General features: G+C 72.4%; 54 protein-coding genes, 1 pseudogene and 2 riboswitches (2 of these 57 cut by a window edge). Of the genes and pseudogenes, 29 read left to right on the top strand and 26 right to left on the bottom strand.

Annotation, left to right across the window (positions count from 1 at the left end):
* Positions 1-15: the start of a TIGR01777 family oxidoreductase gene (locus tag RZ50_RS12505; protein WP_196950001.1), read on the bottom strand. 891 nt of this gene lie to the left of the window's left edge; 15 of the gene's 906 nt are visible here — the first part of the coding sequence; it begins with the start codon at positions 13-15; the stop codon falls past the left edge of the window.
* Positions 16-79: 64 nt separating this feature from the next.
* Between RZ50_RS12505 and RZ50_RS12500 the strand changes: the two genes are divergently transcribed.
* Together RZ50_RS12500 and RZ50_RS12495 are read left to right on the top strand one after the other, a co-directional pair.
* On the top strand, positions 80-577 hold the full coding sequence (locus tag RZ50_RS12500) for a GNAT family N-acetyltransferase (RefSeq protein ID WP_196950002.1): 498 nt from the start codon (positions 80-82) through the stop codon (positions 575-577).
* A 111-nt stretch (positions 578-688) separates the two neighbouring features.
* Positions 689-1,759, top strand: coding sequence for a DUF2510 domain-containing protein (locus tag RZ50_RS12495; protein ID WP_196950003.1), 1,071 nt, complete (start codon positions 689-691; stop codon positions 1,757-1,759).
* Between the two features lie 109 nt (positions 1,760-1,868).
* On the opposite strand, the gene RZ50_RS12490 is transcribed toward RZ50_RS12495, so the two are convergent.
* From RZ50_RS12490 to cobU, 7 genes and pseudogenes are all read right to left on the bottom strand, one after another.
* The gene (locus RZ50_RS12490) at positions 1,869-2,384 is read right to left on the bottom strand and encodes a DUF4240 domain-containing protein (RefSeq protein ID WP_196950004.1); all 516 of its coding nucleotides are present in this window, start codon (positions 2,382-2,384) and stop codon (positions 1,869-1,871) included.
* 127 nt (positions 2,385-2,511) lie between these two features.
* The gene (gene sucB, locus RZ50_RS12485) at positions 2,512-4,305 is read right to left on the bottom strand and encodes a 2-oxoglutarate dehydrogenase, E2 component, dihydrolipoamide succinyltransferase (protein WP_217680515.1); all 1,794 of its coding nucleotides are present in this window, start codon (positions 4,303-4,305) and stop codon (positions 2,512-2,514) included.
* Positions 4,306-4,371: 66 nt separating this feature from the next.
* Complete coding sequence (lpdA, locus tag RZ50_RS12480; protein ID WP_254802463.1) at positions 4,372-5,778, bottom strand: dihydrolipoyl dehydrogenase; 1,407 nt, start codon at positions 5,776-5,778, stop codon at positions 4,372-4,374.
* Positions 5,779-6,163: 385 nt separating this feature from the next.
* Positions 6,164-7,669, bottom strand: a complete 1,506-nt coding sequence (locus RZ50_RS12475) for a leucyl aminopeptidase (RefSeq protein WP_196950007.1) — start codon at positions 7,667-7,669, stop codon at positions 6,164-6,166.
* A gap of 258 nt (positions 7,670-7,927) precedes the next feature.
* Positions 7,928-8,716 carry an adenosylcobinamide-GDP ribazoletransferase gene (locus RZ50_RS12470; RefSeq protein ID WP_196950008.1) on the bottom strand — a complete coding sequence of 263 codons (789 nt, stop codon included), beginning with the start codon at positions 8,714-8,716 and terminating at the stop codon, positions 7,928-7,930.
* 75 nt (positions 8,717-8,791) lie between these two features.
* Positions 8,792-9,907 carry a nicotinate-nucleotide--dimethylbenzimidazole phosphoribosyltransferase gene (locus tag RZ50_RS12465; protein ID WP_196950009.1) on the bottom strand — a complete coding sequence of 372 codons (1,116 nt, stop codon included), beginning with the start codon at positions 9,905-9,907 and terminating at the stop codon, positions 8,792-8,794.
* An 11-nt stretch (positions 9,908-9,918) separates the two neighbouring features.
* Positions 9,919-10,491 (bottom strand): annotated as a pseudogene (cobU, locus tag RZ50_RS12460) (bifunctional adenosylcobinamide kinase/adenosylcobinamide-phosphate guanylyltransferase); the annotation flags it as partial.
* 120 nt (positions 10,492-10,611) lie between these two features.
* On the opposite strand from cobU, the gene RZ50_RS12455 reads away from it, so the two are divergent.
* Positions 10,612-10,812, top strand: a complete 201-nt coding sequence (locus tag RZ50_RS12455; RefSeq protein WP_196950011.1) for a hypothetical protein — start codon at positions 10,612-10,614, stop codon at positions 10,810-10,812.
* A gap of 25 nt (positions 10,813-10,837) precedes the next feature.
* Here the strand turns inward: RZ50_RS12455 and RZ50_RS12450 are convergent, their stop codons facing one another.
* Complete coding sequence (locus RZ50_RS12450) at positions 10,838-11,578, bottom strand: methyltransferase domain-containing protein (RefSeq protein ID WP_196950023.1); 741 nt, start codon at positions 11,576-11,578, stop codon at positions 10,838-10,840.
* Positions 11,579-11,727: 149 nt separating this feature from the next.
* Positions 11,728-12,321 carry a DUF3043 domain-containing protein gene (locus RZ50_RS12445; RefSeq protein ID WP_196950012.1) on the bottom strand — a complete coding sequence of 198 codons (594 nt, stop codon included), beginning with the start codon at positions 12,319-12,321 and terminating at the stop codon, positions 11,728-11,730.
* 299 nt (positions 12,322-12,620) lie between these two features.
* Between RZ50_RS12445 and RZ50_RS12440 the strand changes: the two genes are divergently transcribed.
* Complete coding sequence (locus tag RZ50_RS12440; protein ID WP_196950013.1) at positions 12,621-13,430, top strand: PspA/IM30 family protein; 810 nt, start codon at positions 12,621-12,623, stop codon at positions 13,428-13,430.
* Positions 13,431-13,467: 37 nt separating this feature from the next.
* Positions 13,468-13,761, top strand: a complete 294-nt coding sequence (locus tag RZ50_RS12435) for a hypothetical protein (RefSeq protein WP_196950014.1) — start codon at positions 13,468-13,470, stop codon at positions 13,759-13,761.
* Between the two features lie 99 nt (positions 13,762-13,860).
* Here RZ50_RS12435 and nadA read toward each other — a convergent pair whose 3' ends face one another.
* Positions 13,861-15,045 (bottom strand): quinolinate synthase NadA, encoded by a 1,185-nt coding sequence (nadA, locus tag RZ50_RS12430; RefSeq protein ID WP_308271606.1) that lies wholly within the window; start codon positions 15,043-15,045, stop codon positions 13,861-13,863.
* A gap of 218 nt (positions 15,046-15,263) precedes the next feature.
* Between nadA and RZ50_RS12425 the strand changes: the two genes are divergently transcribed.
* The 3 genes from RZ50_RS12425 to RZ50_RS12415 all read left to right on the top strand — a co-directional run bounded on the left by RZ50_RS12425 (position 15,264) and on the right by RZ50_RS12415 (position 18,350).
* Complete coding sequence (locus RZ50_RS12425; protein ID WP_196950015.1) at positions 15,264-16,187, top strand: NADP-dependent oxidoreductase; 924 nt, start codon at positions 15,264-15,266, stop codon at positions 16,185-16,187.
* Between the two features lie 132 nt (positions 16,188-16,319).
* A complete protein-coding gene (locus tag RZ50_RS12420) occupies positions 16,320-16,784 on the top strand; it encodes an Lrp/AsnC family transcriptional regulator (RefSeq protein ID WP_196950016.1) in 465 nt (154 codons plus the stop codon).
* A 183-nt stretch (positions 16,785-16,967) separates the two neighbouring features.
* The gene (locus tag RZ50_RS12415) at positions 16,968-18,350 is read left to right on the top strand and encodes a pyridoxal-dependent decarboxylase (RefSeq protein WP_308271605.1); all 1,383 of its coding nucleotides are present in this window, start codon (positions 16,968-16,970) and stop codon (positions 18,348-18,350) included.
* Between the two features lie 53 nt (positions 18,351-18,403).
* On the opposite strand, the gene RZ50_RS12410 is transcribed toward RZ50_RS12415, so the two are convergent.
* Positions 18,404-19,288: a GNAT family N-acetyltransferase gene (locus tag RZ50_RS12410; RefSeq protein WP_196950017.1), complete on the bottom strand. Its 885-nt coding sequence runs from the start codon at positions 19,286-19,288 to the stop codon at positions 18,404-18,406.
* 244 nt (positions 19,289-19,532) lie between these two features.
* On the opposite strand from RZ50_RS12410, the gene RZ50_RS12405 reads away from it, so the two are divergent.
* The gene (locus tag RZ50_RS12405; protein ID WP_196950018.1) at positions 19,533-19,886 is read left to right on the top strand and encodes an iron-sulfur cluster assembly accessory protein; all 354 of its coding nucleotides are present in this window, start codon (positions 19,533-19,535) and stop codon (positions 19,884-19,886) included.
* Positions 19,887-19,968: 82 nt separating this feature from the next.
* On the opposite strand, the gene RZ50_RS12400 is transcribed toward RZ50_RS12405, so the two are convergent.
* Together RZ50_RS12400 and RZ50_RS12395 are read right to left on the bottom strand one after the other, a co-directional pair.
* On the bottom strand, positions 19,969-20,664 hold the full coding sequence (locus tag RZ50_RS12400) for a hypothetical protein (RefSeq protein WP_217680514.1): 696 nt from the start codon (positions 20,662-20,664) through the stop codon (positions 19,969-19,971).
* A gap of 103 nt (positions 20,665-20,767) precedes the next feature.
* Positions 20,768-20,977, bottom strand: coding sequence for a hypothetical protein (locus RZ50_RS12395; protein WP_196949476.1), 210 nt, complete (start codon positions 20,975-20,977; stop codon positions 20,768-20,770).
* A 303-nt stretch (positions 20,978-21,280) separates the two neighbouring features.
* On the opposite strand from RZ50_RS12395, the gene RZ50_RS12390 reads away from it, so the two are divergent.
* Positions 21,281-22,258 (top strand): carbohydrate kinase family protein, encoded by a 978-nt coding sequence (locus RZ50_RS12390; RefSeq protein WP_196949475.1) that lies wholly within the window; start codon positions 21,281-21,283, stop codon positions 22,256-22,258.
* On the opposite strand, the gene RZ50_RS12385 is transcribed toward RZ50_RS12390, so the two are convergent.
* Complete coding sequence (locus RZ50_RS12385; RefSeq protein WP_308271604.1) at positions 22,251-23,651, bottom strand: aminotransferase class V-fold PLP-dependent enzyme; 1,401 nt, start codon at positions 23,649-23,651, stop codon at positions 22,251-22,253. The two genes, RZ50_RS12390 and RZ50_RS12385, sit on opposite strands and share 8 nt — an antisense overlap.
* A 382-nt stretch (positions 23,652-24,033) precedes the next feature.
* Here RZ50_RS12385 and coxB point away from each other — a divergent pair, with 382 nt between their 5' ends.
* From coxB to RZ50_RS12365, 4 genes are all read left to right on the top strand, one after another.
* On the top strand, positions 24,034-24,888 hold the full coding sequence (gene coxB / locus RZ50_RS12380) for a cytochrome c oxidase subunit II (protein ID WP_196949473.1): 855 nt from the start codon (positions 24,034-24,036) through the stop codon (positions 24,886-24,888).
* Positions 24,885-26,660: a cytochrome c oxidase subunit I gene (ctaD, locus tag RZ50_RS12375; protein ID WP_196949472.1), complete on the top strand. Its 1,776-nt coding sequence runs from the start codon at positions 24,885-24,887 to the stop codon at positions 26,658-26,660. The genes coxB and ctaD overlap by 4 nt, the downstream gene beginning before the upstream one ends.
* Positions 26,660-27,076, top strand: coding sequence for a cytochrome c oxidase subunit 4 (locus RZ50_RS12370; protein ID WP_196949471.1), 417 nt, complete (start codon positions 26,660-26,662; stop codon positions 27,074-27,076). Before ctaD ends, RZ50_RS12370 begins: the two co-directional genes overlap by 1 nt.
* A 171-nt stretch (positions 27,077-27,247) precedes the next feature.
* On the top strand, positions 27,248-28,516 hold the full coding sequence (locus RZ50_RS12365) for an Ig-like domain-containing protein (RefSeq protein ID WP_196949470.1): 1,269 nt from the start codon (positions 27,248-27,250) through the stop codon (positions 28,514-28,516).
* A 19-nt stretch (positions 28,517-28,535) separates the two neighbouring features.
* Here RZ50_RS12365 and RZ50_RS12360 read toward each other — a convergent pair whose 3' ends face one another.
* The 5 genes from RZ50_RS12360 to RZ50_RS12340 form a co-directional block, all read right to left on the bottom strand.
* Positions 28,536-28,907, bottom strand: a complete 372-nt coding sequence (locus RZ50_RS12360) for a GntR family transcriptional regulator (RefSeq protein ID WP_196949469.1) — start codon at positions 28,905-28,907, stop codon at positions 28,536-28,538.
* Between the two features lie 118 nt (positions 28,908-29,025).
* Entirely contained in the window at positions 29,026-30,684 is a 1,659-nt protein-coding gene (locus RZ50_RS12355) for a ubiquinol-cytochrome c reductase cytochrome b subunit (protein ID WP_196949468.1), read from the bottom strand.
* Entirely contained in the window at positions 30,681-31,733 is a 1,053-nt protein-coding gene (locus RZ50_RS12350; protein ID WP_254802460.1) for a ubiquinol-cytochrome c reductase iron-sulfur subunit, read from the bottom strand. The genes RZ50_RS12355 and RZ50_RS12350 overlap by 4 nt, the downstream gene beginning before the upstream one ends.
* Positions 31,734-31,741: 8 nt before the next feature.
* Complete coding sequence (locus RZ50_RS12345; protein ID WP_196949466.1) at positions 31,742-32,551, bottom strand: c-type cytochrome; 810 nt, start codon at positions 32,549-32,551, stop codon at positions 31,742-31,744.
* Positions 32,552-32,738: 187 nt separating this feature from the next.
* On the bottom strand, positions 32,739-33,359 hold the full coding sequence (locus RZ50_RS12340) for a heme-copper oxidase subunit III (protein ID WP_196949465.1): 621 nt from the start codon (positions 33,357-33,359) through the stop codon (positions 32,739-32,741).
* A gap of 398 nt (positions 33,360-33,757) precedes the next feature.
* Between RZ50_RS12340 and RZ50_RS12335 the strand changes: the two genes are divergently transcribed.
* The 3 genes from RZ50_RS12335 (at position 33,758) to RZ50_RS12325 (ending at position 37,048) form a co-directional block, all read left to right on the top strand.
* Positions 33,758-34,183, top strand: a complete 426-nt coding sequence (locus RZ50_RS12335) for a hypothetical protein (protein WP_196949464.1) — start codon at positions 33,758-33,760, stop codon at positions 34,181-34,183.
* 120 nt (positions 34,184-34,303) lie between these two features.
* The gene (trpD, locus tag RZ50_RS12330) at positions 34,304-35,380 is read left to right on the top strand and encodes an anthranilate phosphoribosyltransferase (protein WP_196949463.1); all 1,077 of its coding nucleotides are present in this window, start codon (positions 34,304-34,306) and stop codon (positions 35,378-35,380) included.
* 119 nt (positions 35,381-35,499) lie between these two features.
* Positions 35,500-35,617: riboswitch (SAM riboswitch) on the top strand.
* A 51-nt stretch (positions 35,618-35,668) separates the two neighbouring features.
* Positions 35,669-37,048 (top strand): aminotransferase class V-fold PLP-dependent enzyme, encoded by a 1,380-nt coding sequence (locus RZ50_RS12325; RefSeq protein ID WP_196949462.1) that lies wholly within the window; start codon positions 35,669-35,671, stop codon positions 37,046-37,048.
* Between the two features lie 15 nt (positions 37,049-37,063).
* Here RZ50_RS12325 and RZ50_RS12320 read toward each other — a convergent pair whose 3' ends face one another.
* Together RZ50_RS12320 and RZ50_RS12315 are read right to left on the bottom strand one after the other, a co-directional pair.
* Complete coding sequence (locus RZ50_RS12320; protein ID WP_196949461.1) at positions 37,064-37,345, bottom strand: Lrp/AsnC ligand binding domain-containing protein; 282 nt, start codon at positions 37,343-37,345, stop codon at positions 37,064-37,066.
* 41 nt (positions 37,346-37,386) lie between these two features.
* Entirely contained in the window at positions 37,387-38,169 is a 783-nt protein-coding gene (locus RZ50_RS12315; protein WP_196949460.1) for a rhomboid family intramembrane serine protease, read from the bottom strand.
* Between the two features lie 200 nt (positions 38,170-38,369).
* Between RZ50_RS12315 and RZ50_RS12310 the strand changes: the two genes are divergently transcribed.
* The 6 genes from RZ50_RS12310 (at position 38,370) to RZ50_RS12285 (ending at position 45,567) form a co-directional block, all read left to right on the top strand.
* Positions 38,370-38,633 (top strand): hypothetical protein, encoded by a 264-nt coding sequence (locus RZ50_RS12310; protein WP_196949459.1) that lies wholly within the window; start codon positions 38,370-38,372, stop codon positions 38,631-38,633.
* Positions 38,634-38,905: 272 nt separating this feature from the next.
* Complete coding sequence (locus RZ50_RS12305; RefSeq protein ID WP_254802623.1) at positions 38,906-40,207, top strand: NYN domain-containing protein; 1,302 nt, start codon at positions 38,906-38,908, stop codon at positions 40,205-40,207.
* A gap of 200 nt (positions 40,208-40,407) precedes the next feature.
* The gene (locus RZ50_RS12300) at positions 40,408-41,442 is read left to right on the top strand and encodes an NlpC/P60 family protein (RefSeq protein ID WP_196949458.1); all 1,035 of its coding nucleotides are present in this window, start codon (positions 40,408-40,410) and stop codon (positions 41,440-41,442) included.
* 339 nt (positions 41,443-41,781) lie between these two features.
* Positions 41,782-41,935: riboswitch (cyclic di-AMP (ydaO/yuaA leader) on the top strand.
* Between the two features lie 10 nt (positions 41,936-41,945).
* A complete protein-coding gene (locus RZ50_RS12295) occupies positions 41,946-43,097 on the top strand; it encodes an NlpC/P60 family protein (RefSeq protein WP_196949457.1) in 1,152 nt (383 codons plus the stop codon).
* Positions 43,098-43,327: 230 nt separating this feature from the next.
* Positions 43,328-44,374 (top strand): C40 family peptidase, encoded by a 1,047-nt coding sequence (locus RZ50_RS12290; RefSeq protein ID WP_196949456.1) that lies wholly within the window; start codon positions 43,328-43,330, stop codon positions 44,372-44,374.
* A 20-nt stretch (positions 44,375-44,394) separates the two neighbouring features.
* On the top strand, positions 44,395-45,567 hold the full coding sequence (locus tag RZ50_RS12285) for a hypothetical protein (protein WP_196949455.1): 1,173 nt from the start codon (positions 44,395-44,397) through the stop codon (positions 45,565-45,567).
* 88 nt (positions 45,568-45,655) lie between these two features.
* On the opposite strand, the gene RZ50_RS12280 is transcribed toward RZ50_RS12285, so the two are convergent.
* Positions 45,656-47,020, bottom strand: coding sequence for a glycosyltransferase 87 family protein (locus RZ50_RS12280; RefSeq protein WP_308271603.1), 1,365 nt, complete (start codon positions 47,018-47,020; stop codon positions 45,656-45,658).
* A gap of 213 nt (positions 47,021-47,233) precedes the next feature.
* On the opposite strand from RZ50_RS12280, the gene RZ50_RS12275 reads away from it, so the two are divergent.
* Positions 47,234-48,370, top strand: coding sequence for a glycosyltransferase family 4 protein (locus tag RZ50_RS12275; protein WP_196949454.1), 1,137 nt, complete (start codon positions 47,234-47,236; stop codon positions 48,368-48,370).
* A gap of 52 nt (positions 48,371-48,422) precedes the next feature.
* Here RZ50_RS12275 and RZ50_RS12270 read toward each other — a convergent pair whose 3' ends face one another.
* The gene (locus RZ50_RS12270; RefSeq protein ID WP_196949453.1) at positions 48,423-50,216 is read right to left on the bottom strand and encodes a long-chain fatty acid--CoA ligase; all 1,794 of its coding nucleotides are present in this window, start codon (positions 50,214-50,216) and stop codon (positions 48,423-48,425) included.
* Between the two features lie 335 nt (positions 50,217-50,551).
* Between RZ50_RS12270 and RZ50_RS12265 the strand changes: the two genes are divergently transcribed.
* The 5 genes from RZ50_RS12265 (at position 50,552) to RZ50_RS12245 (ending at position 54,739) form a co-directional block, all read left to right on the top strand.
* Positions 50,552-51,001 carry an SRPBCC family protein gene (locus RZ50_RS12265; RefSeq protein ID WP_196949452.1) on the top strand — a complete coding sequence of 150 codons (450 nt, stop codon included), beginning with the start codon at positions 50,552-50,554 and terminating at the stop codon, positions 50,999-51,001.
* 25 nt (positions 51,002-51,026) lie between these two features.
* Positions 51,027-52,199, top strand: a complete 1,173-nt coding sequence (locus RZ50_RS12260; protein WP_196949451.1) for an ArsA family ATPase — start codon at positions 51,027-51,029, stop codon at positions 52,197-52,199.
* 93 nt (positions 52,200-52,292) lie between these two features.
* On the top strand, positions 52,293-52,727 hold the full coding sequence (locus RZ50_RS29105) for a DUF5304 family protein (RefSeq protein WP_254802459.1): 435 nt from the start codon (positions 52,293-52,295) through the stop codon (positions 52,725-52,727).
* 193 nt (positions 52,728-52,920) lie between these two features.
* The gene (locus RZ50_RS12250) at positions 52,921-53,865 is read left to right on the top strand and encodes an ROK family glucokinase (protein WP_196949450.1); all 945 of its coding nucleotides are present in this window, start codon (positions 52,921-52,923) and stop codon (positions 53,863-53,865) included.
* Positions 53,866-53,989: 124 nt separating this feature from the next.
* Positions 53,990-54,739: an endonuclease/exonuclease/phosphatase family protein gene (locus tag RZ50_RS12245; RefSeq protein WP_196949449.1), complete on the top strand. Its 750-nt coding sequence runs from the start codon at positions 53,990-53,992 to the stop codon at positions 54,737-54,739.
* A 5-nt stretch (positions 54,740-54,744) separates the two neighbouring features.
* On the opposite strand, the gene RZ50_RS12240 is transcribed toward RZ50_RS12245, so the two are convergent.
* A complete protein-coding gene (locus RZ50_RS12240; protein WP_254802458.1) occupies positions 54,745-55,533 on the bottom strand; it encodes a hypothetical protein in 789 nt (262 codons plus the stop codon).
* A 10-nt stretch (positions 55,534-55,543) separates the two neighbouring features.
* Positions 55,544-55,744, bottom strand: partial view of a carboxylesterase gene (locus RZ50_RS12235; RefSeq protein WP_196949448.1) — the final stretch only. The gene runs 594 nt beyond the window's last position; only the last 201 of its 795 coding nucleotides appear in the window; its start codon lies off the right edge, out of view; the stop codon is at positions 55,544-55,546.

The following is a 55,744-nucleotide window of genomic DNA, read 5'->3' as shown; positions in this document are numbered from 1 at the left end:
GACAGCGATGCGCATGCGACCATCCTCGCAGCTCCGAATCCCCGCCACCCGTCGCAGGCGTCTCATTAGCATGGCGCGCATGCCCAACGACGATCTGATCATCCGGTCCGCGCAGCCCGAGGACGACCGCGAACTCGCCGCCCTCGACCGGGCCTCCTGGTCCACCCTGTCCGACGTCTCCCCGCAGCCGCGCGCCGGGAACACGATGTTCGACGACGCGCACACCCCCGACCAGTACCTGGTCGCCGTCCTGGACGGCCGGATCGTCGGCTACACCCGCCAGGTCCCGGCGACCCGGCTGGCCGTCAACCGGCACGTCCGGCAGATCCAGGGCCTGGCCGTGGACGACGCGGTGCGCGGCCGGGGCATAGGCCGCCGCCTGGTCGAGGCGGCCTGCGACGCGGCCCGGGCCGCGGGCGCCCGCAAGATGACCCTGCGGGTGCTCGGCTGGAACGCCCCGGCCCGCCGGCTGTACGAGAGCTGCGGCTTCGTGGTCGAGGGCTCGCTCGCCGAGGAGTTCCTGATCGACGGCCGCTACGTGGACGACGTCTGGATGGCCCGCCGCCTGGCCGACTGAGCCCCTGGCCGACCGGGCCCACTAAGTGATGCACCGTCAGGCCGCTTGTGGTGCAGAGTCGTGACGCAACCGCGCTGTCTGGAGCGGCGCCCCGCCGGGTACCGTACGCCCGTGAGCAACTCGACGCCTCCCGGGTGGTACCCGGTCCCCGGTGCGGACGGCACCCCGGGTCACGAGCGCTGGTGGGACGGCAACGCCTGGACCAGCGAGGTCAGGCCGCTCCAGGGCGGCGCGGGACAGCTCGCCGACGCGCCGACCCAGACCTGGCAGCCCTCCGCCCAGCGGCCCGGCTACGGCTACCCGGGCCAGGCCCCCGAGTACGGGTACCCCAGCCAGGGCGCGGCCCAGCAGCCCGGTTACGGCTACCCGGGCCAGGCCCAGACACCCGGCTACGGCTACCCCGGCCAGGAGGCCTACCCGGGCGCCGGCTACGCCTATCCCGGTCCGGGCTACCAGCCGCCCGCCCCCGCCAGGACCAAGCCCGGTGTGATCATCGGCATCGCGGTCGGCGTGCTCGCCGTGGGCGGGATCATCGCCGGGATCCTGCTCAGCCAGGGCGGGGACCCGAAGGCGGACCCGACCCCGGCCCCCACCGTCCCGGTCAGCCGGAGCGACAGCCCCACGCCGAGCCCCACCCCGACCACGTCCTCGCCCACCGTGGCGCCGCCCAAGCCCGCCCCGGTCCTCAAGACCACCGTGCCGGACGCGCAGCACGCGATCTCCGTCCCGGTGTTCGAGGGCTGGGAGGTGTCGACCAACTCCCAGCACTCGACGGTCTACCTCGGCAGCGGCCGCTACACCTGCGCGGACGGCAACCAGTGCATCCGCGGCCAGTTCTCGATCGAGAAGGACACCGTCCAGGGCGCCACGGCGAAGGCGGCCGCCGACACCGCGATGCCCGTCTACGCGGGGCAGGTCTTCAGCGGGGTCACCTCGCACACCGACTCCGGCTCCGGCTCCGTCACCATCGCCGGAGTGTCCGGCTACGCCACCCGCTGGCACATCCGCACCTCGGACGGCACCCAGGGCTACGTCGTGCTGGCCGCCGTCCCGGCCAAGGGCGGCGGCTACGTCGTCTTCGAGGGCGGCGTGGACGACGACCCGGCCGCGCCGGACGCCTCGGTGCTGGACCAGATCCTCCGGGGCATCAGGCAGGACGGCTCCTCCGGCAGCAGCACCTGACGGCGTCCTGGCACCCGAGGGGAACCGGCACCCGAGGGGAACCGGCACCCGAGGGGAACCGGCACCCGACGGGGACCAGCACCCGACGGGAACCGGCACCTGACGCGTCCTAGTCCCCGTAGCGCTCCCAGAGCTTGGGGAAGCGTTTCGCCATCACGTCCGGGTCCTCGAAGTCCAGCGCCGGCCCGGACGGCCGCGAGGGCTGCGGCCCGCCCACCTCCGGCAGCGGCAGGCCGGTCAGCCGCTCGTACGCCTCGTCGGCGGCGTAGCCGAGGTCCTCGGCCTCGCCGTCCTCCTCCTCGTCGAACTCGGGCAACAGGTCCGCCAGGTCGTCGGGTTCGGCCAGCCCGCCCTCGAAGACGTCCCGGCCCTGGCCGATCAGCCAGCAGCGGAAGTAGTCGAAGGAGTCGTCGGAGGCGCCGCCCAGCAACAGGTAGGCCGCGCCCCACAGGTCGTGGCGGTAGGCGCGTTGGAACCGTGCCTCGAACAGCCGGGCGAAGTCGATCACGTCGTCCGGGGTCAGCCGGACCAGGTGTTCGACCAGCTGGTCGGCCTGCTCGTCGGGATCGCCGTCGGCGGCCTCCCGGGTCTCGTCGATGATCTGCCAGAAGTCGGTCTCGTCCATCACCGCTCAAGCATCGCCGTTCAGCCGTCTCCGCGCATGCCATGACCGGACGAAACGCCAGTGGCGGGAACGGCGGAACCCCGCGCCGTCCGGGGACGACGCGGGGTTCCGTAGGGACCGTGGAGGGTCAGAGGCCGAGCTCGACCTCGAACTCGCCGGCCTCCAGGATCTCCTTGACCGCGACCAGGTAGCGGGCGGCGTCGGCGCCGTCCACCAGGCGGTGGTCGTAGGAGAGCGACAGGTAGACCATGTCGCGGATGCCGATGGCGGTGCCGCCGTCGGCCTCGATGACGACCGGGCGCTTGACGGTGGCGCCGATGCCCAGGATGGCGACCTGGTTCGGCGGCACGATCACGGTGTCGAACAGCGCACCGCGCGAGCCGGTGTTGCTGATGGTGAAGGTGGCGCCGGACAGCTCGTCCGGGGTGATCTTGCTGTCGCGGACCTTGGTGGCCAGCTCGGCGGTCTTCTTCGAGATGCCGGCGATGTTGAGGTCGCCCGCACCCTTGATGACCGGGGTCATCAGACCCTTCTCGGAGTCCACCGCGATACCGATGTTCTCGGTGTCGAAGTAGGTGATGGTGCCCTCGGCCTCGTTGATCCGGGCGTTGATGACCGCGTGGGCCTTCAGCGCCTGGGCGGCGGCCTTCACGAAGAACGGCATCGGGGACAGCTTGACGCCCTCGCGGGCGAGGAAGCCGTCCTTGGCCTTGTTGCGCAGCGACATGATCCTGGTGACGTCCACCTCGACCACGCTGGTCAGCTGGGCCTGCTCGTGCAGGGCCTTCAGCATGTTGTCGCCGATGACCTTGCGCATGCGGGTCATCTTGACCGTCTGACCGCGCAGGGCGGACGGCGCGGCGGCGGCCTTCGGCGCGGCGGCCGGGGCGGCAGCGGCGACCGGGGCCGGAGCGGCCTTGGCGGCCTCCGCGGCGGCGATGACGTCCTGCTTGCGGATGCGGCCGCCGACGCCGGTGCCGGCGACGGAGGACAGCGCGACGCCGTGCTCGGCGGCGAGCTTGCGCACCAGCGGGGTGACGTAGGCGTCACCGTTGTCGGCCACCGGGGCGGCCGGAGCGGCCGGGGCGACGGGGGCCGGAGCGGCGACCGGAGCCGGGGCGGCGACCGGAGCCGGGGCAGCGGGGGCGACCGGAGCCGGAGCGGCGGCAACCGGAGCCGGGGCCGGAGCGGCCGGGGCCACGGGCGCCGGGGCGGCGGGAGCGACCGGAGCCGGGGCGGCAGCCGGGGCCGGAGCGGCAGCCGGGGCCGGAGCGGCAGCCGGGGCCGGAGCGGCAGCGGCGGCACCCGGGGCGCCGATCAGCGCGAGCTGGGCGCCGACCTCGGCGGTCTCGTCCTCGCCGACCAGGATCTTGACGACGACACCGGCGACCGGCGACGGGATCTCGGTGTCGACCTTGTCGGTGGAGACCTCAAGCAGCGGCTCGTCGACCTCGACGGTCTCGCCCTCGGCCTTCAGCCAGCGGGTGACGGTGCCCTCGGTGACCGACTCGCCCAGCGCGGGCAGCAGCACCGGGGTGGCGTCGCCGGCCGGAGCGGCCGGAGCGGCGGCGGGGGCCTCGGCGACCGGAGCCGGAGCGGCGACCGGAGCAGCCGGAGCGGCAACCGGGGCGGCGGCCGGAGCGGCCTCCGCGACGGGGGCCGGGGCGGCGACCGGGGCACCGGAACCGTCGTCGATGACGGCCAGCTCGGCGCCGACCTCGACGGTCTCGTCCTCGCCGACCTTGATCGAGGCCAGGATGCCGGAGGCCGGGGCCGGGATCTCGGTGTCGACCTTGTCGGTCGAGACCTCAAGCAGCGGCTCGTCGACCTCGACACGCTCACCCTCGGCCTTCAGCCAGCGGGTGACGGTGCCCTCGGAAACGCTCTCGCCCAGCGCGGGCAGTGTTACTGAGACCGCCATGGTTTCAGCGACTCCTATCAAGTCTTGCGTACGGGAAGTACTGGAAACGGGGGGTGGTGGGCGCGATCAGTCGTGCGCGTGCAGCGGCTTGCCGGCCAGCGCCAGGTGCGCCTCGCCCAGGGCCTCGGACTGGGTCGGGTGCGCGTGGATGAGCTGCGCGACCTCGGCCGGCAGGGCCTCCCAGTTGTAGATCAGCTGGGCTTCGCCGACCTGCTCGCCCATGCGGGCGCCGACCATGTGGACGCCGACCACGGCGCCGTCCTTGACCTGGACGAGCTTGATCTCGCCGGCGGTCTTCAGGATCTTGCTCTTGCCGTTGCCGGCCAGGTTGTACTTCAGGGTGACGACCTTCTCCTTGCCGTACAGCTCGACGGCCTTGGCCTCGGAGATGCCGACGGAGGCCACCTCGGGGTTGGAGTAGGTCACGCGCGGAACGCCGTCGTAGTCGATCGGGACCGGCTTGAGGCCGGCCAGGCGCTCGGCGACCAGGATGCCCTCGGCGAAGCCGACGTGGGCGAGCTGCAGGGTCGGGGCGAGGTCGCCGACGGCCGAGATGGTGGGCACGTTGGTGCGCATGTACTCGTCGACCAGGACGTAGCCGCGGTCCATCGCGACGCCGTTCTCCTCGTAGCCGAGGCCGGCCGAGACCGGGCCGCGGCCGATGGCGACGAGCAGCAGGTCGGCGTCGATCTGCTTGCCGTTCTCGGTGGAGACGCGGACACCGGCCTCGGTGTACTCGACGCCCGAGAAGCGGGCCTTCAGCTCGAACTTGATGCCGCGCTTGCGGAAGGCGCGCTCCAGCAGCTTGGAGGAGTTCTCGTCCTCCAGCGGGACGAGGTGCGGCAGCGCCTCGACGATGGTGACGTCGACGCCGAAGGACTTCCAGACCGAGGCGAACTCGACGCCGATGACGCCGCCGCCGAGGATGACGGCCGACTTCGGGATGCGGTCGAGCTTGAGGGCGTGGTCGGAAGAGATCACGCGGTTGCCGTCGATCTCCAGGCCCGGGATCGAGCGCGGCACCGAGCCGGTGGCCAGGACGATGTGGCGGCCTTCGATGCGCTGGCCGTTCACGTCCACCGAGGTCTGCGAGGAGAGCTTGCCCTCGCCCTGGATGAAGGTGACCTTGCGGGAGGCCACCAGGCCCTGCAGGCCCTTGTACAGGCCGGCGATGACGTCGTCCTTGTACTTGTGGACGCCGTTGATGTCGATGCCCTGGAAGGTGGCCAGAACGCCGAACTCGGCGGCCTCCTTCGTCTCGTCGGCGATCTCGGCGGCGTGCAGCAGCGCCTTGGTCGGGATGCAGCCGCGGTGCAGGCAGGTGCCGCCCAGCTCACCCTTCTCGACCAGGGCGACGCTCAGACCCAGCTGAGCGGCGCGGAGCGCCGCGGCGTAACCGCCGCTTCCGCCTCCGAGAATGACTACGTCGAAAACGGTGCTGGCGTCGTTCGCCACGTCACGTCCTCCATGCATGGGGTGGGTCGCCGGGCCGGTCGCGGTCCGGTGGGTCGGAAGCCTTTGTGGGGCGCCCAGTCGTGCCGGAAATACATCTTCGCACTTGTTCACGGTGGCTGATGTCCGGGTCCGCCCCAGGGGTGTCCCGCGGAGTGGTCACCGGGGCGGGAACACCCCCGACGGAAGGGCATCATTGCAGCTCAGCGCGGTATTGACAGCCGCCGGACGGGCGTCCTCGGCGCCGCTCGCGGCCACCTCTTCCGCAGTGCGGAACAAAGTTTCGCCCGTGGCGAACACAGGTGCGCCGGGGCGCCATGGCCTACTCGCAGGTAACCCGCGTGGGAACGCCGACGGGGCCCGGCGCAACCGCGCCGGGCCCCGTCGAGGCTCAGGTCCGATCGGATCAGGCCTTGCCGTTGGCCGCCGTCCGCTCGGCGAACCGGACCAGGGTGCGCACCGCGCTCGCGGTGCCGCCCTTCGGGGTGTAGCCGAACGGCGCGCTCTCGTGGAACGCCGGGCCGGCGATGTCCAGGTGCGCCCAGTCGATGCCCTCGGCCACGAACTCCTTCAGGAACAGGCCGGCCACCAGGCCGCCGCCCATCCGCTCGCCCATGTTGGCCAGGTCGGCGATGGTCGACTCGGTCATGCCCTTGCGCAGCTCGGCCGGCAGCGGCATCGGCCAGGACTGCTCGCCGACCTCGCCCGCGAGGGCGTGCAGCTCGTCGCGCAGCTCGTCGTTGTTGGCCATCACACCGAAGGTGCGGTTGCCCAGCGCCAGCACCATGGCGCCGGTCAGGGTCGCCACGTCGACGATGACGTCCGGGTTCTCCTCGCCGGCCCGCACGATCGCGTCGGCCAGCACCAGACGGCCCTCGGCGTCGGTGTTCAGCACCTCGACGGTCTTGCCGCCGTACATGCGCAGCACGTCACCCGGGCGGGTGGCGGAGCCGGACGGCATGTTCTCGGCCAGCGCCAGCCAGGCGGTCACGTTGACGGCCAGGCCCAGGCGCTTGGCGGCCACCACGGCGGCGAACACGGCGGCGGCGCCGGCCATGTCGCACTTCATGGTCTCGTTGTGGCCGGCCGGCTTCAGCGAGATGCCGCCCGAGTCGTAGGTGATGCCCTTGCCGACGAACGCCAGCGTGGCCTTCGCCTTCGGGTGGGTGTAGGCCACCTTCACCAGCCGCGGCGGGTTGACCGAGCCGCCGCCGACGCCCAGCAGACCGCCGAAGCCGCCCTTGGTCAGAGCCTTCTCGTCCAGCACCTCGACCTTGAGGCCGTGCTCCTTGCCGGCCGCCTGGGCGATCGCGGCGAAGCTCTTCGGGTTCAGGTCGTTCGGCGCGGTGTTGACCAGGTCGCGGGCGCGGTTCATCTCCTCGCCGATCGCGGCGGCCCGCTCCACGGCGGCCTTGGAGTCCTTGCTGCCCTTGCGGGGGGCCAGCACGGCCAGCTCGCCGACCGGCTCCTTGCCGTTGCCGTTGCCCTTGTACGTGCCGAAGGCGTAGGCGCCGAGCAGACCGCCGAGCGCGACCGCCTCGACCTCCTCCGCGGACTCGGCCGGCAGGGCCAGCGCGGCCTTCTTGACACCGGCCAGGGCACGGGCGGCGACACCCGCGGCGCGGCGCAGCGTCTCCAGCTCGTAGCCGTCCTCGACGGCCTCGCCGAGGCCGACCGCGAGCACGAGCGCGGCCTTCAGGCCGGCGGGGGAGGGCACCTTGACGGTCTCGCCCTCGGCGCCGGTCGCGCCCAGGGTGCTGAGGACCTCGGTCAGCTTGCCCTCGAACGCCTCGTTCACGGCCTCGGTGCCGGGGGCCAGCACAATGCCCTTCGGGCCCTTCGCGACACCGACCACCAGGGCGTCCGCGCGCAGCGAGGCGGCGGAGGAGGTGCTCACAGACAATGCAGTCACGTAATGCGTCCTGTTCTTTCGCGGTCCACGACCGGTCGCGGCGTGGCTGCCGAACCGGCGCAACCCGCCGTCGCAGGCCGTTCCGCCGGCGGTTGTGCGGGTCCGGGACCCCTGGCGCGCGCGTCCGCCGCTAGCGGCCGCGCACACCAGAGGCCCCGGCTCCTCGGTACGCGCCGGGCGGGCAGGACCTGCCACGGTGCAGGGCTGCGGTGCTTCACGCATGGTAGTCCGCATGGTGGGATCACGCGCCGCCCGGTGTCAGCCGAGCAACGCCAGGGCGAACAGCGTGCCGGTGGCGGCGGTCTCCGCCATCGCGCCGAGCACGTCCCCGGTGATGCCGCCGAACCGCCGGACACACCGTCCCAGCAGCAGTCGGGCGCACCCCAGGCCGAGCACAACCGCCAGCGGTAGACGGAGGGCTGACCATCCGTCGAACATTCCGAGCGCGGCCACGGCCAGCGCCGTCAGGGCCGTCGCGGCCCCGGCCCCGGCGGGCGACACGGTGCTCGCCACCATCGCCCCGAGCCCGCCCGGCCGGGCGGCCGGCACCGAGCGCAGACAGCCCCAGGCGAGCGCGCACCGGGCGGCCACCGCCGCCGCGAGCACCGCGAGCGCGCCGCGCGGCACCGAGTGGCCGAACTGCCCGGCCAGCGCGGCGATCTGGGCCAGCAGCACGAGGACCAGCGTCAGTACGCCGAACGGACCGATGTCGGACTGCTTCATGATGCGCAGCGCGTCCTCGGCGGGTTTGCCGCTGCCCAGCCCGTCGGCGACGTCCGCCAGACCGTCCAGGTGCAGCCCCCGGGTCAGCGCGGCGAGCACCCCCACCGCCGTCACCGCGCCGAGCAGCCCGCCGGCCCGCCAGGCCACCAGCGCCCCGGCCCCGGCCGCCGCCGTGCCCAGCACCAGCCCGACCACCGGGGCGGCCTGCATCGCCCGCGCCCCGGCGGCCCGGTCCCACCGCTCCACCCGCACCCGCAGCACCGACAGCGTCCCGAAGGCGAACCGTAGCCCCTCGCCCCAACCCGCCCGCTCACCGCCGGCCATGAACACGTTCCTCTCAACGCAAGAACGCCCCTGGCCAGGGGCGTTCTTCGGGTGGATACCGGTCGTACCGGGGGCTTACAGCCTCCGCAGCAGATCCGCCGCCGACGGCAGCTTCGGCTGCTCCTTCGGGGCGGACGGTACGAACGGCCTCGGCACCTCGTCGGCGAGCGCGTCGCCCGCCGCCTGGAGCAGCGGCAGCGCCAGCACCGCGCCGACGCCCTCGCCCATGGTGATGCCCTGGTCCTGCAAGGGCGTCAGGGTCAGCCGGTCGTACGCCTTCGCCTGGGCCGGCTCGCCGCTGGACTGCCCGGCCCGCCACCACTCCGGCGCCCGGAAGGCGATCCGCTGCGCGACCAGCGCGCAGGCCGCCGACACCACGCCGTCCAGCACCACCGGCAGGCGCCGGACGGCGGCCTGCAGCAGGAAGCCGGTGATCGCCGCGAAGTCGGCCCCGCCGGTGGCGCCGAGCAGCGCCAGCTGGTCGCCGAGCACCGGACGGGCCCGCCGCAGCGAGTCCCGGATGGTGGCGCACTTGACCATCCACACCCGGTCGTCGATGCCCGAGCCGCGACCGCAGACCGCGGCCGCGTCCGTCCCGCACAGCGCGCCGACCAGCACGGCTGCCACCGTGGTGGCGCCGACCCCGAGGTCGCCGAGCAGCACCAGGTCGGTGCCGGAGTCGGCCTCCTCGTCGGCGACGGCCATGCCAGCCCGGAAGGCCCGTACGGTCTCCTCCGGGCTGAGCGCGTCCTCGACGTCGATCCGGCCGGAGCCGCGGCGGATGCGGTGGGCGACCACCTCGTCCGGGAAGTTCGCGGGGTCGGTGTCCACCGCGACGTCGACCACCCGCACCTCGGCGCCGTAGCGCGCGGCCAGCCGGGCCACCGGCGCGGAGCCGTCGAGCACGGCCCGCACCCGGGCCGCGGTGCCGCCCTGGGCGGGCAGCCGGGAGACCCCGAGCGCGGCCACGCCGTGGTCGGCGGCGAACAGCAGCACCTTGGGGGCCGACACCGGCCGCACCGGGGAGCGCCCCTGCACGGACGAGAGCCAGCTGCCCAGCTCCTCCAGCCTGCCGAGCCCGCCGCGCGGCCGGCCGGCCTCCTGCCAGCGCTCCTCGGCGGCCCGCCGGGCGCTGTCGTCGGGGCGCTCGACGAGCGAGGAGAACGTATCGAGATCCACGGTCGTGTCCATCGTCCGGAAGGCTACACGCCGCAGGTGTGCGGACCGGGCTTGACCGTCAGAACCTGCCCCGCCACCACCAGCAGCACCCGCTCCGAGGCGTCCGCCACGGCCATGTTGAGTCGGCCCAGGGTGTCGCGGAAGCGCCGCCCGGCGGCGGTGGCCGGGACGACGCCCATGCCGACCTCGTTGCTCACCGCGACGACGGTCCGCGGGGTGGCGGCCCATGCCGCGGCCAGTGCCTCGCAGCGGCGCTGCACCGCGGCCTCGCCGCCGTCCGCCCAGGTCGTGTCGGACCAGGCGTCGCACTCGTCCATGACGGCGGTCAGCCACAGCGCGAGGCAGTCGATCAGCACCGGCGCCGGGTCGGCGGTGTCGGCCAGGACGGCCTCCAGGTCGCAGGTCTCGGCGGTGCGCCAGCTCGCCGGCCGCCGATCCCGGTGCAGCGCGATCCGCTGGGCCCACTCGGCGTCGCCGTCCCGGGTGCCGCCGGTGGCCACGTACAGGACGTCGGGGCGGTCGGCGAGCAGCTGCTCGGCGCGGGTGGACTTGCCGGAGCGCGCGCCGCCGAGCAGCAGCGTGCGGGGGAGCGGGGGGTGGGTCGCCATGCCGACCATCCTGCCCGACCAGGCATACGGAAGATCGGGCCGGGCAGGCTATGGTGCGCACCACACGCGCACCACAGAGGCAGCAGCGGGAAGCGGGAGGAGCCGGGCATGGTCTGGACGTGGCGGTACGAGAAGGCGGACGGCAGCGTGGTGACGCCCAGCGGCGGTCAGGAGGAGTTCGCCGGCCAGGGGGACGCCGAGACCTGGATCGGGGAGAGCTGGAAGCAGCTCGCCGAGGAGGGCGTGGACACCGCGGTCCTGCTGGACGACGGTCAGGTGATCTACTCGATGAGCCTGCACGAGGCCTGAGCCACCCGCACCCGGCCCGGGGCCGCTACTTCGCCCCGATCACGTGCAGCAGCGCCGCGATCTGCCGGTACGGGTCGGTGCGGCCGGCCCGGTCCTCCGCCTCCAGCAGCTGGGCCAGCTGCCGCCCGTCCACCGGCGGGGTCGCGTCGTCGGGTGCGTTGTCGGTGAAGACCCGTACGCCGTACCAGTGCCGCAGTGGCACCGACACCTCGGAGAGGGTGACGGACAGGTCGGCGAGCCGGTCGGCGCGGGCGGCCAGACCGAGCCGGTTGTAGTACCGGTCGCTCTCGAAGGCGTGCAGGGCGGCCCGCCAGTCCCCGGCGGCGGCGGGCCGCAGGGCGAGCGCGTCGCGGTTGCGGACCAGCAGCGACAGCAGTCCGCCGGGCGCCAGCAGCCGGGCCAGCGAGGCGATCATCGGGTCCGGGTCGGGCAGGTACGTCAGGACGCCGTGGCAGATCACCACGTCGAAGCTGCGCGGGCCGAACCAGCGCCCGCACTGGTGGCCGTCACCGCTGAGCAGTTGCAGCCGGCCGCGCACCTCGGGCGGCTCCTCGGCCAGCGCCCCCTGGGCGACGCCGAGCGCGACCGGGTCGGAGTCGATCCCGGTGACGTAGTGGCCGGCCCGGGCCAGCCGCAGGGCCTGGGTGCCCTGGCCGCAGCCGATGTCGAGGACGCGCTGCCCGCTGCGGCCGGCCAGCTGCTCGGCGAGCTGCCGGGAGACCAGCTCCTGCCGGACGAAGTTGCGCAGCCCGCCGAGCCGGTCCAGCCAGGCACCGGTGCCGCCGGCGAAGGAGCCGCTGCGCGAGGGCAGTCGGCCGAGCCGGTCGTGGCCGCCCTCCCCCTGCCCGGGCAGTGCGTAGAGGCCGGGCCCCTCCCAGGACGGCGGGGCCCAGCCGGAGTCCACCGGTTCGGCGGTCAGGGCTTCTCCCCGCGCCGCACCTGCGGCTTGGGCAGGCGGAGCCGGCGCATCTGGAGGGTGCGCATGATGCCGTACGCGATCGCGCCCCGGGTGTTCTGGCCGGCGAACCGCTCACCCAGCTGCTTGCGCAGGCCGAGGCCGAGGCGGGCGAAGTCCAGGGCCACGAACACGAAGAAGAGCAGGAACAGCAGCGTGGACAGCAGCTGCAGGGCGGGCACCTTGACGATGCTCATCACCAGGATGACCACGGCGGCCGGCAGGAAGAACTCGGCCAGCGACCAGCGGGAGTCCACGTAGTCGCGGGCGAACTTGCGCACCGGGCCCTTGTCACGGGCCGGCAGGTGGCGCTCGTCGCCGTCGATCAGCGCCTGGCGCTGCTTCTCGCGCTCGACCCGCATCCGGTCGCGTGCCTGGCGGGAGGCCTCCTTGCGGTCCTTGGGCACCGTCACCCGGGTGCGCCGGTGGGCCTCGGCCTCACTGCGCTTCGGGGTCGGGCGGCCCTTCTTGGCCTCCGGGTGGCGGGTCGTCTCGTCCTGCTTCTCCAGCACGGTGGCGGAGGCGGCGGCATCATCTGAACGGCGTCGGAACACACCACCAGCGTACGGGGTACGACGCGGCGACCGCGGGTCCCCTCGGACGCAAACGCATATCGATCCGGGTGGCGCCACCCGAACCGGGCCTCCCGGGCTCTTCCCGTAGGGGATCAGTCGGATGGACTATGGGGAGGATGAGAGGCGGATCCACCTGGGGGAGGAGGAAACGCCACTGGTCGCTGTAGCAGTCTTGTTGCAGGCAGGTGCACTGCGGCGACGGGCTCGCTGCGCATACACTCGTCGTGTCTGGTAACGAGATAGAGACCGCAGGCCGGAGAAGGGGGCACCCGAGGCCCATGAGCGACGGAATCATGAAGCGTATGGGGCTGATCTTCCGCTCCAAGGCGAACAAGGCCTTGGATCGGGCGGAGGATCCGCGTGAGACGCTCGACTACTCCTACCAGAAGCAGCTCGAACTGCTGCAGAAGGTACGGCGTGGCGTCGCGGACGTCGCGACCTCGCGCAAGCGCCTGGAACTCCAGCTGACCCAGCTCCAGCAGCAGTCCGCGAAGTACGAGGACCAGGGCCGCAAGGCGCTGTCCCTCGGCCGCGAGGACCTCGCGCGCGAGGCGCTGACCCGCAAGGCCAACATGCAGTCCCAGATCAACGACCTGGAGACGCAGTACCAGGCCCTGCAGGCCGAGGAGGAGAAGCTCACGCTCGCCTCCCAGCGGCTGCAGGCCAAGGTGGACGCCTTCCGCACCAAGAAGGAGACCATCAAGGCCACCTACACCGCCGCCCAGGCGCAGACCCGCATCGCCGAGTCCTTCTCCGGCATCTCGGAGGAGATGGGCGACGTCGGCCTGGCCATCCAGCGGGCCGAGGACAAGACCGCGCAGATGCAGGCCCGGGCGGGCGCGATCGACGAGCTGCTGGCCTCCGGCGCGCTCGACGACGCGAGCGGCCTCGGCCGCAAGGACGACATCGAGGCCGAGCTGGAGCGGGTGGCCGGCGGTTCCGACGTCGAGCTGGAGCTCGCCCGGATGAAGGCCGAGCTGTCCGGTGGTCCCGCCTCGTCCGGCCCGGCCGCGATCGAGCAGGGCCAGCCGCAGCAGCAGCCCCAGCAGCAGCCGCAGGACACCCCGCGCATCAACTACAACAAGTGATCTGAGCTCGACCCCACGAACCAGGGAGACGCACGGCATGATCATGAGGGTCATGGGTGAGGGGCAGTACGAGGTGGGCGAGGACCACCTGAACCTGCTCAACCAGCTCGACGACGAGCTGCTCACCGCAGTGGAGTCGGGTGACGAGGAGAACTTCCGCCAGGCCTACGGCAAGCTGCTGGACGCGGTGAAGCAGTACGGCACCCGGCTGCCCGACGACGCGTTGGAGCCGTCCGACCTGATCCTGCCGAACTCCGAGGCGACGATCAGCGAGGTCCGTGCACTGCTGCTGTCCGAGGGCGAGGGCGTGATCCCGGGGTTCCCCGAGTAGTACCTGCGGCCGCTGCCAGACGAAAGGGCGGGCCCCCTCCGGTGGGAGGGGGCCCGCCCTTCGCTGTTGCTCGCCCGCTCGGGGCGGGCCGCCCGCTTGCTACGGCAGGGCCAGCATCCGGTCCAGCGCGGCCTTGGCGTACTTCTCGGTCTCCGGGTCGACGGTGATCACGTTCGGCACCCGGCCCTCGACCAGCGACTCCAGCGCCCAGACCAGGTGCGGCAGGTCGATCCGGTTCATGGTCGAGCAGAAGCAGACCGTGCGGTCCAGGAAGACGATCTCCTTGTCCGGGTGCGCCTTGGCCAGGCGGCGGACGAGGTTCAGCTCGGTGCCGATGGCCCACTTGGAGCCGGGCTCGGCGGCGTCCAGGGCCTTGATGATGTACTCGGTCGAGCCGACCTGGTCGGCGGCCGCGACGACCTCGTGCTTGCACTCGGGGTGCACCAGCACGGTCACGCCGGGGATCCGCTCGCGGACGTCGTTCACCGAGTCCAGGCTGAACCGGCCGTGCACCGAGCAGTGGCCGCGCCAGAGGATCATCTTCGCGTTCCGCAGCTGCTCGGCGGTCAGGCCGCCGTTCGGCTTGTGCGGGTTGTAGACGACGCAGTCGTCCAGCGAGAAGCCCATGTCCCGGACGGCGGTGTTGCGGCCGAGGTGCTGGTCCGGCAGGAAGAGCACCTTCTCGCCCTGCTCGAACGCCCACTCCAGGGCGCGCTTGGCGTTGGAGGAGGTGCAGATGGTGCCGCCGTGCCGGCCGGTGAAGGCCTTGATGTCGGCGGAGGAGTTCATGTACGAGACCGGGACGGTCACGTCGGCTATGCCGGCGTCGGTCAGCGCGTCCCAGCACTCGGCGACCTGCTCGGCGGTGGCCATGTCGGCCATCGAGCAGCCGGCCGCGAGGTCCGGCAGGACGACCTGCTGGCGCTCGGAGGTGAGGATGTCGGCGGACTCGGCCATGAAGTGCACGCCGCAGAAGACGATGTACTCGGCCTCGGGGCGGGCCGCGGCGTCGCGGGCGAGCTTGAAGGAGTCGCCGGTGACGTCGGCGAACTCGATGACCTCGTCGCGCTGGTAGTGGTGGCCGAGGATGAAGACGCGGTCGCCCAGCGCGGCCTTGGCCGCCCGGGCACGTTCGACGAGGTTCGGGTCCGAGGCCGGGGGGAGGTCACCCGGGCATTCGACGCCGCGCTCGCTGTTCGGGTCGGCCTCCCGGCCGAGCAGCAGCAGAGCGAGCGGCGTCGGAGTGGGGTCGACGCCGTGGGTCTCGGTGATGGTGGTGGTCACGGGCGGGTGCCCTTCTGTGCGGCCGATCAAGCGGTGAAGCCTTTTCGTCTAACTGACGCTATCTATGATAACCGGTTAGTGTCAGAGTGACGATGGCCATCCTGTCGATGTGACGAGAACCGCTCGCCGAAACGGACTCAACGGACCCGATTGACCGATTTGGGGGGACCAGGCGTTTCCGAATCGATATTTCGAAGCCTCCGGGTATGGCTGAGGCCATGAAAGCAATTGCGATCAACCGCTACGGCGGCCCCGAGGTGGTCGAGTGCACCGACCTGCCCGACCCGAAGGTCGGCCCCGACTCGGTCCTGGTGGAGGTGCGGGCGGCCGGGGTCAACCCGGTGGACTGGAAGATCCGCGACGGCGCCCTGGACGGCATCCTCGACGTGCACTTCCCGCTGGTGATGGGCTGGGACGTGGCCGGAGTGGTCCGCGCGGTCGGCGGCGGGGTGACCGAGTTCGCCCCCGGCGACGAGGTGTACGGCTACGTCCGCAAGGACGCCGTCGAGCACGGCACCTACGCCGAACTGGTCTCCGCCCCGGTCCGCACCCTCGCCCGCCGGCCAGCCGCGCTGGACTGGGCGCAGTCCGGCGGCCTGCCGCTGGCCGGGCTCACCGCGCTGCAGGGCCTCAGGGCGCTGCGGATCGCCGAGGGGGAGACCCTGCTGGTGCACGCCGCGGCCGGCGGGGTCGGTCACCTCGCCGTGCAACTGGCCCGGGCCTACGGCGCCCGGGTGATCGGCACCGCCTCCGAGCGCAACCACGACTACCTGCGCGGCCTCGGGGCCGAGCCCGTCGTCCACGGCGAGGGCCTGGCCGAGCGGGTCCGCGCACTCGCCCCGGACGGGGTGGACGCGGCCCTCGACCTGGTCGGCCACGGTGCCGCCCAGGTCTCGGCGGGCCTGGTGGCCGACCCGGGCCGGAACGCCTCGATCGCCGACTTCGGCGTGAAGGCCCTCGGCGGCCGGTACGTCTGGGTCCGCCCGGACGCGGCCGACCTGGCCGAACTGGCCGCGCTCGCCGACGACGGCCGACTGACCGTCACCGTCGCCTCGACCTTCCCGCTCGCCCAGGCGGCCTCCGCCCAGGCGCTCAGCGCCGAGGGCCGCACCAGGGGAAAGATCGTCCTCCTGGTGACGTGACGTCCGCCGTCCCGTCATCCGGCGGCGGTGAACTCGTTCAGGTCATCGGCCAGAATGGTGGCAAACCGTTTCGGCAGTGGCCGCCGCCGGGACGCCCCCTCACCCCCGTACGACCCGTGGAGCCCCGCACCGATGACCAGCAGCCGAGCGCACGAGGTGGTCGGGGCCGACCTGGACGAGACCGACCGGCAGCTCCTCGCCCGCCTCGGCAGCGACGGCCGCGCCTCCTACGCGGAGATCGGCCTCCAGGTGAACCTCTCCGCCACCGCCGTGCGCCGCCGGATCGACCGGCTCAGGGCGCGCGGTGTGGTGCGGGGCTTCACCGTGGTGCTCGACCCGGCCGTGCTCGGCTGGCAGACCGAGGCCTTCGTCGAGGTCTACTGCCGGGAGCGCACCGCCCCCGAGGAGATCCTCGCCAGCCTGCGCCAGTTCCCCGAGGTGGTCGCCGCCTGGACGGTCACCGGCGACCCGGACGCCCTGGTCCACCTGAGGGCGGCCGACATGCGCCACCTGGAGGCCGTCATCGAGCGCATCCGGCGCGAGCCCGGCGTCCAGCGCAGCCGCTCCTCGGTGGTCCTCTCCCAGCTGATCGGCTGACCCGGGGGCGCCACGCAGGAAAGCTGCGCGGACCGTCCCGAAGACGCTCGAAAGCTGCCTGACCAGCCGCGTTCCGACGCGCGGCCGGGCACCCCCGCTGCCTACGCTGATCACGTCCGGTCAGCGCGGTGAGGCGTCCCGCCGACCGGATCCCCCCGACACCCACAGCCGAGAGGGACAGCCGTGTCCGCAGCACCCGACCGCATGCACCGGCCCGACAACGAACTGGTCGACCTGGTTTTCGACTACATGCGGGAGCGGCTGCAGTACGACCCCGTTCCGCTCGACCACCCCGGTGACGGCGAGCACCTGCGCGCCCAGCTGGCCGGCCTGCTGAACCAGGACGGCAACAACCCCGCCGACGTGCTCAAGCTCTACGACCACGAGCTGTCCCGCGCGGTCATCTCCGCCGACAGCCCGCGCTACCTGTCCTTCATCCCGTGCGCCCCCACCAAGGCCGCGCTGCTGTTCGACATGGTCGTCTCCTGCGCCTCGCTGCAGGGCATCTCCTGGCTGGAGGCGGCCGGTGCGATCGCCGCCGAGAACCAGGTGCTGCGCCTGATCGCCGACCGGGCCGGGCTGCCCGCCTCGGCCGGCGGCTGCTTCGTCTCCGGCGGCTCGGCGGGCAACCTCTCCGCCCTCGTCGTCGCCCGTGACACCGCCCGCCGCCGACTGGGCGTCGGTCCCGAGGCGCGGCTGCGGATCGCCGTCGCCGACCAGGTGCACTCCTCGGTCAAGAACACCTTCAACATCATCGGCGTCGAGGCCTTCAAGGTCCCGACCGTCAACCGCCGGTTCACCGGCGAGGCGCTGCGCGCCGCGCTGGCCGCCGACCCGACTGCAACCGATCCTTCTGGGTCGCCGGTGATCGCGGTCGTCGGCACCGCCGGCACCACCAACGAGGGCATCGTCGACGACCTCGCGGGCCTGGCCGAGGTCGCCCGCGAGCGCGAGCTGTGGTTCCACGTGGACGGCGCCTACGGCGGCGCGGGCCTGTTCGCCCCCTCGGTGCGCGAGCGCTACAACGGCATCGAGCACGCCGACTCCTTCGTGGTCGACCCGCACAAGTGGCTGTTCGCCCCCTTCGACTGCGCCGCGCTGATCTACCGCAACCCGCAGCTCGCCCGCGCCGTGCACACCCAGGACGCCTCCTACCTGGACGTCCTGCACACCGAGGGCGACGAGTGGAACCCCACCGACTACGCCTACCACCTGACCCGGCGCGCCCGCGGCCTGCCGCTCTGGTTCTCGCTGGCCGTCCACGGCGTCCAGGCCTACACCGACGCCATCGAGGCCGGCCTGACGCTGGCCCGGGAGACCGCGGAGCTGATCCGCGGGACGGAGCACCTGGAGCTGCTGTTCGACCCGCAGCTCTCGGCGGTCTGCTTCAAGCGCAAGGGCTGGACCAACGACGACTACTACCGCTGGTCGCAGCAGCTGCTCGCGGACCAGATCGGCTTCGTGACCCCGACCGGCTGGGACGGCGAGACGGTCGCCCGCTTCGCCTTCCTGCACCCGGGCACGACCATGGCGATGGTCCGGGAGATCCTGGACACCATGGCCTGAGTCCCAAGCCTGCGGCCCCCACCGGAACGCCCGGTCGGGGGCCGTTCGCGCACCTACAGGAACGCCCCGCTCGGCAGGTACGGCGCCGGCGGCCGCATCCCGCGCACCCCGACGAAGCCCCGGCTCTCCGGCGTCAGCCCGACCTCCAGCCCGACGTCCAGCGCCCACTCCTGCTCGGCGGTGAGGAACTCCACCCGCGCCTCGACCCCGCTCGGCACCCGGGCCAGCGCCTCGCGCAGCAGCCGGACGGCGATCCGCTTGCTGGTGGCCGCCAGCAGCTTCACCCCGCCGCCGTCCCGGTAGCAGTAGCCGCTGCCGGCCAGCGCGTCGGCCACCAGCAGCTCCTCGAAGTGCCCCAGCATCAGCGGGTGGTCCGGGCCGTGCGCGGAGCCGCGCAGCCGCCGGTCCACCGAGTCCAGCAGGTGCAGGTGGGTGGCGTTGCCGCGGTGCACCGGGATGTCCCCGGGATCGATCAGCCCCTCGCGGTCCACCCGCCCGGTCAGCCGCATCGCCGGGTGCAGGGTGAATCCGGCCAGCCGGTAGCGCCGCGCCGCCGCCGGGGAGGCGGAGGCGCAGACCATCCCGCGCAGGCAGCCCCGGGCGTGCACCGCCGCCCGCTCCAGCAGCAGCCGTCCGACCCCCCTGCCCTGCGCCGAGGGGCGGACCGCGAGCAGCGAGGGCGTCCACAGGCCCTCCCGGCGCATCGACAGCACCACCCCGACCGCCTCCCCGCCGCTCTCGGCCAGCCAGCAGCCGCCGGGGTCGGTGCGCGCCAGGTGCCTGGTCCGGGCCAGGTGCAGCGGGGTCGCCCTCGGCGGCGCGTGGTCGGCGGGGGACTCGTCGGGGGATTCGTCGGAGGGCTCGGCGAACGCGGTGAAGGACAGCTCCTGGACGGCCTCCGCATCCGCCGCGGTGTCCCTGATCTGGCGAAGGATCATGCCGACCATCCTGGCGTCCGGCGGGCGGCCGCGGGGCCCGTTCACCCGGATCCGGTGCTCGGGCGGTGACCGCTCCCCGCCGGTGTGCGAGCATGGGAGCGTAGGGGACGCGGGTGGTACACCCGGCCCACGGAAACGAGCCGCCGAAAAAGGCCGAGGAAATCCTTCGCCGCCCGGGAAATGAAACCGGGCGGCCGTTGGTTGGCACTGGCGGTAGACCGTCGTCAAGACCGGGAGAAAGCAGATGACCGTCCAGGACGAGACCACTGTCGAGAGTGGCATCCTCCTCACCGATGCCGCTGCGGGCAAGGTCAAGGCCCTGCTGGAGCAGGAAGGCCGCGACGACCTCGCGCTGCGCGTCGCCGTCCAGCCCGGTGGCTGCTCCGGCCTGCGTTACCAGCTGTTCTTCGACGAGCGCTCGCTCGACGGCGACGTGATCAAGGACTTCGGCGGTGTGAAGGTCGTCACCGACCGGATGAGCGCCCCGTACCTGGGTGGCGCCACCGTCGACTTCGTCGACACCATCGAGAAGCAGGGCTTCACGATCGACAACCCGAACGCCACGGGCTCCTGCGCCTGCGGCGACTCCTTCAGCTAAGCCTGAAGCGCTCCGCTGAAGCGGTGAGGCGGCCCCGGGAAGTTCCCCGGGGCCGCCTCTTCACGTCCGTGGCCGGTAGAACCTACTGGCCGGCCAGGTCCGGGGTGACCGGGTCCGGTCCGGCGTGCGGGTCGCCCTCCAGCGGCACGTCCTGGCCGCTCGACTGGTCGACCACCGTCCGCCCGGCCAGCGGCGAGCGCAGATCGGCGGAGACCGACTGCCGCTTGGCCAGCGCCGGGCAGGACTGCCCGGGCTGGACGGTCGGCTGGCCCGCCACGACCAGCACGTCCACCCGGCCCGGCTGCGACTCGTCCGCCTTCAGCGCGTACTTGGTGCAGACCCCGCCGAAGAAGTAGACGGTCAGCTTGTTGCTGCCGTCCATCCGGTAGCCGATCGGCGGACGCGCCCCGGTGCCGACCCCGGTCCCGGCCGGGTTGGGCTCACCGGGAGCGATCCCGTTGACCGGGGGAGTGGTGCCCGCCGACGGCCGCCCCGGGGCGGGCGCGGCCGGGGTGGGGGCCCAGCCGGTCGGCGGCGCCTGGCCGGACGGGCTCGCGGCCGGAGCCGTCGCGGACGCGGTGTCGGAGGCCGCCGGGGCCTGCGGGGAGGCGCTCGTCGAGGCCGAGGGGGTCGCGGAGGCCGCCGAGCCGCCCGCCGCCGAGTCCGAGGAGCTCCCGCCTCCCCCGCCGCACCCGGCCACCGTCACCACCGCGGCCAGGGCCAGACCCGCCAGGGCCGCCGCCCGCCGACCGCGCCGGGGCATCGTCTCCAGATCCATCTGCACATCCTCCCGAGGGCTCAGCGGCGCCGCCTCCTCGGCCGCACCGCGCGGATCTGACGTGCCCCGGTCGGATCCGGTTCCGCCGGGGGCCGGCCCTCACTCACATGCCGTAATCGGCCATCCCCGCGACCAGCCGCTGCGCCCCGGACGGCACCCGGAAGCCGGCGGACGCGGGGGCGGCCGGCTCCGGGCCGGCGGCGGCCTGCGGCCAGAACCGGCGCAGCCGCCGGGAGGAGCTCACCAGCGCGTCGAGGGAGTCACCGTCCGCGTCGGCGCGGAGGACGGACGGCAGGGAGTGCTCGGACATCATCGGGCATCGCTCCGATCCAGCGCCGTGGCCGCACTGCCACGGTCGACGACGGGGCCCGCCTCGTCCGGCCGGGCCCCCGGGGCCGGCCCCGGGCAGGGCCCCCTGGGGCCGACCCTAGGCCGGGCTTCCGCGGCCCACCAGTGCTACCCGTAGGTAGTACACGTTCGAGGGCAGGGGGTGCCACCATGGCCGGGTGGGCGGTGGCCCGCGGCGCCCTTGCGGGCGCACACGCGCGGCCCGGTACCGTAGGTGGGTTCAACCACCCCCGCCCCGCTGGCTTCGCCGCCACTTGAGGAGACCTTCGTGCGTATCGCCGTCGCCGGCTCGATCGCCACCGACCATCTGATGACGTTCCCCGGCCGGTTCGCCGACCAGCTCGTCGCCGAGCAGCTGCACACCGTGTCGCTGTCGTTCCTGGTCGACGCCCTGGACATCCGCCGCGGCGGGGTCGCGCCGAACATCTCGTTCGGCATGGGCGTGCTCGGCCTCCAGCCGATCCTGGTCGGTGCCGCCGGCTCGGACTTCGCCGAGTACCGCAGCTGGCTGGAGCGCAACAACGTGGACTGCGACTCCGTCCACATCTCCGAGACCCGGCACACCGCCCGCTTCATGTGCACCACGGACGAGGACCACAACCAGATCGCCTCGTTCTACACCGGCGCCATGGCCGAGGCCCGCAACATCGAGCTCAAGCCGATCGCCGACCGCGTCGGCGGCCTCGACCTCGTCCTGGTCGGCGCCGACGACCCGCAGGGCATGGTCCGTCACACCCAGGAGTGCCGCACCCGCGGCTACGCCTTCGCCGCCGACCCCTCCCAGCAGCTGGCCCGCCTGGACGGCGAGGACATCCGCGAGCTGGTGGACGGCGCCGCGTACCTGTTCACCAACGAGTACGAGGCCGCGCTCATCGAGAGCAAGACCGGCTGGGACGCCGAGGAGATCCTCACCCGCGTCGGCACCCGGGTCACCACCCTGGGCAGCAAGGGCGTCCGGATCGACCGCAAGGGCGAGGCGTCGATCCTGGTCGGCTGCGCCCCCGAGGAGTCCAAGGTCGACCCGACCGGCGTCGGCGACGCCTTCCGGGCCGGCTTCCTGACCGGCCTGGCCTGGGAGCTCGACCTGGAGCGCGCCGCCCAGCTGGGCTGCATGCTCGCCACCCTGGTGATCGAGACCGTCGGCACCCAGGAGTACGAGCTGCGCCCGAGCACCTTCCTGAAGCGCTTCGAGGGCGCCTACGGAGCCGAGGCCGCCGCGGAGATCCGCGCGCACCTGGTCAAGTAGTCCGCCGGACGACGAGGTAGGCCGAGCCCCGGTCGCCGCCGTAGTCGGTGGCCGGGGCCTCGCCCGCGTACTCCTGCCCGCGCATCTCGCACCAGGCCGGGACGTCCAGCCGGGCCGCCTCGTCGTCCGACAGCACGGCGACCGTGCCGCCCACCGGCACCTCGCCGATCCGCTTCGCCAGCTCGATCACCGGCAGCGGGCAGCGCTTCCCCAGGGCGTCGATGACCAGCAGCCCTTCCGGAGCGCCCTGCTGTTCCGAGGCGCCCTGCGGCGCCGGCAGGTCCAGCCCGAGCGGGGCCCGTACGCCCGCGACCAGCTCCGGCAGGACGGTGAGGAAGCGTTCCACGTCCGCCTCGGCCGTCCCGTACGGCAGCGAGACCCGGACGTTCCCCTCGGTGAGCACCCCCATCGCGGCCAGCACATGGCTGGGCGTCAGGGTGGAGGAGGTGCAGGAGGATCCGGAGGAGACCGCGAAGCCGGCCCGGTCCAGTTCGGTGAGCAGCACCTCGCCGTCCACGTACAGGCAGGAGAAGGTGACGATGTGCGGCAGCCGCCGCACCGGGTCGCCGACCACCTCCACCTCGGGCACCAACTGCGGCACCCGGGCCCGGATCCGCTCCACCAGCGCGTGCAGCCGGGCGTTCTCCCGCTCGGCCTCGGCCCGTACGGCGCGCAGCGAGGCGGCCGCGGCCACGATGGCGGGGACGTTGACGTAGCCGGGCACCCGCCCGCCCTCGCGTTCGTCGGCGGGCAGTGGCGAGGAGTACCGGACGCCCTTGCGGACGGCCAGGATCCCGACCCCGGCCGGCCCGCCCCACTTGTGGGCGCTCGCGGTCAGCAGCGACCAGCCCGCCGGGACGTCCACCCGCCCGGCGCTCTGCGCCGCGTCCACCAGCAGCGGAACCCCGGCCTCGGCGCACAGCGCGGCGACCTCGCCGACCGGCTGGACGGTCCCCACCTCGTGGTTGGCGCTCTGCAGGGCGGCCAGCGCGGTGTCGGCGCGCAGCAGGGCGCCGAAGGCCAGGGGGTCGACCCGTCCGGCGCGGTCCACCGGGGCGACCGAGACCTCGCCGCCGCCCGCCTCGTGGCGTTCGGCGACGTGCAGCACGCTGGAGTGCTCCACCGCCGAGTGCACCAGGTGGCCGCCGCGCCGCCGGTTCCCGGCCAGCGCGCCCAGCATGCCGAGCTGGACGGCCTGGGTGCCGCTCGCGGTGAAGGAGATCTCGTCCGCCCGCGCGCCCAGGACGGCGGCCACCGTCTCCCGCGCGGCGTCCAGCAGCATCCGGGCCTGCCGGCCGGAGCGGTACAGCCGGGCCGGATCGGCCCAGCCCTCGTCCAGGGCGGCGGTCAGTGCCTGCCGCGCGACGGGGTGCAGAGGGGCTGTCGAAGCCACGTCGAAGTACACGGTCACATTTAACGACACACCCGGGCGCGTCGGACCCCGGCCAGGGTTGCTTACCGGCCGTCAGTCGATCACCCCGAATGTCCGCTTCGTCCGGTACCGACGGGCCGTCATCCCCGTTGTCCGAGGTCATCCCCCGATCAGGCGTATGGACCTCGAATGCCTGGGATGACCTGCGACGTAGCCCCTGCCGGGCCTGATCGGGCGACCGGGCGGCGCGTTACCGGGGGCTGCCCGTCAGGAGCGCATAAGGCTGGAGTAGGGTTTGGCCCGCATAAGCATTCAAACCGTGCCCGTGGTCGGGTCGCCGGGGAGGGACTGGATCCACTCTCGGTGCGACGCGAAGGCGGGCGAGACTTCGGGAAGGCGCTACGTGAGTCCCAACGGCTCCGACCGCTCGCCGCGGCGCACGATGCGGCGGAAGCTGCCTCAGGCGCTGGCACTGGGCCTCGTCATCGCGACCGCCACCGGCTGCTCGGCCAACGACCTCCCCAGGCTTGGCCTCCCGAGCCCGGTCACGAAGGAAGGACCCATGGTCCTCCAGATGTGGCAGGGCTCCTGGATCGCGGCACTGGTGGTCGGCGTACTGATGTGGGGTCTGATCATCTGGAGCGTGATCTTCCACCGGCGCAAGCGCACCGGCGTGGAGGTCCCTCCGCAGACCCGGTACAACGTGCCCATCGAGGCGCTCTACACCGCGGTCCCCATCATCATCGTCTCGGTCCTCTTCTACTTCGTCGCCCGCGACGAGGCGAAGCTGACCGCCGTCTCCGAGAAGCCGCAGCACTACGTCAACGTGGTCGGCTTCCAGTGGAGCTGGGCGTTCAACTACGAGAACACCGAGACCCCTGACCCGGCCAACAAGGACGCCGCGTACGAGGTCGGAACGCCCAAGGACGCTCCGACCCTCTGGCTGCCGGTCAACGAGACGGTGCAGTTCCGTCTCACCTCGCGCGACGTCATCCACGACTTCTGGCCCGTCAACTTCATGATGAAGATGGACGTCGTGCCGGGCGTGGTGAACAAGTTCGAGGTCACCCCGACCGTCAAGGGCGAGTACATGGGCAAGTGCGCCGAGCTCTGCGGCGTCGACCACTCGCGCATGCTGTTCAACGTCAAGGTTGTCGACCGGGCCGACTACGACAAGCACCTGGCCGAGCTGCGTGCCAAGGGCCAGAACGGTGCGGTGCCCTCCGGCCTCATCGGCATGGGAAGTGAAGCGAAGTGACCATCCTCAACGAGCCCGCCGCGGCCGGCGGGGGCGCCGATGCCGTCACGGTCGGGGCGCAGCGGACCCGCAAGCCGGGTGCGACCATCATCAAGTGGCTGACGACCACTGACCACAAGACGATCGGCACCCTGTACCTGGGCACGTCGTTCGCCTTCTTCCTGATCGGCGGCATCCTCGCCCTGGTCATGCGTGCCGAGCTGGCTCGTCCCGGGACCCAGATCCTGTCGAACGAGCAGTTCAACCAGGCGTTCACGATGCACGGCACGATCATGCTGCTGATGTTCGCGACGCCGCTGTTCGCGGGCTTCGCGAACTGGATCATGCCGCTCCAGATCGGCGCGCCGGACGTGGCCTTCCCGCGTCTGAACATGTTCGCGTACTGGCTGTACCTCTTCGGTTCGACCATCGCGGTCGGTGGCTTCCTGACCCCGAACGGCGCCGCCGACTTCGGTTGGTTCGCCTACTCCCCGCTGTCGGACGCGGTGCACTCGCCCGGCGTCGGCGGCGACATGTGGATCATGGGTCTGGCCTTCTCCGGCTTCGGCACGATCCTCGGTGCGGTCAACTTCATCACCACGATCATCTGCATGCGCGCTCCGGGCATGACGATGTTCCGGATGTCGATCTTCGTCTGGAACGTGCTGCTGACCTCGGTGCTGGTCCTGCTGGCCTTCCCGGTGCTGGCCGCCGCGCTGTTCGCCCTGGAGGCGGACCGCAAGTTCGGTGCCCACGTCTTCGACCCGGCCAACGGCGGGGCGATGCTCTGGCAGCACCTGTTCTGGTTCTTCGGCCACCCCGAGGTGTACATCATCGCGCTGCCGTTCTTCGGCATCGTGTCGGAGATCATCCCGGTCTTCAGCCGCAAGCCGATGTTCGGCTACTCCGGTCTGATCGCGGCCACCATCGCGATCGCCGGTCTGTCCGTGACGGTGTGGGCGCACCACATGTACGTCACCGGACAGGTACTGCTGCCGTTCTTCTCGTTCATGACCTTCCTGATCGCGGTCCCGACCGGTGTGAAGTTCTTCAACTGGGTCGGCACCATGTGGAAGGGCTCGCTGAGCTTCGAGACGCCGATGCTGTGGACGGTCGGCTTCCTGGTCACCTTCCTCTTCGGTGGTCTGACCGGTGTTCTGCTGGCCTCCCCGCCGATCGACTTCCACGTCTCGGACTCGTACTTCGTCGTCGCCCACTTCCACTACGTGGTCTTCGGCACCGTCGTCTTCGCGATGTTCGCCGGCTTCCACTTCTGGTGGCCGAAGATGACCGGCAAGATGCTGGACGAGCGCCTCGGCAAGATCACCTTCTGGACGCTGTTCTTCGGCTTCCACACCACCTTCCTGGTGCAGCACTGGCTCGGCGCGGAGGGCATGCCCCGCCGCTACGCCGACTACCTGGCCTCGGACGGCTTCACCACCCTGAACACCGTCTCGACCATCGGCTCCTTCGTGCTCGGCCTGTCGATCCTGCCGTTCCTCTACAACGTCTGGAAGACCGCCAAGTACGGCGAGAAGGTCGAGGTCGACGACCCGTGGGGCTTCGGCCGTTCGCTGGAGTGGGCGACCTCCTGCCCGCCGCCGCGGCACAACTTCCTCACCCTGCCCCGGATCCGCTCGGAATCCCCGGCGTTCGACCTGCACCACCCCGAGATCGCGGCGCTGGACTACCTGGAGAACCACGGTGAGCCGGCCAAGCACCTCGCCGGTGTGACCCCGGCGAAGTACGACGCCCCGAAGCTGGGCAAGGGCGAGAAGGAGGGCGACGCCTGATGAAGGAACAGGGAAAGATCTTCCTCGGCCTGTCGGTCTTCGTCCTGGCGATGGCCATCACCTACGGCCTGTGGAGCAACAACTCCGACCACGGCCTGGAGGCCGCCGGTACCACCGCGCTGTTCCTGGCCTTCGGCCTCTGCGCCTTCATCGGGTACTACCTCGCCTTCACCGCCCGCCGGGTGGACAGCGGCGCGGGTGACAACCCCGAGGCCGAGGTCGCGGACGACTCCGGCGAGCTGGGCTTCTTCGCCCCGCACAGCTGGCAGCCGCTCTCGCTGGCGCTCGGTGGCGCGCTCGCCTTCCTGGGCGTGATCTTCGGCTGGTGGCTGATGTTCTGGGCCGCCCCGATCATCCTGATCGGCATCTTCGGATGGGTCTTCGAGTTCTACCGGGGCGAGAACCAGAACCAGTAGGTTCCGCCTCCCACAACAGGGCCGGTCTCCCCGCACGGGGAGACCGGCCCTGTTGCGTCCTGGAGAGTGACGAACTCACTCAGCCGGGTGAAGGCGGCGCTGCCTGGATGTCTTTCGGCGAGGTCGGTTCCTACGATCTGATCAATCGCGCGAAACCCCTCGGAGGCGGTCATGGCCGACAGGCGCGGAATCGCAGGCACCACCGGCATCACCGGTATCTCGCTGGCCCTCGCGGTGCTGGCCCCGGTGGCCGCCTGCACGTTCGGCGGGGACGACGAGCCCACCGGACCACATCGGATCAACGCGGCCCGGCTCGTGCACGTCTCGGCCGAGGGCACGATCGACCCGTCCCAGTCGGTCACCGTGACCGCCGTGCCGGGCAGCAGGCTCACCGACGTCACCGTGGCCGACCCGGACGGCCGGGCGGTGGCTGGTCTGCTCGCCGAGGACCAGCGCAGCTGGCAGAGCACCGGGCGACTGAGGCCCGGTACCGCGTACACCGTCCGGATCTCCGCGGCCGACGACAGGAACGGGCGCGGTGACACCACCGCGAACTTCAGCACCGTCGCCGCCCAGCGCCTGCTCACCGCCAAGCTCGGCCCGGACTCCTCGGGCAGCGGGATCTACGGGGTGGGCCAGCCGCTCACCGTGCAGCTCTCCGAGGCGGTGAAGGACCCGCAGGCCCGGCAGGAGGTCGAGAAGGTCCTGACCGTGAGCTCCCAGCCCGCCGTGACCGGTGCCTGGTACTGGGTGGACGACAAGGAGCTGCACTTCCGGCCGGAGGAGTACTGGCCGGTCGGCACGACCGTCGGGCTGGCCTTCGACGGCACCGGCATGCGGATCGCCGACGGCCTCTACGGCGGCGACCGCAGCTCGCTGCGGCTGCGGATCGGCGCGCGGGTCGAGACGGTGATCGACGCGGCCGCCCACGTGCTCACCCTCAAGCGCGACGGCGCGGTGCTGCGGAACATCCCGGTCACCACCGGCAAGCCCGGCTTCGACACCCGCAACGGCATCAAGGTCGTGCTCGGCCAGGAGCGCTCGGTGCGGATGAACGGCGAGACGATCGGACTGAAGGCCGGCAGCTCGGAGTCGTACGACCTGAACGTGGAGTGGGCCACCCGGGTCACGTGGAGCGGCGAGTACGTCCACGCGGCACCGTGGTCGGTCAACTCGCAGGGCGTGTCGAACGTCAGCCACGGCTGTACCGGCATGAGCACCGACAACGCCAAGTGGTACTTCCAGAACACCCGGGTGGGAGACCTCGTCACGGTGGTGAACAGCCGCGGCCACTCGATGGAGCCCTTCGGCAACGGCTTCGGCGACTGGAACGTCTCCTGGGCGGACTGGTTCACGCACAGCGCCCTCGGGCAGCCCCTCACCACCACCGCACCGGCGGCCCAGGCTCCTGCCGCGGGGATGGCCCGGCCGGAGCTCTGAGGGTCCGCCCGGGGCCGTCTCAGGCTTCGGGGTAGGCCACCGTCAGGGCGGTGACCACGGCGGCCAGGGCGTCGGCGTGGGAGAGCCCGAGCCGGTTCGCCCGCGCGGCGTACTCGGCGGCGGCCTCGGAGGCCAGCCGGTGGGGGGCGTCCCCGGTGGCGGCGATCAGGGTGCCGCGCCGGCCGTGGGTCTCCACCACGCCGTCCGCCTCCAGCTCCCGGTAGGCCCGGGCGACCGTCCCGGCGGCCAGCCCCAGCTCCTCGGCCAGGGCCCGGACGGTGGGCAGCCGCAGCCCGGTCGGCAGCGCGCCGGAGCGGGCCCGTTCGGCGATCTGGGCGCGGATCTGCTCGTACGGGGGAGTGGTGGCGGCGGGGTCGATGGACAGCTGCACGGGTGCTCCTGGACGTGGTGCGGGGACGGGGCCGGCGGATGCGGAAAAGCCCGAGGGCCGCCGACCAGGTGAACTCTGGTCAGCGGCCCTCGGGGGTGGCGCGGGGGTGCGTACGGGATCAGTGGTGGTCGTGACCGCTGGTGATCTCGTTGTGCTCCTCGGCGGTGGGCTTGGGGATCTGGTTGCCCTCGCCGTAGAAGCCGCGGGAGAGCCGGGCCCGGGTGCGGGCGAGGGCGCCGGACTTGCGGGCCACGCCGTTCTCGTCCGTCTGGGCCGGCAGCTCGATCGGCTGGTTCTGCTCGTGCGCCGTGAGCTTGTACAGGTCCTGCTGCGGCAGCTGGGCGTGCACCTCGACGAACTCGCCGTGCGGCAGGCGCTTGATGACGCCCGTCTCGCGGCCGTGCAGCACCTTCTCCTTGTCACGGCGCTGCAGGCCGAGGCACCAGCGCTTGGTGATGAAGAAGACGACGACCGGGACCACGAAGAAGCCGACGCGGACGAAGTAGGTGATCGAGTTGATCGACAGGTGCAGGTGGGTGGCGAACAGGTCGTTGCCACCACCGATCAGCAGCACCAGGTACAGGCTGATCCAGGCGGCACCCAGGCCGGTGCGGACCGGGGCGTTGCGCGGGCGGTCCAGGATGTGGTGCTCGCGCTTGTCGCCGGTGATCCAGCCCTCGATGAACGGGTAGACCGCGATCGCGACCAGGACCAGCGGGAAGATCATCAGCGGGACGAAGACACCCAGGTTCAGGGTGTGGCCCCACAGGCTGATCTCCCAGCCCGGCATGACGCGGATCAGACCCTCGGAGAAGCCCATGTACCAGTCTGGCTGGGCGTCGGTGGACACCTGGTCGGGGCGGTACGGGCCGTAGGCCCAGATCGGGTTGATCGTGGCGATCGCCGAGACGGCGGCGATCAGACCGAAGACCAGGAAGAAGAAGCCACCGGCCTTGGCCATGTAGACCGGCATCAGCGGCATGCCGACGACGTTCTTCTCGGTCTTGCCCGGGCCCGCCCACTGGGTGTGCTTGTGGTAGAAGACCAGGATCAGGTGCGCCACCAGCAGGCCGAGCATGATGCCCGGGATCAGCAGCACGTGGATGGTGAAGAACCGCGGCACGATGTCGTGGCCGGGGAACTCGCCCCCGAACAGGAACATCTGGACGTAGGTGCCGATCAGCGGGACCGCGAGGATCGCGCCTTCCATGAAGCGGATACCGGTACCCGACAGCAGGTCGTCCGGCAGCGAGTAGCCGAAGAAGCCGTCGAACATGCCCAGGACCAGCAGCAGGAAGCCGAAGACCCAGTTGATCTCACGCGGCTTGCGGAACGCGCCGGTGAAGAACACGCGCATCATGTGCACGAGCATCGCGGCCACGAAGACCAGGGCGGCCCAGTGGTGGATCTGGCGGATCAGCAGACCGCCGCGGATCTCGAAGCTGATGTCCACCGTGGAGGCGTAGGCCTCCGACATCCCGATGCCCTTGAGGGGCACGTACGAGCCGTTGTAGACGACCTCGGCCATCGACGGCTTGAAGAACAGCGTCAGGTAGACACCGGTCAGGATGATGATGATGAACGTGTAGAGGCAGATCTCGCCCAGCATGAAGGACCAGTGGTCCGGGAAGATCTTCCGCAGGTTGGCCTTGGCCAGGGAGTAGATCCCCACCCGGCCGTCCGTCCAGTCAGCCGCGGCCTCCCACTTGTTGGCAGGATTGGCGCGCGTGCTGGAGGGCTTGGCGGCACCGGTCGTGGTGCTGCTCGCGCTACTCATCGAGCACGCTCCCAGAAGCTCGGGCCGACGGGCTCGTCGAAGTCGCCGGTGGCGACCAGGTTGCCCTTCTCATCAGTGGTGATCTTCAGCTGCGGCAGCGGGTGGCCGGCCGGGCCGAAGATGACGCGCGCGCCGTCCGCCAGGTCGAAGGTCGACTGGTGGCAGGGGCAGAGCGCGTGGTGGGTCTGCTGCTCGTAGAGGCTGATCGGGCAACCGACGTGCGTGCAGATCTTGGAGTAGGCGAGGATGCCCTCGAAGCCCTTCTCCTTGGACTTCTCGTCCTTGATGTCCTCCGGCGCGATGCGCACCAGCATCAGGGCGTCCTTGGCGATCCGCTGCTGGAAGTCCTCGCTGTGGGTGGTCAGACCCTCAGGCATGGCGAAGGTCAGCGAGCCGACGATGATGTCCTCGGGCTTCATCGGCTGCATGGTGTTCATGTTGATGAGCTGCAGCGGCTGGGCCTCGGTCGCCTCCTTCCAGCCCGTCTCCTTGAGCTTCTTCTCCGGCAGCGGGCCCAGGTCGCGGAGCAGGACCACGCCGGAGAGCGGGACCAGCGCCATCGAACCGATGAGGGTGTTGCGGATCATCTTGCGGCGGCCGAAGCCGGACTCGGCGGCACCGGTCTTGAACTGCTCGATGACGTCCGCGCGGACCTCGTCGTCAGCCTCGATCGGGTGACGCTCGGCCGGCAGCTCGACGTCGGACATCAGGGTGCGGGCCCAGTGGACCGCGCCCGCGCCGATCATGAACAGCGCGACGCCCAGGGTCAGGCCCAGCGCGAAGTTCAGCGCGCTGATGTGACCGAGCGGGAAGACGTAGACGATCTTGTCCGGGTCGATGGCCACGTACGAGGCGATGAAGCCGATGGTGGCGAGCATCGAGACCACGAACATCAGCGAGACCTGGCGCTCGGCGCGCTTGGCCGCCCGCTCGTCGATGTCGGTGCGGCGGGGCTCGTGGGCCGGCAGGCCCGGGTCGGCGAACGGGTTGCCGTGGTCGGCCACCTCGCCGGCGGAGCCGTGAGACTCCGGGAGGTTCTCTTCTGACATGTCGTGGCTCATGACTTCTTGGCCTTGGTGGTGTGGGCGGCGACCCAGATCGCGACCGCGATGAGCGCTCCGAGACCGAAGATCCAGCCGAACAGGCCCTCGGTCACCGGACCGAGGCTGCCCAGGGTGAGACCGCCGGGGTTGGGCTCATCGTTGGTGGTGTGGCGGACGAAGGCCACGATCTGCTTCTTCTGCTCCTCGGGCATGGTGGTGTCCGGGAAGGACGGCATGTTCTGCGGGCCGGTCTGCATGGCCTCGTAGATGTGCTTGGCGTCCACGCCCTCCAGGGAGGGGGCGAACTTGCCCTTGGTCAGGGCACCACCCTGGCCGGCGAAGTTGTGGCACTGGGCGCAGTTGGTGCGGAACAGCTCGCCACCCCTGGAGATGTCCTCCGGGTTGGTCGAGTTGTACTGCTGGGGCTCGGGCGTCACCGGGCCGGGGCCGAGGGAGGCGACGTAGGCGGCGAGCTGGTCGATCTCGGCCTGCGTGTAGATGTTCTTCTTGCGCGGCACCTGGGCGCCGGGCTGCTGGGCCGGCATGCGGCCGGTGCCGACCTGGAAGTCGACAGCGGCGGAGCCCACGCCGACCAGGCTCGGACCGTCGCTGCTGCCCTGGCCGTTCAGGCCGTGGCAGGAGGAGCAGCCCACGGCGAAGAGCTTCTTGCCCTCATCGATCGCGAGCGACTGCGCGGCGACGTCGGCCTGCGCCTTGTCGGCGGGCGCGAACGCGGCGTACAGCCCCCCGGTTGCCGCCAGGGCGAGAAGTAGGACGACCAGCGCCGCCAGTGGGTGGCGCCGTCGTGCGGAGAGCTTTTTCACGGAATAACCCCGGTGTCAGGATCTGGTCGACTGGTGGGTGCACCCGGCGGCCGGTCTGGCCGGCACGAGGTTGCCTGTCCAAGGCTGCGCGCGCGGTCGGTCGGTGGGAGCTTCGGCACCGGCAGAAGCGGCCCGTCGCCGGTGAGGGCGGGGGCCGCAGCCGGTGGCCAGCGACCTGATCAGCTGGTTACTTGATCAGGTAGATGGTCGCGAACAGGCCGATCCACACGACGTCGACGAAGTGCCAGTAGTACGACACGACGATCGCGGCGGTGGCCTGCTCGTGCGTGAAGCGCTTGGCTGCGTACGTCCGTCCCAGGACCAGCAGGAAGGCGATCAGACCACCCGTCACGTGCAGGCCGTGGAAGCCGGTGGTCAGGTAGAACACCGTGCCGTACGGGTCGGAGGACAGCGAGAGGCCGTCCTTCTTGACCAGTTCGGTGTACTCGAAGACCTGGCCGCCGATGAAGACCGCGCCCATCATGAACGTGATGATGAACCACATGCGGAGCTTCTTCACGTCACCGCGCTCGGCGGCGAACACGCCGAGCTGGCAGGTGAGCGAGGAGAGCACCAGAACGGTGGTGTTGACCGAGGAGAACGGCACGTTGAGGGCGTGAGCCTTCTCGGTCCAGAACTCGGCTCCCTTGACGGAGCGGAGCGTGAAGTACATCGCGAAGAGGGCCGCGAAGAACATCAACTCGGAACTGAGCCAGACGATCGTTCCGACGCTGACCATGTTCGGTCGGTTGACCGATCCGTGCGCGTGCCCGGTTTCTACTGCTGTTGCTGTCGCCACGACGGACATTATGTCGGTCCCTTATTCCGTCTTCACGCCGGGGGGTGTCCCTCGGAGTGTCCGGTGCGTGCGGTATGCCCGCTTGGGGGGCGACGGGGCGTCCGTACGGCGGCTGAGCAGCGGGGTGTCCCTTTTCTGACGGTTCCTCGACGGGGCCCGGGAGCCCCTTGTCCGGCGCGTCGGTGCACGGTCGGCGCAACGCCGGGGGTAAGGAGGGAAGGGTGTCATATCGGCCATACGGGTGGACCGGCCGGGCCCGGGTGACGGGCTGTCCTCCGGGCGGGTGAGCCGCGGACGCGGCGGCTTGAGGAGGAACGTGCGCGAGGGGGACCCGGCCCCGGGGTAAACGGGAGTAGCATCCGGATCAGGTGAACGTGGTCCGGATCACACTTGAGGGAGCAGGGTCCATGGCGTACACGACCGACGAGACGCTCACCGTCCTCGTCTACAGCGACGACCGCAACACCCGCGAGCAGGTGCTGACGGCGCTCGGCCGGCGGCCCGCCGAGGATCTTCCGGAGCTGTCCTACCTGGAGTGCGCGACCACCCCCGCCGTGCTCAAGGCCCTGGAGAAGGGTGGAGTCGACCTCTGCGTCCTGGACGGCGAGGCGGTGCCGGCCGGCGGACTCGGCCTCGGGCGCCAGCTCAAGGACGAGATCTACGGCTGCCCGCCGGTGCTGGTGCTGATCGGCCGGCCGCAGGACTCCTGGCTCGCCGCCTGGAGCCGGGCCGACGCCGCGATCTCCCACCCGGTGGATCCGGTGGCGCTGGCCGAGGCGGTCGCCGCCCTGCTGCGGGCCCGGCTGGCCAGGCGGGCCCCCGTCGTCGGCTGAGCGGTGCCGTCTCAGTACGAGAGAAGGCAGGGCCGCGGGCGCCCCGCCGCTCGATAGGCTGGCTCCATCCTTACGGACGCCCCCCCGGACCGGGGGAACAGACGGAAGCTGGAGTCAGCCATGGTGAACGTGAACCCTGCGAACGGCGGTAGCGACCCCGCGCAGGTGGTCCGCACCTGGCCGGACCTCCTGGCGGCGCTGTTGAAGGGGGAGGACCTCGACCGCACGTCCACCGCGTGGGCGATGGACCGGATCATGAGCGGCGAGGCGTCCCCCGTCCAGGTGGCCGGGTTCATGGTGGCGCTGCGGGCCAAGGGCGAGACGGTCGACGAGATCGCCGGCCTGGTGGACGCGATGTACCGGCACGCCGAGCCGCTGGACGTCCCCGGCCCGGCGGTCGACATCGTCGGCACCGGCGGCGACCGGGCGAAGACCGTCAACATCTCCACCATGTCGGCGATCGTCGCGGCGGCCGCCGGGGCCAAGGTGGTCAAGCACGGCAACCGGGCGGCCTCCTCGGCCAGCGGCTCCTCGGACGTGCTGGAGAAGCTCGGGGTGGCGCTGGACCTCTCGGCCCGGCGGGTCGCCGAGGTGGCCGAGGAGGTCGGGCTCACCTTCGCCTTCGCGGCGAAGTTCCACCCCTCGATGCGGCACGCCGCCACCGCGCGACGCGACCTCGGGGTGCCGACCGCCTTCAACATCCTCGGCCCGCTGACCAACCCGGCGAAGGTCACCTCGCACGCGATCGGCTGCTTCGACACCCGGCTCGCCGGGCTGATCGCCGGGGTGCTCGCCCGGCGCGGGGCGACCGCGCTGGTGTTCCGGGGCGACGACGGGCTGGACGAGCTGACCATCACCACCACCTCGCGGATCTGGCTGGTGCGCGACGGGGCGGTCACCGAGAGCACCTTCGACCCGCGGGACGTCGGCATCGAGCTGGTCGGCATCGAGGCGTTGCGCGGGGCGGACGCCGCCTACAACGCGGACGTCGCGCGCCGGCTGCTGGCGGGGGAGCGCGGGCCGGTCCGGGACGCCGTCCTGCTGAACACCGCGGCGGCGCTGGTCGCGCTCGAACTGGGCGACGCGCCGCTGACCGAGCAGCTCGCGGCGGGCATGGCACGGGCGGCCGAGGCCATCGACTCGGGCGCGGCGCAGGAGCTGCTGCGGCGTTGGTCGGAGGCCACCAGCCGTAGCTGAGGCGGTAGTTGGGGAAGTGGCCGAGGGCCCGTACCGGTGCGCCGGTACGGGCCCTGCGGCTGTCCGGATGGTGGATATCCGTTTGACCACCCGACGGGTGCGACCTACAGTCTTGGCCAGGTCATGAGCGACAGCGTCAAGCCCCAGCTGGCTGTCCGGCAACCCTCCGTCCGTGGCGGGGTGCCCTGGGTGAGGACCGGGTCGCTCGGAATGCCGTCCGTGCGACAAGCGCGGACACCCGACGACTAGCACTCCCGGGGTCCCTTACCCCTGAAGGAGTGCATCCTCATGTCTGTCGCCACCGAAATCTGCGCCCCCCTCGCCGTTCTCGGCCATGACGTCCAGGTCCCGCTCGCCAGCGGTGAGAAGGTCGGCTACGCGGCGCTCGACTACGCGGCCAGCTCGCCGGCCCTCCAGCGGGTCTGGGACGACGTCGCCGCGTACGCCCCGTACTACGGCAGCGTGCACCGCGGCGCCGGGTACCTCTCGCAGCTGTCCACCGACCTGTTCGAGCAGAGCCGCCGGACCGTCGCCGAGTTCCTCGACCTGCGCGAGGACGACCAGGTGGTCTTCACCCGCGCCACCACCGACTCGCTCAACCTGCTGGCCGCCGCCCTGCCGGCCGGTACCCGGGTGTTCGCCTTCGAGACCGAGCACCACGCCTCGCTGCTGCCCTGGGCGCACGCCGGGCTGGAGGTCGGCTACCTGCGGGCGCCGCGCTCGCGGGCCGAGGCGGTGGCCGCCCTGGACGCCGCGCTGGCCGCCGCGCCCGAGGGGCCGAAGCTGCTCTGCGTCACCGGCGCCTCCAACGTGACCGGCGAGCTGTGGCCCGTCGCCGAGCTGGCCGAGACCGCGCACCGGCACGGCGCCCGGGTGGTGCTGGACGCCGCCCAGCTGGCCCCGCACCACCGGGTCTCGGTGCGCGAGCTGGACGTCGACTGGATCGCCTTCTCCGGGCACAAGATCTACGCGCCGTTCGGCGCCGGGGTGCTGGCCGGGCGGGCGGACTGGCTGGACGCGGCCGAGCCGTACCTGGCCGGCGGCGGGGCGACCCGGACGGTGGCCCGGGAGACGGACGGCTCGGTGGCGGTCGAGTGGCACACCGGCCCGGCCCGGCACGAGGCCGGCTCGCCGAACGTCATCGGCGCCTACGCGATCGCCTCGGCCTGCCGGGCGCTGACCGAGGCCGGCTTCGACGCGCTGGAGGCCCGCGAGCGACAGCTGGTCGACCGGCTGACGGCGGGCCTGGCGGAGATCCCGCAGGTCAAGGTGCTGAGCCTGTTCGGCACCGACTCGGCCCGGGTGGGCGTGCTGTCCTTCGTCGTCCAGGGCTGGAACAGCTCGCACTTCTCCGCGGCGCTGTCCGCCGAGTACGGCATCGGGGTGCGCGACGGCCTGTTCTGCGCCCACCCGCTGGTGCGCACCCTGCTCGGGGACGAGGATGCGGCGCCGTCCGAGTGCGGTGCGCCCGAGCCCTCGCTGCCGGGCGAGCGCAGCCTGAACGCGATCCGGGTGAGCTTCGGCGCCGGGACGCCGGACGAGCACATCGAGCGCTTCCTGGCCGCCGTCCGCGAGCTGGTCACGGACGGCGCGGCCTGGAACTACCGCAACGAGGGCGGGCGTTGCGTCGCCACTGTGCAGATCGACAGGGGCCGTCGCGAGGGCTGAGGCCGGGGGCGTTCGCTACTCGTCCAGGCCGAGGGCGAAGGCGGCCTCCAGGTCGTGCTGGGAGTAGGTGCGGAACGCGATGTGGGTCTCGGTGTGGACCACCCCCGGGACCTTGTTCAGCCGACCCGGGATGACGTCGGCGAGGTCGTCGTGCCGGCGCACCCGCACCATCGCGACCAGGTCGTAGCCGCCGGTCACCGAGTACACCTCGCTGACACCCTCGATGGCGGCGATGGCCTCGGCGATCTCCGGGATGCGGTCGACACTGGTCTTGATCAGGACGATGGCGGTGATCACTGTTCGGGCTCCTTTGTGGGGTGCCGTCAGCGTATCGGGCGTCAGCCGGGCCGGCGCGAGGGGTGGCCGACGACCGTGCAGGCGTAGAGGAAGCCCGCCGAGAAGCCGATCACGTGGACCAGGTAGGCCACGCCCGGCCCGGCCGAGTGCACCGACCACCACTGGAGGGCGAACCAGAGGCCGAGCACCATCCAGGCCGGGAAGCGCAGCGGCAGGAAGAGCAGCAGCGGGACGAGGGTGGTCACCCGGGCCCGCGGGTGGAAGCGCAGGTAGGCGCCGAGCACGGCGGAGATCGCCCCCGAGGCGCCGATCAGGACCCGGGTGGAGTCCGGCGAGTGGGCCTCGGCGAGTGCGAAGCCGTACGAGGCCAGGCTGCCGGCGGCCAGGTAGAAGAGGAGGTACCTGGCCCGGCCGACCCGGCGTTCGACGGTGGGGCCGAAGACGTAGAGGAAGAGCAGGTTGCCCAGCAGGTGCAGCCAGCCGGCGTGCAGGAACAGCCCGGTGAGGGCGGACACGGCCGGGTGCTTGCCCGGGGTGGGGGCGGCCGGGCAGCCGGGGACCGGGTCGGGGGCCTCGGCCAGCTGCTCGGCGGTCAGCGGGTGTCCGGCCAGCAGTTCGGCGGGGACGGCGCCCCAGCGCTGCTCGTACCGCTGCTCCGAGCAGACCCGGGCCTGGCCGGTGCCGTACAGCGGGTTGAGGCCGGCGGCCGGTCCGAGCAGGAAGACCAGGGTGTTGGCCGCGATCAGGGCGTAGGTGACGGCCGGGGCGGGCGCCGCCGGGCGGCCGTCCCGCGCGTCGGTGTGGTCGGGGGCCGTGAGCGCCATGCGGCCAGCATCCCTCCGGGCGCCGCAGGTGACACCGTGGTTTACGGCAGGTGGACTAGCCCGCGTTCTGAGGTGACCGGTGGTCGTGGCGGTTGCCCCAGGCAATAGGCTTGGGGCGGGCATTCCCGCCTCCCGCCGCCGACGCCGGGGCTCCGGGGGGAGCGCCTAGCCCGCCCAGGGACCACCCGAGAGGATCCCCGATGACCGTCCCCGCTCTGACCGCCGAGACGCGCTGGCGCTGCACGCTGTGCGGCAACCTCACCCGCTTCGACGTGACCCGCACCGCTCGGGTGACCGAGTTCCTGCACTTCGACCTGGCCGGCGAGTCCAAGGTCGAGGAGACCGAGGTGCTGAGCGAGACGATCGAGTCGGTGCGCTGCCGCTGGTGCAACGCGGTCGACCAGGTCGAGCTGGTGGCCCGTCCGGGCTCCGAGGGCGCTGAGGCCCCCGCCGACCAGGGCTGACCCCCTCCCCGCTGCGGTGGGCGGAGCGCGACGCGCCCGTCCACCGCACGGGACAATACAGACAAGACGCACGGAGCGTGACGACAGGGACGGCCATCGCCGTCACCCGCTGGACCAGGATCGGAGCCGAGGACGTGGTGGACGCAGCGAGGGAGCCCGCCGAAGCGCAGGGGCTTCAGCCCGCTGCGCCGGACGCCGAGCCCGTCCCGTCCGAGGCCGGCTCCCCGGAGGCGGCCCCCGCCGGGGCGGCTCCGGAGCGCGCGGCCGAGAAGCTGGACCGGCCGCTGCCCGAGGGGGTGCGCCGGCGCGTGGTCGGCCTGGCCTCGGACGCGCTGGGCGGACTGCCGCCCGGGGAACTGCCGCAGAGCCTGCGGCAGTACGTCAAGTTCACCCCCGCGCGGCGGGCCAAGTACGCGGCCACCGCGCTGGCGGCGGCGCTGGAGTCGGAGCCGGCCTTCCGGGTGCGGATAGCGGAGCGGCTGCGGCTGGGCCAGCCGGACCTGGTGAAGGCGCTGGAGTCGGGCGCCGTCCCGAGTGCCGCCGATCCGATGGACGTCGCGGCCGCCGCCTACCTGGTGCGCTCGGCCGGCTGGAGCCGACTGGTCACCGAGGCCGGCGAGGAGGCCGAGCGGGCCGGCGCCGAGGACGCGGCCGCGGAGGCCGGCCGGCTGGTGGAGAAGTTGCAGGCCGAGCTGGCCGAGGTGCGGGCCGCCGCCCGCGCGGACCTGGAGCGGCAGCGGGCCGAGTTCGAGAGCCTCCGGCGGGAGGCCGACTCGCTGCGCAAGAAGGTGCGCTCGTTGGAGAGCGACACCCGGCGGGCGCAGGCCGAGGCCCGGCGCCTGGCCGGGGAGCTGGAGTCGGTGAAGGCGCAGGCCGCCACCGAGCGCAGCGCGGGCGAGAGCGAGGCGCGGCGGCTGCGGCACCGGGTGTCCGAGCTGGAGAACGCCGCCGAGCAGGGCCGGCGTTCGGCCCGCGAGGGGCGCAGCGTCGAGGACATGCGGCTGCGGCTGCTGCTGGACACCGTGCTGCAGTCGGCGCAGGGGCTGCAGCGGGAGCTGGCGCTGCCGGTCTCCCAGATCCGCCCGGCGGACCTGGTGGAGGCCGTGGTGCCGGGGGCGGCCTCGCCGCACGACGTGGCGCGGCGCGGTCTGGCGGAGGACGACCCGGCGCTGCTGGACCAGTTGCTGGCGATCCCGCAGGTGCACCTGGTGGTGGACGGCTACAACGTGACCAAGACCGGCTATCCGACGCTGCCGCTGGAGCAGCAGCGGATCCGGCTGCTGGGCGGGTTGGCGATGCTGGCCCAGCGCACCCAGGCGGAGGTCACCTGTGTGTTCGACGGGCAGGACCTGGACGTTCCGGTGATCATGGCGCCGCCGCGCGGGGTCCGGGTCCGGTTCAGCCGGACCGGGGAGACCGCGGACGAGCTGATCCGCCGTCTGGTGCGGGCCGAGCCGCAGGGCCGTCCGGTGGTGGTGGTGTCCACCGACCGGGAGGTCGCGGAGGGCGTGCGGAAGGCGGGCGCGCGCCCGGTGGCGTCGGTGCTGCTGCTGAACCGGCTGGCACGGCCCTGACGGCGGGCAGGGCGGTGTGACGTCCGGTCAACGCCCGGTTCACGGTGGTGTGCGGATTCCGTGAAAGCGGAACGGGGGCCGGAGTTCACACGTTCGGGGGAGTGGCGAAACAGTTAGATCTTCACTAGGGTCTGGCGTCAAACCTATTTTCCGGAATCTCACCTGAACAGGCGAGTCCGATGGAAGAAGGAGCCGGTCCCTTGGCCTCCCACCGCCGTCCCAAGCAGCCGAGCCGCGCGCGGGTCTCCGTGCTCACCGCTGCCGCTGCGACCGCGGTCGCCCTCTCCGCCCAGGTGGCCGCGCACGCCGCGCCGCAGCCGAACAAGCAGGACGTCAAGGCGCAGATCGACCTGCTCCAGCAGGAGCAGGAGCAGGCGGCGGAGAAGTACAACGGCGCCAAGGAGCGGGCCGACCAGCTCCGCAAGCAGTCCGACCAGCTGCAGGACCAGGTCGCCCGCAGCCAGGACCAGATGACCCAGTTGCAGGCGGGCCTGGCCGAGGTGGCGGGCGAGCAGTACCGCACCGGCGGCATCGACCCGGCCGTCCAGCTGATGCTCTCCTCCGACCCGTCCGGCTACCTGGAGAAGGCCTCCAGCGCGCAGCAGGCCAGCGCCAGCCAGACCGAGGCGCTCAAGGGGCTGCTCGACCAGCAGCGCCGGCTGGACCAGGAGAAGGCCGAGGCCGCCGCGGTGCTGGCCTCGCTGGACTCCACCACCAAGGACCTGAACCAGGCCAAGACGGACGTCAACACGAAGCTGAAGGCCGCTCAGGACCTGCTGAACTCGCTCAGCGCCGCCGACCGCGCCGCGCTGAAGGCCCAGCAGCAGCAGGACGACCGCGCCTCGCGCGGCAGCGACCGGGTCGACCTCTCCAGCCTGCCGCCGGCCAGCGGCTACGCGGCCACGGCGGTGGCCAAGGCGATGAGCAAGCAGGGCTCCCCGTACGTGTGGGGCGCCACCGGGTCGAGCACCTTCGACTGTTCCGGCCTGATGGTCTGGGCGTACGGCCAGGCGGGCGTCTCGCTGCCGCGCACCTCGCAGGAGCAGGGCCACATCGGGACCGCGGTGACGCTGGCCACGGCTCAGCCGGGCGACCTGGTGATCTACGGCGGGGACATGCACCACGTCGCGATGTACATCGGCAACGGCATGGTCGTCCACGCGCCGCACACCGGTGACGTGGTGAAGGTGATGAAGGCCGACGCGATGTCGATCAACACGATCCGCCGGATCTGACGGCCCGACACGCCCGAGGGGCCCGTCCCGACCCTGTGATCCGCGCCACCCCGTGACTGTCGGGGTGGCGCTTCGGGTTTGCCCGTCCCTGGGCCGATTGATGAGAATCGATCAGCTTTACGTGTGTCGGCGATCACCATCGGTCATTTTCACAAAGGAACATGGATAATATTCTGTCTTTTTTCTGACAAGGATTTGAACGGATCACGGTTCAGTTACTAGGGTCGTGCTTCGAACCACCGCACTGTCGATCATCCAGCCTGGATGGCGGCGGTGGTTTCCGTCGAGTTCGCGAAACAGCGGGGCAGGTCGAAGCGACTGCCCGACAGGGGAGCCCAGTGGTCGGGGGCGCTGCGGAGCGGAGCCGGGGAACCACGTTCCTCCGGGGTGAATCGGCGCCAGGTCGGCCGGTGGAACGGCCGTGAGGCGTCGTAGGGCATGCTTCCGGCCCGAACCCGTCAGCTCACCCGGTAGGCGGCCGTAGGAAGAAGGAGTCCGCCTTCGTGGCGTCCCATCGTCGTCCCAAGCCCGCCGGCCGTGCCCGCGTCTCGATCCTGACCGGTGTGGCCGCCGCCGCCGTCGCACTGTCCGCGCAGACCGGCGCCCACGCCGACCCGCAGCCGACCAAGGATCAGGTCAAGGAGCAGGTCGACCAGCTCAACGAGCAGGCCGAGGTCGCGACCGAGAAGTACAACGCCGCCCAGGAGAAGCAGCAGGGCCTGGAGAAGCAGGTCGCCGGCCTGCAGGACCAGGTGGCCCGGCAGCAGGCGCAGGTGACCGACCTGCAGGGCGGGCTCGCCGAGATCGCCGGGGAGCAGTACCGCAACGGCGGCATATCCCCGACCGTCCAGCTGATGCTCTCCTCCAGCCCGGACAACTTCCTCAACCAGGCCGGTGCGCTGAACCAGGCCGGGGACACCCAGAAGAACCAGCTGAAGCAGCTCCAGGAGCAGCAGCGCAAGCTCGACCAGGACCGCACCGAGGCCCAGGGCAAGCTCACCGAGCTGGAGGCCACCACCCAGCAGCTGAAGGCCTCCAAGGACGAGGTCCAGAACAAGCTGAAGGCCGCGCAGGACCTGCTCAACACCCTGACCGAGCAGGAGCGCCAGGCGATCCAGCAGGCCGAGGCCAAGGCCGCCGCGGAGGCCCTGCAGAAGGCCCAGAGCGCGAAGGCCGCCGCCGACGCCCAGCTGAAGGCCGAGAGCGCGAACCTCGACGCCGCGAAGGCCACCGCCGACCGTGCCTCGCGCGACAACAGCCGCACCGACCTCGGCTCCTCGCCGGTCAAGGCCGCCCCCGGCAGCTCGCACGGTGCCGCCGCGCTGGCCGCCGCCGCCTCCAAGATCGGCAGCCCGTACGTGTGGGGCGCCACCGGCCCGAGCTCCTTCGACTGCTCCGGCCTGATGGTCTGGGCGTACGGCCAGGTCGGCGTGTCGCTGCCGCGCACCTCGCAGGAGCAGGCCAGCGCCGGCACCCGGATCGGCACCGACCTGTCCCAGGCCCAGCCCGGCGACATGCTGATCTTCTACGGCGACGCCCACCACGTCGGCATCTACGCGGGCAACGGCCAGGTGCTGCACGCTCCCAAGCCGGGCGCCTCGGTCCGCTACGAGGCCGTCACCAACATGCCGCTCACCGGCATCGTGCGGGTCTGACCCCCGCCAGGCGACTTTTCAGGCCCGGCCCTCCCACTGCGGAGGGCCGGGCCTGCGGCTTTTCCGGTGGATCGGGCAGATGTCCGATTGAGGGTCAAATATTCGGGTCCGGAGGGGTTTGGACTCACTTGCCCGGACTCGCTAACGTCTGCCACCGGACTCCCGCTCGACGGCCGCCCGCTGGGGCGCGGCCGCGGGGCCGCGCCGCAGGATCTGGAGCCGCTGCCGCCATGCCCGTGCACCGCCGTTCCCAACTGCTCGCCCGTGCGCTGGTACTGACCGCGGCCGCCGCCACCGTCCTCGGCGTGACGGCCGGCGGCAGCGCCCAGGCGGCCCCCGGGGGCCCGGACCGGCCCGACCGCGGCGACGTCAAGGCGCAGGTGGAGCAGCTGTACGACGAGGCCGAGCAGGCGTCCGAGAAGTACAACGCCGCGCAGGAGGCCCAGCACCGGCTCCAGGGCGAGACCACGATCCTCCAGGGAGAGGTCGCCACCGCCCAGGACCAGCTGAACCAGCTGCGCGGGGACCTCGCGACGGTGGCCGGGGCCGAGTACCGCAGCGGCGGGATGACCCAGACCGCCCAGCTGATGCTCTCCTCCGACCCCGAGGCCTACCTCACCCGCGCCCGCAGCCTCGACCAGGCCGCCGAGCGGCAGCAGGAGACGCTGCACGAGCTGATCAACCACCAGCGCCGGCTGGACCAGCGCCGCGCCGAGACCGCGGGCAAGCTCGCCGAACTGGACCAGGCCCGCCGCTCGCTGGCCGAGAGCAAGCAGCAGATCCAGCAGCGGCTGGCCGCGGCGCAGAAGCTGCTCAACGGCCTGGACGCCGGCGAGCGGGCCCGGATGGCCTCCCAGGACGCCCGGGACGCCGAGCAGCGCGCCACCCGCGGCGCCGACCGGCTGGACCTCGGCGACGCCCCGCCCGCCTCCGAGCGCGGGGCGGCCGCGCTGGCCGCCGCAGTGCGGATGATCGGATCGCCGTACGTGTACGGCGCCACCGGACCCCATGCGTTCGACTGCTCCGGTCTGATGTACTACAGCTGGCGGCAGGCCGGAGTGACCCTGCCGCGCACCTCGCAGGCCCAGGCGAACGCCGGGCAGCGGATCAGCCTCTCCGAAGCGCGGCCGGGAGACCTGGTGATCTTCTACCGGGACATGCACCACGTCGGGATGTACGCCGGCGGCGGGGTGATCGTGCACGCCCCCTACCCGGGTGCCAGGGTCCGGTACGAGAGCGTCGGCGCGATGCCGGTCGCGGGGGTGGTCCGGCTCTGAGCGCGACGCCTCCCGGCCCCGTGGAGACACCCGGCCGCGCGCTGTCCCGGCGCGGCGCGCTGCTGCTGGCGGTCGGCGGGCTGACCCAGCTGTCGCTGCCGCCGGCCGCCCCGGCGGTGCCGACGCAGCGGGCGGCCGATCCGCACGCCGAGGTGGCCGGGCTGCTGGCGGAGCGGGCGCGCTCGCTGCCGTCCTGGTCCGGGCTCACCGGAGCCGAGGCGGCCTACCGCAACCTGGTGCTCTCCCCGGCCGGCGGGCCGGACCGGCTGACCGCCGCCGCCGACCTGGTGGTGCGGATCGCCGGGTACGACGAGTACCCCGAGGTGTACCCGCGCCGGATCACGCTGGTCCGGGACGCCGGCGGCTGGCGGGTCGAGCGGGAGGAGGGCGCGAGCGGGCCCCCGGCGCTGTGGGACCTCGGCCCCGCCCGTACCGCGCCCGGCGCGCACTGCCTGGTGCTCGGTCTGGCCGAGGGGTCCGACCCGAGCGGCCTGGTCGCGGTGGGGGACCACGCGGTGCCGGCCGTCAGCGCGGTCTGGGGCGATGCCTGGCCGGGCCGGCTGCTGCTCGAACTGCCCGCCACCGAGGCGCAGTTCGCCCGGCTGCTGGAGGCCGACCCGGCGGGCTGGACGGGCATGGCGGCGGTCACCGTGGCCGCCCCCGGCGCGCCCCACCACACCCCCGCGGACCGGGTGGTGGTCAACCCCGAGGCGTTCGGGCGGCTCAGCGGGTTCGGGCGGCAGGTCGTCATCACCCACGAGGCCACCCACGTCGCGACCCGGGCCGACACCCGGGCCTGGACGCCGCTGTGGCTCTCCGAGGGCGTCGCCGACTGGACGGCCTACCGCGACTCCGGCCGCGAACCGCGGCAGATCGCCCCCGAGCTGGCCCGGGACGTCACGGCCGGGAGGCTGCCGGGCGCGCTGCCCGCCGACCAGGACTTCGCCGCGGGCGCCACCGGTATCGCCCAGGCCTACGAGCAGTCCTGGCTCGCCTGCGACCTGATCGCCCGCCACTGGGGGCCGGAGCGGCTGGTCGCCTTCTACCGGGCGGTCGGCGCGGAGGACGGGCGGGGCGAGGAGCGGGAACGGCGTACGGACCGGCTGCTGCGCGCCGATCTGGGCGTCGGGCTGGACGGGTTCACCGAGCTCTGGCGGGCCGAGGTGGCGGCCCTGAAGAGCTGGCGACCCTGAAGAGCTGGCGACCCTGAAGAGCTGGCGACCCTGAAGAGCTGGCGACCCTGAAGAGCTGGCGGCCCTGCAGAGCTGGTGGCCCGCGCCCTCAGCGCTTGGCCGGGGCGCCCGGGTGGTCGATGCCGTCCAGCAGGTCCTGCTCGTAGGCGATGCCCGGGCGCACCGGGTAGGAGGACGCGGGCGGCAGCGCCGGCGGCTCCCTCAGCACCACGGTGGGCGGCAGCGGCTCCGAGCCGCGGGTGGAGCGCCAGAGCCGGACGCAGGAGAGCACGGCGGCGGCCACCAGCAGCAGGTTGCGCAGGCTCAGCACGGTGACCGCCCACGGGTCGCTGGCCAGGACCTGGGTGAACAGGGTCGGGAACTCCAGCAGCGTGAGCGGGCAGGCGATCAGGATCAGCAGGGCCACCGGCCGCTGGCTGCTGTTGCGCACGGTCAGGCAGACCGCCGCGACGCCGATCAGCCAGACCAGGTACTGCGGGCTGATCACCCGGCTGGTCACCACGAAGATCAGCAGGGCGCACAGCGCCGCGTCGTACATGGTGGCCGCGTTGCGGCGGCGGGACTTGAAGCGCCACAGCAGCAGCCACAGGAAGCCGATCACGGTGCCGGCCATCATCACCTTGCTGATCACGCTGACCCACGGCCCGAGCATCTCGGGGGAGCCGTAGTTCATGGTGACCCTGCCGTCCCAGGCCCCGGCGATCCGGGCGAAGTGCAGCGGCAGCGCGCCGACCGACTCGACCTCGATGCCGCGGTCCGCCTGGAAGGTCAGGAAGTCGAAGGCGCCGTTCATCCCGGCCGCCAGCAGGAAGCCCACCGAGACGGCGGTGGCCGCGGCCAGCGTCCAGGAGCGGCGGGTGCGGCGGCCGGACGGGGTGCCGATCAGGCCGAGCAGCGGCCAGATCTTGACGATCCCGCCCAGGCCCAGCAGCAGCCCGCCCACCGCCGGGCGGCGGATCAGCGCCAGCAGGCCGGCCAGGGCGAGCGCGGTGACGAGGATGTCGAAGCGGTTGTAGATCATCGGGCCGAGCAGCGGGACGGCCACCACCCACATCCAGGCGCCGGTCAGCGCCCGGCCCCGGCGCAGGCCGGTGCGGATCAGCAGCGCGGCCGCGGCGGCGTCGGCGATGCCGCAGATCACCCAGAACGAGACCAGGTACGACCAGGGCAGCAGGCCCGGCAGCAGGATCACCAGGGCGGCGCCCGGCGGGTACTGCCAGGTCACGTCGTCGAAGGGGAAGGTGCCGGTCTGCAGCACGCCGTACCAGGCGTGGTAGATCATCCAGACGTCCGCCGTGATGTCGCCGCCGGGCGACTTCAGGACGCCGGTCATCAGCAGCACCAGTACGGTACGGGTGGCCACCCAGGTCGCGCCGAGGGCGGCGAGCGCCCCGAGCGGGCGGCCGAGTCGGCCGCGCGAAGAACCGGACTCGGTGGCCGGGGCCAACTCCACTGCGCTCCCTCGTTCGTCTCGTACGTCCTCACCGGAGGCGTCGTACTGACGGACGCCCGGGCCGCCGCATCCGCGGCCTAGGTACTAGGACTGACCCGGGGGTCAAACGGTTGCCGTGCGCGGTTCCGTTCCCGGCGGGTCATGGTGTTGACCTATCGTACGGATCACCCGGTGGTACAACGAGCACCCCCCGACCGAGCGAGCCGTGGCCTGATGCACAGAACCTTGATCGTCACCAATGACTTCCCGCCCCGTCCGGGAGGCATCCAGGCCTTCGTGCACAACATGGCTGTCCGTCAGCCTCCGGGGAGCATCGTGGTGTACGCCTCGACCTGGCGCGACGGCACCGAGGTGGCGCGGTTCGACGCGGAGCAGCCCTTCCCGGTGATCCGGGACCGTACGAAGGTGATGGTTCCCACACCCCGGGTCACCCGGCGGGCCGCCGAGATCCTGCGTGCCGAGCGCTGCGACTCGGTCTGGTTCGGTGCCGCCGCCCCGCTCGGTCTGATGGCGCCCGCGCTGCGCCGGGCCGGGGCCGGGCGGCTGCTCGGCATGACCCACGGGCACGAGGCCGCCTGGGCCCAGCTGCCGGTCTCCCGGCAGCTGCTGCGGCGGATCGGCGCGGGCACCGACGTGCTGACGTACCTGGGCGAGTACACCCGCTCCCGGATCGCCGCCGCGGTCGGGCCGCAGGCCGCGGCCCGGATGGTGCAGCTGCCGCCGGGTGTGGACGAGACGACCTTCCACCCGGACTCCGGGGGCGCCGAGGTGCGCCGCCGGCTCGGCCTGGCGGACCGGCCGGTGGTGGTCTGCGTCTCCCGGCTGGTGCCGCGCAAGGGCCAGGACACCCTGATCGAGGCGATGCCGCAGATCCTCGCGGACGTGCCGGACGCGGTGCTGCTGATCGTCGGCGGCGGCCCGTACCGGGCGGACCTGGAGAAGCTGGTGGACGCCACCGGCGTACGGGAGTCGGTGCGCTTCACCGGCTCGGTGCCGTGGGAGGAGCTGCCCGCCCACTACGGGGCCGGGGACGTCTTCGCGATGCCGTGCCGGACCAGGCGCGGCGGGCTGGACGTGGAGGGCCTGGGGATCGTCTACCTGGAGGCCTCGGCGACCGGCCTGCCGGTGGTCGCGGGGGACTCCGGCGGCGCGCCGGACGCGGTGCTGGAGGGCGAGACCGGGTACGTGGTGCCCGGTGGCTCGGCCCCGGCGGCCGCGGAGCGGATCGTCCGGCTGCTGCGGGACGAGGAGCTGCGGCGGCGGATGGGCGAGGCCGGGCGGCGCTGGGTGGAGCGCTCCTGGCGCTGGGACCTGCTGGCCGGGCGGCTGACCTCGCTGCTGGCCGGCTGAGGACGCACGAAGGGCCCGGGGACTTCCCCGGGCCCTTCGCCGTTCCTGTTCCCTACTTCTGGTAGATCGCCTCGATCTCGGCGGCGAAGTCCTTCAGCACGACGTTGCGCTTGAGCTTGAGCGAGGGCGTCAGGTGGCCGCTCTCCTCGGAGAACTCGGTGTCGAGCAGGCGGAACTTCTTGACCGCCTCGGCGTGCGAGACGGCCGCGTTGCCGTCGTCCACCGCGGACTGGAGGGCGGCCAGCAGGTCCGGGTCGTCGGCGAGCTCGGCGACGGTGGCGCCGGCGGGCTTGCCGTTGAGCTCCTTCCACTTGGGGAAGAAGTCCGGGTCGACGGTGATCAGGCAGGCGACGAAGGGCTTGCGGTCGCCGACCACCATGACCTCGCCGACCAGGGCGTGGGCCCGGATCCGGTCCTCGATCACGGCCGGGGCGACGTTCTTGCCGCCGGCGGTGACGATGATCTCCTTCTTGCGGCCGGTGATGGTCAGGAAGCCCTCGGAGTCCAGGGAGCCGAGGTCGCCGGTGGCGATCCAGCCGTCCTTGAGGGCCTCGGCGGTGGCCTGCGGGTTGTTCCAGTAGCCGGTGAAGACGTGCGGGCCCTTGAAGAAGACCTCGCCGTCCTCGGCGATCCGGACGGAGGCGCCGGGGACGGGCTGGCCGACCGTACCGATCTTCGGCTTGTCCCACGGGTTGAAGGCGGTGGCCGCGCAGGTCTCGGTCAGGCCGTAGCCCTCCAGGACGGTGAAGCCGATGCCCCGGTAGAAGTGGCCCAGACGCTCGCCCAGCGGGGCGCCGCCGGAGATGGCGTGGGTGGCCCGGCCGCCGAGGGCGGCGCGCAGCTTGCTGTAGACCAGCTTGTCGAAGACCGCGTGCTTGACCCGCAGGACCAGGCCCGGGCCGCCGGCGTCCAGCGCCCGGCTGTAGGCGATCGCGGTGTCCGCGGCCTTGTCGAAGATCTTGCCCTTGCCGTCGGCCTGGGCCTTGGCGCGGGCCGTGTTGTAGACCTTCTCGAACACCCTGGGCACGCCCAGGATCAGGCTCGGCTTGAAGGCGGCCAGCTCGGCGGTGACGTCCCGGATGTCGGAGACGTGGCCCAGCTTGATCGGAGCCATCGCCGGGGCGATCTCGGCGATCCGGCCGAGCACGTGGGCCAGCGGCAGGAAGAGCAGGACGGAGCTGTCGCCGGTGCGGAACAGCGGGGCCAGGCGCTCGACCACGTTGCCGCACTCGGCGAGGAAGTTGCCGTGCGTCAGCTGACAGCCCTTCGGGCGGCCGGTGGTGCCCGAGGTGTAGACGATGGTGGCGATGTCGTCGGGGCCGGCGATCGAGCGGCGCTCGTGGACCGTCGCGTCCGGGACGTCCTTCCCGGCCTCGGCCAGCGCGGCGATCGCGCCGCCCTCGATCTGCCAGGTGTGCTTCAGCTCCGGCAGCCGGTCGCGGACCTCCTCGACCACCGCGACGTGCTGGGCGGTCTCGGTGACCACGGCGACCGCGCCGGAGTCGCCGAGGATCCACTCGACCTGTTCGGCGGAGGAGGTCTCGTACACCGGCACGGTGATCGCGCCGGCCGTCCAGATGGCGAAGTCGAGCAGCGTCCACTCGTAGCGGGTGCGGGACATGACGCCCACGCGGTCGCCCGGCTCGATGCCTGCGGCGATCAGGCCCTTCGCGGCGGCGTGCACCTCGGCGAGGAACTGCACCGCGGTCAAGTCCTGCCAGCGGCCGTCCACCTTGCGGCTGAGCACCGCGACGTCCGGGTGCTCCTCGGCGTTCCGGTGCACAGGGTCGGCGAGGTTACCGCCGCTCGGTACCTGATAGAGGGCCGGAAGGCTGAAGTCGAGCAAGACTGCTCCTCGTTCGCGACGCTGCGGGACGGCAGGACGTTACTGCCCGGTAGGCAGCTTCGACCAGGGGGGTCGGCTCCGGTGTTCGAAGTGTCACACCCGGCCGGGTCGGACCTGGCCGTGACCGGGTCGTTCGACTGGCACCCTACGGCAGGTGCTTGGTGACCGGCCGGTAGCATGCCCCGCCGCCCGCTGCCACCCGGCTCGCGTCCTCGCTCTCCCGGTGCCCGTGCGGCCGAGTCGATCGCCGGTCGCGATAGCCTGCTCCGGGCGGATCGGGTCGAGCGCGCCTCGACCGGACCGGCAGGCAGAGGGACGAGGCGGAGGGCCATTCCATGGCGGAGCACACCAGGTCGAGCATCACCATCGACGCGACCCCGGCCACGGTCATGGCCGTGATCGCCGACTTCGCCGCCTACCCGGCCTGGACCGGTGAGGTCAAGGAGATCGAGGTCCTGGAGACCGGCCCGGAGGGCCGCGCCGCCCAGGTCCGACTGCTGCTGGACGCCGGCGCCATCCGCGACGAGCACGTCCTCGCCTACACCTGGGACGGCGACCGCGAGGTCGGCTGGACCCTCGTCCGCAGCCAGATGCTCCGCTCGCTGGACGGCTCCTACACCCTCGCCCCGCTGGCCGGCGGCCGCACCGAGGTCACCTACCAGCTCGCCGTGGACGTCAAGATCCCGATGCTCGGCATGATCAAGCGCAAGGCGGAGAAGGTCATCATCGACCGGGCCCTGGCCGGTCTGAAGAAGCGCGTCGAGGGCGACGCGGTCCAGGGCTGACACGGCGGATCGGGGGCTGGACGGCATGACGGCGACACGCACCATCCTGGTCAGCGGCGACTCGGGCGCGCCCACCGTGGCCGCGGCCACCGCCCTGCACGCCGCCCGGCGGGGCCACCGCACCTGGCTGCTGGCCGCCGACGACCCGCACCGCACCCTGGACTCCGTCCTCGGCACCCGCCTGGAACCCGAACCGGTCCACCACGCCCCGGGCCTGACCGTGTCCCGGATCGACGAGCAGGCCGCCTTCCGCTACGCCGTCGGCGAGCTGACCGGCCGGCTCAAGCCCGCCCTCGACCTGCTCGGCGCCGAACAGCTCGACCCCGAGGAGCTGACCGCCCTCCCCGGCATCGCCCGGCTCGCCCTGCTGCGCGCCCTGCCCGCCGCCGACCACGACGTCCTGGTCGTGCTAGCCCCGCCGCCCGCCGAGCTGATCGCCACCCTCGCCCTGCCCGAGCAGCTGGAGCGCTACCTGGACCGGCTCGTCCCCGAGCAGCGGCAGGCCGCCCGGGCACTGCGCCCGCTGCTGGCCGGGCTGGCCGGGGTCCCGATGCCCGCCGAATGGCTGTACGAGGGGCGCACCAGGGCCGCCGCGGTGCTCGCCGAGTCCCGCGCCGCGATCAACGACCCGGGTACCAGCGTGCGCCTGGTCGTCCCGGCCGACGGCCACCCGTACGAGGAACTGCGCCGGATCCGGGCCGGGTTCGCGCTGTACGGGCACCGGCCGGACGCCGTGGTGGTGCACGGCGGGCTGCCGCCGGCGGCCCTCGCCTCGCCCGACGCCTGGCTGGCCGCGCTGGCCCGCCGCCGCCAGGAGGAGCTGGACCGGCTCACCGCCGCCACCGACGCCCCGGTGCTGGTCACCGGCCTGGCCGAGGCGACCCTGGAGGCGGTCGCCGACCGCCTGTACGGGGACGGGCCCGGCCCCGAGCGGCTCGACCCCGAGCTCTGGACCGTCGAGGACCGGCTCGCCGAGGAGGGCCTGCTGGTCTGGCACCTCGACCTGCCCGGCGCCGACCGCGGCGAGCTGGACCTGGTCCGCCGGGGCGACGACCTGGTGGTCGGCATAGGCGCCCACCGCCGGGTGCTCACCCTGCCCTCCGCGCTGCGCCGCTGCACGGTGGCCGGGGCGGGACTGCAGGACGGGGTGCTCTCGGTGCGGTTCGCGCCCGACCCGGCGCTCTGGCCGCAGGGCTGACGGCCTTTCGGGCCTTTTCGGGGGTCACTTCCGTTCGGGTAGCGTCGGGCCCGAGGGCCGCGGGGTGCGGCCACGGCTGAGGAGGCGCCCGCGATGACCAGCACCGACGACCGCACCGAGCCCGACGGCGACCGCACCGCGCCGGGCGGCGACCGCACCGGGCCCGACGGCGGCCAGGCCCACCCGTTCGGGCCGGAGCTGGGCCCGCTGGTGGACGAGGTGCGCCGGTTCGCCACCGCCGTCGGCGAGAAGGCGCAGGAGACCAGCGCCACCACCCTGATCACCCTCTCCGGGCTGGCCGACCGTCTGCGCACCCAGCAGCCCGAGGTCTACGGCCACCTCGCCGCGGCCGGCACCGGGCTCGCCGCCGCGGGCGCCGAGCTGCTGGCCGCCTACCGCGCCGCGGTGGCCGGGCACGAGCGGCGCTGGACCGCCGGGTCGGGCGCACCCACCGAGAAGATCGACCTCGACGAGCCGGGCGGGGCCGAGGGGGCCGAAGAGGCTGACGAGCCGTCCGCCAAGCAGTGAATCCGTAACCTTCGGAGCGTGATCACGCTGCTTCCGTACGTCACGAAGAAGGAGATTAGATACGACTTTTGAAGCGTCGCGGCTGGGTTGTGCCAGAAATGTCTTCGGATAATGTATGCGAGGCTGTGTACGGGGGCCAGGGTTGGGCGGTAGCGTTCCGTCCAGCGGGAACGAGTGAATAGCTGAGGGACACATGGCTCTGACCATCGGCGTCGATGTCGGCGGGACCAAGATCGCGGCAGGCGTGGTCGACGATGCGGGCGCGATCCTGGCCCGGACCAGGGTGCCCACCCCGGCCGACCCGCAGTGGGCGGTCGACGCCATCGCGCAGGCCGTGCGCGAACTCAAGGAGCAGCACCCCGACGTCACCGCGGTCGGCGTCGGCGCCCCCGGGTTCGTCGACAGCAACCGCTCCACGGTGATCTTCGCTCCCAACATCGACTGGGAGAACGAGCCGCTGCGCGGCCGGGTCGAGGAGCTCACCGGTCTGACCACGGTGGTCGAGAACGACGCCAACTGCGCCGCCTGGGCCGAGTTCCGCTTCGGCGCGGCCGCCGACCACCAGGACATGGTGCTGATCACCGTCGGCACCGGCATCGGCGGCGGCATCGTCCTGGACGGCCGGCTGCACCGCGGCCGCTTCGGCGTGGCCGGCGAGATCGGCCACCTCAACATGGTCCCGGACGGCCTCCAGTGCGGCTGCGGCGGCAAGGGCTGCTGGGAGCAGTACGGCTCCGGTCGGGCGCTGCGCCGCTACGGCCGGGAGAAGTCGGCGGCCGACCCGGTGCGCGGCCACCGGATGCTGGAGCTCAACGACGGCGTCGCCGAGACCATCCGCGGCATCCACATCACCCAGGCCGCCGAGGAGGGCGACCCGCTCGCCCTGGAGTGCTACGCCGAGCTGTCCGACTGGCTGGGCCGCGGCATGGCCGACCTCGCCGCGCTGTTCGACCCGGGCGTCTTCGTCCTCGGCGGTGGCGTCTCCGACTCGGGCCGGCTGCTGCTCGACCCGGTCGCCAAGGCCTTCGAGCACTACCTGACCGGTGGTGTGCACCGCCCGCGTGCCGAGGTCGTCCTGGCCTCGATGGGCTCCGCGGCCGGCATCGTCGGCGCGGCCGACCTCGCCCGCACCTCCTGAACCACCTCTGAACCACCTCATGAGCCCGCCGGCGGCGGTGCGACCGGGCCCCGACCAATCCCGGACGCGCCGCCGCCGTCGCACTACGGTCGGACCCAGTGACGACACCGCACCGGGGAGGACCATGACCGCCGTCGCGCCCACCGAACCGCCGCCGCCCGGCCCGCGCCGGCTACGGCTGCTCAGCTACAACGTCCGCTCGCTGCGCGACGACCGGCGGGCGCTGGCCCGGGTGATCCGGGCCTGCGCGCCCGACCTGGTCTGCATCCAGGAGTCACCGCGCTACTGGCGGCCCGAGGGGCAGGCCGCCTGGCTGGCCCGGAGCACCGGGACGGCCGTGCTGGCCGGGGGCGGCCGCACCGCCGCCGGGCCGCTGCTGCTCGGCCGGCCCGGCGCGGTGGAACTGCTGGAGGTGCGCGACCGGCTGCTGCCCAAGACCCGCGGCCTGCACGCGCGGGGCTTCGCCGGCGCACTGCTGCGGCTGCCCGGCGCGGCGCCGTTCAGCGTCACCAGCTGCCACCTCAGCCTGGACCCGGAGGAGCGGTACGGGCAGTTCGAGCTGCTGCTCGATCAGCTCGCGATCGCCGAACAGGGCATCGTGGCAGGGGACTTCAACGAACACCCGGACGGGCCGGGCTGGCGGCTGCTGGCCTCGCGGCTGTGGGACGGGTACCCGACCGCGCCCTGGGGCGGCGAGTTCACGTCCGTCCCGGAGCACCCGTACCAGCGGATCGACGCCGTCTTCGCCACGCCCGGGATCACCGTCCTCGGCTGCGGGGTGCCGCACGGGCTGCCCGGCGTCACCGAGGCCGACCTGCGGGCCGCGACCGACCACCTGCCGGTGCTCGCGGTCGTCGAACTCCCCGAGGGCTGAGGCCGTCAGACCACCGCGCCGTTGTCAGGGTCCTCCGGCTCGTCCTCGTCGCGGTCGCGCATCCGCGTCACCAGGGTGACGAAGCCGCCCAGGAAGGCGGTGATCCCGACCCACGCGGGCCAGCCGGAGACCTCCCGCCAGACCACCGCGTCGATCAGCAGCAGGGCCGGGCCACCGAGCACGGCCAGCCAGGCGAACTTGGCGGTCACGTCGGCGGGGGGCAGCGGCGGGGGCTCCGGCGGGACGAAGTGGCCCTCGTCGGTCTCCTCGGCCAGCTCGAAGTCGCGCGGGCCGGCGCCGGCGCCGGCGGCCGGCAGCACCGGCCGACCGGAGCGCGGGCGGGGCTGCGGGGCCAGCTCGGAGAGGTCGTCCGGATCGCCCTTGGGGCCGACGCCGTCCTTGAAGCCGCCCTTGAGCTCGTTCTGCGCCCGGAGGTTCTCGACCTCCGGCCAGTTGGGGTTGGTGAGGTCGACCGGGTCGTCGAACTGGGCCACCAGGGCGGCGAAGATCGCGTCCTGCTCGGCCTGGCTGCGCTCGGGCGCGCGGCGCGGCCGGGAGTCCACGGGGGCGGGGGCCTCCGGTTCGGGGGTGTCCTCGGAGGGCGGGGCCGGCGCGGCGCCGTCCGCTCCCGTGCCGCTCGCCGCGGTGCCGCCCTGGATGGTGCCGTCCCCCTGGACGGTGGCGTCCTTCGGCACACCGTCCGTCCGTGCGTCGTCCGTTCGCGCCCCGTCCGTCCGCGCGCCGTCCTCGCGGGGCTTCTCGTCCCCGCCGCCCGCCGTGCTGCTCTCGTGCACTTCCGGCCCTTCAGCCATGGAGATCGTCGGATTCGACCCTGCCCGCACCCGCCGAGTGCGCGGGGGCCAGCCGTCGGATGAAGTCCAGGCTGCCCGCGAATATTTCCGCCGCGTCGTGGTCCAGCGTCGCGACGTGGAAACTGCGCTGGCACAGCCGCTCCGTCACATCGGTCGAGGATATCCGGGCCAGCACCAGTTCGGAGTTGGCCGG

The sequence above is a fragment of the Kitasatospora sp. SUK 42 genome (assembly GCF_015776785.2).
In the GTDB taxonomy this organism is placed as follows: Bacteria; Actinomycetota; Actinomycetes; order Streptomycetales; family Streptomycetaceae; genus Kitasatospora.
The sequence above is the reverse complement of the archived record's forward strand: the minus strand, read 5'-3'. Positions and strand labels throughout refer to the sequence as shown.

What these genes read in the sequence shown, in the direction of transcription:
- RZ50_RS12455 (WP_196950011.1), top strand. Translation starts at nt 10,612, where the DNA reads ATGGTCTGGACGTGGCGGTACGAGAAGGCGGACGGCAGCGTGGTGACG.
- RZ50_RS12325 (WP_196949462.1), top strand. Translation starts at nt 35,669, where the DNA reads ATGTCTGTCGCCACCGAAATCTGCGCCCCCCTCGCCGTTCTCGGCCAT.
- RZ50_RS12425 (WP_196950015.1), top strand. Translation starts at nt 15,264, where the DNA reads ATGAAAGCAATTGCGATCAACCGCTACGGCGGCCCCGAGGTGGTCGAG.
- RZ50_RS12290 (WP_196949456.1), top strand. Translation starts at nt 43,328, where the DNA reads ATGCCCGTGCACCGCCGTTCCCAACTGCTCGCCCGTGCGCTGGTACTG.
- RZ50_RS12465 (WP_196950009.1), bottom strand. Translation starts at nt 9,907, where the DNA reads ATGGACACGACCGTGGATCTCGATACGTTCTCCTCGCTCGTCGAGCGC.
- RZ50_RS12400 (WP_217680514.1), bottom strand. Translation starts at nt 20,664, where the DNA reads ATGGATCTGGAGACGATGCCCCGGCGCGGTCGGCGGGCGGCGGCCCTG.
- RZ50_RS29105 (WP_254802459.1), top strand. Translation starts at nt 52,293, where the DNA reads ATGACCAGCACCGACGACCGCACCGAGCCCGACGGCGACCGCACCGCG.
- RZ50_RS12395 (WP_196949476.1), bottom strand. Translation starts at nt 20,977, where the DNA reads ATGATGTCCGAGCACTCCCTGCCGTCCGTCCTCCGCGCCGACGCGGAC.
- lpdA (WP_254802463.1), bottom strand. Translation starts at nt 5,778, where the DNA reads ATGCATGGAGGACGTGACGTGGCGAACGACGCCAGCACCGTTTTCGAC.
- RZ50_RS12365 (WP_196949470.1), top strand. Translation starts at nt 27,248, where the DNA reads ATGGCCGACAGGCGCGGAATCGCAGGCACCACCGGCATCACCGGTATC.
- RZ50_RS12435 (WP_196950014.1), top strand. Translation starts at nt 13,468, where the DNA reads ATGATCATGAGGGTCATGGGTGAGGGGCAGTACGAGGTGGGCGAGGAC.
- RZ50_RS12250 (WP_196949450.1), top strand. Translation starts at nt 52,921, where the DNA reads ATGGCTCTGACCATCGGCGTCGATGTCGGCGGGACCAAGATCGCGGCA.
- RZ50_RS12350 (WP_254802460.1), bottom strand. Translation starts at nt 31,733, where the DNA reads ATGTCAGAAGAGAACCTCCCGGAGTCTCACGGCTCCGCCGGCGAGGTG.
- trpD (WP_196949463.1), top strand. Translation starts at nt 34,304, where the DNA reads ATGGTGAACGTGAACCCTGCGAACGGCGGTAGCGACCCCGCGCAGGTG.
- RZ50_RS12370 (WP_196949471.1), top strand. Translation starts at nt 26,660, where the DNA reads ATGAAGGAACAGGGAAAGATCTTCCTCGGCCTGTCGGTCTTCGTCCTG.
- RZ50_RS12490 (WP_196950004.1), bottom strand. Translation starts at nt 2,384, where the DNA reads ATGGACGAGACCGACTTCTGGCAGATCATCGACGAGACCCGGGAGGCC.
- RZ50_RS12315 (WP_196949460.1), bottom strand. Translation starts at nt 38,169, where the DNA reads ATGGCGCTCACGGCCCCCGACCACACCGACGCGCGGGACGGCCGCCCG.
- sucB (WP_217680515.1), bottom strand. Translation starts at nt 4,305, where the DNA reads ATGGCGGTCTCAGTAACACTGCCCGCGCTGGGCGAGAGCGTTTCCGAG.
- RZ50_RS12355 (WP_196949468.1), bottom strand. Translation starts at nt 30,684, where the DNA reads ATGAGTAGCGCGAGCAGCACCACGACCGGTGCCGCCAAGCCCTCCAGC.
- RZ50_RS12340 (WP_196949465.1), bottom strand. Translation starts at nt 33,359, where the DNA reads ATGTCCGTCGTGGCGACAGCAACAGCAGTAGAAACCGGGCACGCGCAC.
- RZ50_RS12275 (WP_196949454.1), top strand. Translation starts at nt 47,234, where the DNA reads ATGCACAGAACCTTGATCGTCACCAATGACTTCCCGCCCCGTCCGGGA.
- RZ50_RS12440 (WP_196950013.1), top strand. Translation starts at nt 12,621, where the DNA reads ATGAGCGACGGAATCATGAAGCGTATGGGGCTGATCTTCCGCTCCAAG.
- RZ50_RS12260 (WP_196949451.1), top strand. Translation starts at nt 51,027, where the DNA reads ATGACGGCGACACGCACCATCCTGGTCAGCGGCGACTCGGGCGCGCCC.
- RZ50_RS12420 (WP_196950016.1), top strand. Translation starts at nt 16,320, where the DNA reads ATGACCAGCAGCCGAGCGCACGAGGTGGTCGGGGCCGACCTGGACGAG.
- RZ50_RS12500 (WP_196950002.1), top strand. Translation starts at nt 80, where the DNA reads ATGCCCAACGACGATCTGATCATCCGGTCCGCGCAGCCCGAGGACGAC.
- RZ50_RS12265 (WP_196949452.1), top strand. Translation starts at nt 50,552, where the DNA reads ATGGCGGAGCACACCAGGTCGAGCATCACCATCGACGCGACCCCGGCC.
- RZ50_RS12470 (WP_196950008.1), bottom strand. Translation starts at nt 8,716, where the DNA reads ATGGCCGGCGGTGAGCGGGCGGGTTGGGGCGAGGGGCTACGGTTCGCC.
- RZ50_RS12245 (WP_196949449.1), top strand. Translation starts at nt 53,990, where the DNA reads ATGACCGCCGTCGCGCCCACCGAACCGCCGCCGCCCGGCCCGCGCCGG.
- RZ50_RS12335 (WP_196949464.1), top strand. Translation starts at nt 33,758, where the DNA reads ATGGCGTACACGACCGACGAGACGCTCACCGTCCTCGTCTACAGCGAC.
- RZ50_RS12405 (WP_196950018.1), top strand. Translation starts at nt 19,533, where the DNA reads ATGACCGTCCAGGACGAGACCACTGTCGAGAGTGGCATCCTCCTCACC.
- RZ50_RS12310 (WP_196949459.1), top strand. Translation starts at nt 38,370, where the DNA reads ATGACCGTCCCCGCTCTGACCGCCGAGACGCGCTGGCGCTGCACGCTG.
- RZ50_RS12410 (WP_196950017.1), bottom strand. Translation starts at nt 19,288, where the DNA reads ATGATCCTTCGCCAGATCAGGGACACCGCGGCGGATGCGGAGGCCGTC.